The 57,671-nt window shown below is 71.3% G+C and carries 36 protein-coding genes and 3 pseudogenes (2 of these 39 cut by a window edge); 17 read left to right on the top strand and 22 right to left on the bottom strand.

What is annotated here, in order from left to right; all coding sequences use genetic code 11:
• Positions 1–444, bottom strand: partial view of a DUF6406 domain-containing protein gene (locus KBX50_RS19590; RefSeq protein WP_307871015.1) — the 5' portion only. The gene continues 381 nt to the left of window position 1, outside the view; only the first 444 of its 825 coding nucleotides appear in the window; the start codon lies at positions 442–444; its stop codon lies off the left edge, out of view.
• Positions 445–491: 47 nt separating this feature from the next.
• Positions 492–3,884 (bottom strand): annotated as a pseudogene (locus KBX50_RS33845) (C2 family cysteine protease); the annotation flags it as partial.
• Between the two features lie 1,350 nt (positions 3,885–5,234).
• On the opposite strand from KBX50_RS33845, the gene KBX50_RS33840 reads away from it, so the two are divergent.
• Positions 5,235–6,038: a hypothetical protein gene (locus KBX50_RS33840; RefSeq protein ID WP_374224669.1), complete on the top strand. Its 804-nt coding sequence runs from the start codon at positions 5,235–5,237 to the stop codon at positions 6,036–6,038.
• Between the two features lie 2,931 nt (positions 6,039–8,969).
• On the opposite strand, the pseudogene KBX50_RS33835 reads toward KBX50_RS33840, so the two are convergent.
• Positions 8,970–9,374 (bottom strand): annotated as a pseudogene (locus KBX50_RS33835) (toxin glutamine deamidase domain-containing protein); the annotation flags it as partial.
• A gap of 243 nt (positions 9,375–9,617) precedes the next feature.
• Here KBX50_RS33835 and KBX50_RS33830 point away from each other — a divergent pair.
• A complete protein-coding gene (locus tag KBX50_RS33830; RefSeq protein ID WP_374224668.1) occupies positions 9,618–10,355 on the top strand; it encodes a hypothetical protein in 738 nt (245 codons plus the stop codon).
• A gap of 2,943 nt (positions 10,356–13,298) precedes the next feature.
• Here KBX50_RS33830 and KBX50_RS33825 read toward each other — a convergent pair.
• The 3 genes and pseudogenes from KBX50_RS33825 to KBX50_RS19575 all read right to left on the bottom strand — a co-directional run.
• Positions 13,299–18,239: pseudogene (locus KBX50_RS33825) on the bottom strand (toxin glutamine deamidase domain-containing protein); the annotation flags it as partial.
• 1,008 nt (positions 18,240–19,247) lie between these two features.
• Complete coding sequence (locus tag KBX50_RS19580; RefSeq protein WP_099848825.1) at positions 19,248–19,589, bottom strand: hypothetical protein; 342 nt, start codon at positions 19,587–19,589, stop codon at positions 19,248–19,250.
• Positions 19,586–19,978, bottom strand: coding sequence for a YbaB/EbfC family nucleoid-associated protein (locus KBX50_RS19575; RefSeq protein WP_210938653.1), 393 nt, complete (start codon positions 19,976–19,978; stop codon positions 19,586–19,588). Before KBX50_RS19575 ends, KBX50_RS19580 begins: the two co-directional genes overlap by 4 nt.
• Positions 19,979–20,165: 187 nt before the next feature.
• Between KBX50_RS19575 and mycP the strand changes: the two genes are divergently transcribed.
• On the top strand, positions 20,166–21,428 hold the full coding sequence (mycP, locus tag KBX50_RS19570; RefSeq protein ID WP_210938651.1) for a type VII secretion-associated serine protease mycosin: 1,263 nt from the start codon (positions 20,166–20,168) through the stop codon (positions 21,426–21,428).
• A 97-nt stretch (positions 21,429–21,525) separates the two neighbouring features.
• Here mycP and KBX50_RS19565 read toward each other — a convergent pair whose 3' ends face one another.
• From KBX50_RS19565 to eccB, 3 genes are all read right to left on the bottom strand, one after another.
• Positions 21,526–21,816 carry a WXG100 family type VII secretion target gene (locus tag KBX50_RS19565; protein ID WP_093411129.1) on the bottom strand — a complete coding sequence of 97 codons (291 nt, stop codon included), beginning with the start codon at positions 21,814–21,816 and terminating at the stop codon, positions 21,526–21,528.
• A gap of 15 nt (positions 21,817–21,831) precedes the next feature.
• On the bottom strand, positions 21,832–22,161 hold the full coding sequence (locus KBX50_RS19560; protein WP_093411131.1) for a WXG100 family type VII secretion target: 330 nt from the start codon (positions 22,159–22,161) through the stop codon (positions 21,832–21,834).
• 156 nt (positions 22,162–22,317) lie between these two features.
• Positions 22,318–23,745, bottom strand: a complete 1,428-nt coding sequence (eccB, locus tag KBX50_RS19555; RefSeq protein ID WP_210938649.1) for a type VII secretion protein EccB — start codon at positions 23,743–23,745, stop codon at positions 22,318–22,320.
• A 141-nt stretch (positions 23,746–23,886) separates the two neighbouring features.
• On the opposite strand from eccB, the gene KBX50_RS19550 reads away from it, so the two are divergent.
• On the top strand, positions 23,887–24,627 hold the full coding sequence (locus tag KBX50_RS19550) for an SUKH-3 domain-containing protein (RefSeq protein ID WP_210938647.1): 741 nt from the start codon (positions 23,887–23,889) through the stop codon (positions 24,625–24,627).
• 8 nt (positions 24,628–24,635) lie between these two features.
• On the opposite strand, the gene eccD is transcribed toward KBX50_RS19550, so the two are convergent.
• Complete coding sequence (gene eccD / locus KBX50_RS19545; protein WP_210938646.1) at positions 24,636–26,024, bottom strand: type VII secretion integral membrane protein EccD; 1,389 nt, start codon at positions 26,022–26,024, stop codon at positions 24,636–24,638.
• 141 nt (positions 26,025–26,165) lie between these two features.
• Here eccD and eccCa point away from each other — a divergent pair, with 141 nt between their 5' ends.
• The 5 genes from eccCa to KBX50_RS19520 all read left to right on the top strand — a co-directional run bounded on the left by eccCa (position 26,166) and on the right by KBX50_RS19520 (position 34,542).
• The gene (gene eccCa, locus KBX50_RS19540) at positions 26,166–30,128 is read left to right on the top strand and encodes a type VII secretion protein EccCa (RefSeq protein ID WP_210938644.1); all 3,963 of its coding nucleotides are present in this window, start codon (positions 26,166–26,168) and stop codon (positions 30,126–30,128) included.
• Between the two features lie 131 nt (positions 30,129–30,259).
• The gene (locus KBX50_RS19535) at positions 30,260–30,880 is read left to right on the top strand and encodes a hypothetical protein (protein ID WP_210938642.1); all 621 of its coding nucleotides are present in this window, start codon (positions 30,260–30,262) and stop codon (positions 30,878–30,880) included.
• 31 nt (positions 30,881–30,911) lie between these two features.
• Entirely contained in the window at positions 30,912–32,657 is a 1,746-nt protein-coding gene (locus KBX50_RS19530; RefSeq protein ID WP_210938639.1) for a hypothetical protein, read from the top strand.
• 106 nt (positions 32,658–32,763) lie between these two features.
• Complete coding sequence (locus tag KBX50_RS19525; protein ID WP_210938637.1) at positions 32,764–34,056, top strand: S8 family serine peptidase; 1,293 nt, start codon at positions 32,764–32,766, stop codon at positions 34,054–34,056.
• A gap of 12 nt (positions 34,057–34,068) precedes the next feature.
• A complete protein-coding gene (locus KBX50_RS19520; protein ID WP_210938636.1) occupies positions 34,069–34,542 on the top strand; it encodes a hypothetical protein in 474 nt (157 codons plus the stop codon).
• On the opposite strand, the gene KBX50_RS19515 is transcribed toward KBX50_RS19520, so the two are convergent.
• From KBX50_RS19515 to KBX50_RS19505, 3 genes are read right to left on the bottom strand one after another with little or no spacing between them, the layout of a single operon-like run.
• Complete coding sequence (locus KBX50_RS19515) at positions 34,539–35,798, bottom strand: SseB family protein (RefSeq protein WP_210938671.1); 1,260 nt, start codon at positions 35,796–35,798, stop codon at positions 34,539–34,541. The genes KBX50_RS19520 and KBX50_RS19515 overlap by 4 nt on opposite strands.
• Entirely contained in the window at positions 35,792–36,277 is a 486-nt protein-coding gene (locus KBX50_RS19510) for an SUKH-3 domain-containing protein (RefSeq protein ID WP_210938634.1), read from the bottom strand. The genes KBX50_RS19515 and KBX50_RS19510 overlap by 7 nt, the downstream gene beginning before the upstream one ends.
• Complete coding sequence (locus KBX50_RS19505; protein WP_093411155.1) at positions 36,274–36,657, bottom strand: YwqJ-related putative deaminase; 384 nt, start codon at positions 36,655–36,657, stop codon at positions 36,274–36,276. The genes KBX50_RS19510 and KBX50_RS19505 overlap by 4 nt, the downstream gene beginning before the upstream one ends.
• Before the next feature lie 187 nt (positions 36,658–36,844).
• On the opposite strand from KBX50_RS19505, the gene KBX50_RS19500 reads away from it, so the two are divergent.
• The 5 genes from KBX50_RS19500 to KBX50_RS19480 all read left to right on the top strand — a co-directional run bounded on the left by KBX50_RS19500 (position 36,845) and on the right by KBX50_RS19480 (position 46,847).
• Positions 36,845–38,524 (top strand): right-handed parallel beta-helix repeat-containing protein, encoded by a 1,680-nt coding sequence (locus tag KBX50_RS19500; RefSeq protein ID WP_210938631.1) that lies wholly within the window; start codon positions 36,845–36,847, stop codon positions 38,522–38,524.
• Positions 38,525–38,555: 31 nt separating this feature from the next.
• Complete coding sequence (gene eccE / locus KBX50_RS19495) at positions 38,556–40,043, top strand: type VII secretion protein EccE (RefSeq protein WP_210938630.1); 1,488 nt, start codon at positions 38,556–38,558, stop codon at positions 40,041–40,043.
• Positions 40,040–40,732: a hypothetical protein gene (locus KBX50_RS19490; protein ID WP_210938629.1), complete on the top strand. Its 693-nt coding sequence runs from the start codon at positions 40,040–40,042 to the stop codon at positions 40,730–40,732. Before eccE ends, KBX50_RS19490 begins: the two co-directional genes overlap by 4 nt.
• A gap of 130 nt (positions 40,733–40,862) precedes the next feature.
• Positions 40,863–45,248 carry an ExeM/NucH family extracellular endonuclease gene (locus KBX50_RS19485; RefSeq protein ID WP_247674027.1) on the top strand — a complete coding sequence of 1,462 codons (4,386 nt, stop codon included), beginning with the start codon at positions 40,863–40,865 and terminating at the stop codon, positions 45,246–45,248.
• 198 nt (positions 45,249–45,446) lie between these two features.
• A complete protein-coding gene (locus KBX50_RS19480; RefSeq protein WP_210938627.1) occupies positions 45,447–46,847 on the top strand; it encodes a rhodanese-like domain-containing protein in 1,401 nt (466 codons plus the stop codon).
• Positions 46,848–46,886: 39 nt separating this feature from the next.
• Here the strand turns inward: KBX50_RS19480 and KBX50_RS19475 are convergent, their stop codons facing one another.
• The 3 genes from KBX50_RS19475 to KBX50_RS19465 form a co-directional block, all read right to left on the bottom strand.
• A complete protein-coding gene (locus tag KBX50_RS19475; RefSeq protein WP_307871014.1) occupies positions 46,887–48,338 on the bottom strand; it encodes an ATP-binding protein in 1,452 nt (483 codons plus the stop codon).
• Positions 48,335–49,993 carry an FAD-dependent oxidoreductase gene (locus KBX50_RS19470; RefSeq protein WP_210938625.1) on the bottom strand — a complete coding sequence of 553 codons (1,659 nt, stop codon included), beginning with the start codon at positions 49,991–49,993 and terminating at the stop codon, positions 48,335–48,337. The genes KBX50_RS19475 and KBX50_RS19470 overlap by 4 nt, the downstream gene beginning before the upstream one ends.
• Positions 49,994–50,090: 97 nt before the next feature.
• Positions 50,091–50,654 carry a TetR/AcrR family transcriptional regulator gene (locus KBX50_RS19465; RefSeq protein ID WP_210938623.1) on the bottom strand — a complete coding sequence of 188 codons (564 nt, stop codon included), beginning with the start codon at positions 50,652–50,654 and terminating at the stop codon, positions 50,091–50,093.
• A 111-nt stretch (positions 50,655–50,765) separates the two neighbouring features.
• On the opposite strand from KBX50_RS19465, the gene KBX50_RS19460 reads away from it, so the two are divergent.
• Positions 50,766–51,692 (top strand): SDR family NAD(P)-dependent oxidoreductase, encoded by a 927-nt coding sequence (locus KBX50_RS19460; RefSeq protein ID WP_210938620.1) that lies wholly within the window; start codon positions 50,766–50,768, stop codon positions 51,690–51,692.
• Between the two features lie 52 nt (positions 51,693–51,744).
• Here KBX50_RS19460 and KBX50_RS19455 read toward each other — a convergent pair whose 3' ends face one another.
• The 4 genes from KBX50_RS19455 to KBX50_RS19440 all read right to left on the bottom strand — a co-directional run bounded on the left by KBX50_RS19455 (position 51,745) and on the right by KBX50_RS19440 (position 55,364).
• A complete protein-coding gene (locus tag KBX50_RS19455; protein WP_210938619.1) occupies positions 51,745–52,308 on the bottom strand; it encodes a hypothetical protein in 564 nt (187 codons plus the stop codon).
• A gap of 85 nt (positions 52,309–52,393) precedes the next feature.
• The gene (locus KBX50_RS19450; protein WP_307871013.1) at positions 52,394–53,719 is read right to left on the bottom strand and encodes a sigma-70 family RNA polymerase sigma factor; all 1,326 of its coding nucleotides are present in this window, start codon (positions 53,717–53,719) and stop codon (positions 52,394–52,396) included.
• Complete coding sequence (locus tag KBX50_RS19445) at positions 53,716–54,051, bottom strand: YciI family protein (protein WP_282236493.1); 336 nt, start codon at positions 54,049–54,051, stop codon at positions 53,716–53,718. Before KBX50_RS19445 ends, KBX50_RS19450 begins: the two co-directional genes overlap by 4 nt.
• A gap of 146 nt (positions 54,052–54,197) precedes the next feature.
• Positions 54,198–55,364, bottom strand: a complete 1,167-nt coding sequence (locus KBX50_RS19440; RefSeq protein ID WP_210938617.1) for a low temperature requirement protein A — start codon at positions 55,362–55,364, stop codon at positions 54,198–54,200.
• Between the two features lie 137 nt (positions 55,365–55,501).
• On the opposite strand from KBX50_RS19440, the gene KBX50_RS19435 reads away from it, so the two are divergent.
• Positions 55,502–56,506: a DUF817 domain-containing protein gene (locus KBX50_RS19435; RefSeq protein WP_210938616.1), complete on the top strand. Its 1,005-nt coding sequence runs from the start codon at positions 55,502–55,504 to the stop codon at positions 56,504–56,506.
• Here the strand turns inward: KBX50_RS19435 and KBX50_RS19430 are convergent.
• Positions 56,466–56,588 (bottom strand): 50S ribosomal protein L36, encoded by a 123-nt coding sequence (locus tag KBX50_RS19430; RefSeq protein ID WP_210938615.1) that lies wholly within the window; start codon positions 56,586–56,588, stop codon positions 56,466–56,468. The genes KBX50_RS19435 and KBX50_RS19430 overlap by 41 nt on opposite strands.
• A gap of 120 nt (positions 56,589–56,708) precedes the next feature.
• Positions 56,709–57,086 carry a metalloregulator ArsR/SmtB family transcription factor gene (locus tag KBX50_RS19425; protein WP_210938614.1) on the bottom strand — a complete coding sequence of 126 codons (378 nt, stop codon included), beginning with the start codon at positions 57,084–57,086 and terminating at the stop codon, positions 56,709–56,711.
• A 115-nt stretch (positions 57,087–57,201) separates the two neighbouring features.
• Here KBX50_RS19425 and KBX50_RS19420 point away from each other — a divergent pair, with 115 nt between their 5' ends.
• A protein-coding gene (locus tag KBX50_RS19420) for an NAD(P)-binding domain-containing protein (RefSeq protein WP_210938612.1) crosses the window boundary here: on the top strand, positions 57,202–57,671 show its start. It continues 940 nt past the right edge of the window; the window shows 470 of its 1,410 coding nt (coding positions 1–470); the start codon lies at positions 57,202–57,204; its stop codon lies beyond the right edge, outside the window.

The raw sequence follows: 57,671 nt of genomic DNA, 5'->3' as shown, positions 1-57,671 counted from the left end.
GACAGGCATGCCGGGGATGTGGTGTGGCACCTCAGGCTGCGCACCGTTGTTCCGACCCAGCCAGACGCGATACTCCCGCGGTAGCTGGGCCCCGAGCGCCGCCTCCAACGACTGGAGCTGGGCCTCGTCCAACTGACCGTACGGCCGCAGCCGGGCCCGCTTCCACAGCCGGCCACTCGGCGGCTCCATCACCTCGTCCTCGTCCACCCGACGGACAGTGACCTTCCAGTCGTCCGCACTGGTCATGTCCAGATCCGCGAAACGCCAGGTCTCCTCGCCTACTGGAAAGGTCTCCCCGAGCGAGACCTCGTGGGCGAAACTCTCGTCGCGCCGGAATGGCATGACGATGATCTCGGCACGCACCGGTGGTCCGACGTCGACCCAGCGCACTCCGAATCGGGCCGGCCCGACCGGCGTCGTCGTGTTGTTCCGGACGGCAGCCACATGAGTAAACGAGCGCACCAGCTCTCTCCCGGTTTCCTCAGGCACGATCAGGTGTCCAGCATGTCGTAGAGCGCCGGCTCGGCCGGAAGCACGAGACCGAGCACGTCGCGGGCGATCCGTTCGGCCTCCGCACGATCCACCGGTGCCGGAGTCGCCTGCGCCGGCACCATGCCACCGGCCGTCCAGCGCAGCGAGCGTCCCGGGCCGCCGAGCTCGGACACCATCAGGCCAGTCACGCTACCGTCCGAAGCGAGCAACGCGAAGTAGCCAATCACGTACCGCTCGTCATCGAGGTGAGTGCGACCGAGGGTGCGCGGTGGTGACGCGGGCTTAGCCGGCGGACCGGGCTGATCGATCAGCGGAGAGGCCGGGCTCGGAACGGCCAGCGGACGGTCGACGATCTGCTCGACGGACGATCGGGGCGACGGCACGAGTGGCTGGACGTTCGCTGCGGGCCCGCCGCCCACCGAAGGCGACGGCAGGGCGGCGGCGGGTGCCTGCTCCAGGTGCGCACACCACGGACCCATCAGGTCCAGCATCGCCCGCAGCGACATTGGCGACGGATGCTCCGTGTTCCACGGGTTACGCAACTGCACCTGGCCGTTCTGCGCCGCAACGATCTCATAGACATGCTTCGCCTTCAGCCCGTACGGCATCACGGCGAGCCCGGGATAGCTCTCCTTAGGCCAGGTCGCGATGGTGATCGGGCTGCCGGCCGCGAGCAGGGCCGCCAGGTGTCGCTCGACCGCCGCCTCTCGACCCGGCCGCGTATCCAGCGGCGTCTGCCGGGCCGGCAGGCCGGTGAGCTGAGTGAGCAGCTCGGCCTGCATCAGCGGAGTACTGCCGACGTTGAGCCGCGCGTAGCCCACCGGTGCGGCACGGTGTGGGTCGTCCTTGCTCTCCCACCCGCGCCACTCGCGCTGCCACTGCTCATGCCGGTCCTTGGTCCAAGTTCGGTCGACCGCCGCGAGCGCCTTCTCCAACACTGCCGCCCAACCGACGCCGACTTCTGACTGATCGGCATACGCGGCCCAGGAACTCCCGGCGTGCACTGGAACATCGGGTCGCACGTTGATCCGAACGCGTCGCCCGGTCGCCGCCGACTCGTCTCCGCGCAAGACACTCTCGTGCAGCAGCACGTCCACCGTGCCGTCCGGTCTCGGCTGGAACAGCTGGGGGATGCTCTCCGGTCGATGCCCGGCGAGGGCCGCCATCGTGGCCAGCATCCCGCAGTCGCCAAGCACGCCCTGCTGCACCTGCGTTCGTCGGGGCGTACCGTCATGAAGCGGCGCCGGCTTACCCGTCGCGCTCAGCAGCGCGCGACCGTACTCGACCGGAAACTCGGGGTCTGGGTCGGGAAGGGTCACCCGGTCGGCGACCACGGCGATCTCGCCGGTGGTCACGGTCGGGATGACCTCGGTCTCGACGGCCGGGTCGGGCGGCATCATCGCCCGCAGCGCCTCGGCGAGCGCCGTCGGCACCAGCCCCATCCGCCGCGCGTCGGACAGGTAATGGAAGCTGTGCGTGGTGAGCACCGCGACGGCCGCGGGATTCGACCCGTACTCCACGTGGAAGGCGGCGTAGGTGCGCGTCCGGTCCTCGATCAGCAGCGCGTTTCGGCCGGCCGGGGTGTTCAGGTCGTACGCAGGCGCCGACCTCTCCAGGTTGAACTCGGGTGCGCCGTCGAGGGTGTACGGACGCAGGTCGAAGCGGCCGGTCAGGTCGACGTAGATGCCCTCGGTGGCGAGCCGGTCGGCGAGGCGTGGGTCGACTCGGCGGACCTGGTCAAGCAGGTTCTGCGGCAGACCGATGAGCTGCCCGGCGAGGGCGGGCATCCGGGGCAGTGAGGATTGGCTCTGCTCCCCGTGTACGGCCAACTCGCGCAGCTTCGCGGCCAGGTCGGCGGCGGGTGGCGGTTGGAAGTCGGGGGCGAGCCGGCTGCGGTAATCGATCGCGCGGAAGCGCTCGACCATCGTCTGGTTGGGGTTGACGGCCAGGGCACCGGCCACCGCCTCCGGCGTGATCACCGGCAGGCTCAGCTGCATCACCTGGGTCCACACCTCGGCGGGAAGGACCGCGAGCCGGGCCGCTGCGTCCGGCGTACCCCAGCGGAGGCCCAGCCGGTCGACCAGGGTGTCGATCTCGGCTCGCAGTGCCAGCCGGGAGGCGGGATCTGCCTGCGCGTACCAGGCGGCCATCAGCCGCAGCTCGGCCAGCCGGCCCCGGTCCCGGGCCGAAAGGCCGGCGGGATCGATCGGCCCCTCCGCCGCGCCCTGGTCGAAGAGCCCGGCCTGGGCGGCGCCGGACTCGTGCCGGGCCAGCAGTTCGGCGGCCTCGTGCACCACCGCGCGGTCGACCGCCAGATCCGAGGCACGATCGGAGACCGTCAGGGTGAAGGTGCCGTCCAGGTTGCGGATGGTCTGCGCCACGACGCCGCTGGCGAGCGCGGCGGCGGTGACCCGCACGCGCAGCGGTTCCAGGCCGGGCGCGCGCAGCTCGAACACGTCGGGGCCAACCGCCACGATCTGGTCAGCGCCGATCGTTCCCGCCAGGGCGGGGAGCACCGTCCGGGCCCGGTCCAGCACGGCCGGGGCGTCGGCGGCAGGACGGCCCTGGCCGTGGAACTCCGAGCCGGGCAACGCGGCCACCGTGCTGCGTGCCGGCTCGACGTGGGCGTACCAGGGGCTCATCAGGTCGAGGAAGGCGCGCAGTGGCATCGGCGCCGGGTGGCGGGAGTTCCACGGGTTGCGCAGCTGCACCTCGCCGTTCGCCACCGACACGATCTCGTACGCGTGCCCCGCGACCAGTCCGTACGGTGGCTTGCCGCCTGGCTGGGCAGCGTAGGCGCTGGCCGGTCGGGTGCCGGTGATCAGTGGGCTGCCGGCGGCGAGCAGGGCTGCCAGTCGTGCCTCGGCGTCGGCCTCCCGTCCCGGTGTCGGGTCCAGTTCACTCACTCCGGTCGGCAGGCCGGTGAGCTGGCTGAGCAGCTCCGCCTGCACCAGACGGCTGCTGCCGTTGTCCAGGCGGGCGTAGCCGAGCGGGGCGGCCTGCGTGGCGTCCACGCCCGGTCGGGCGGTCCACTGCTGCTGCCACTGGTCGTGGCGCTGCTGGGTCCAGGTACGGTCGATCGCCGCGATCGCCTTCTCCAGCAGCGACGCCCAGGACGCCCCGACCACGGACTGGTCGGCGTAGGCGCTGTGACCGTTCGAGTTCGGATGCAACGGCACGTCCGGGAAGACGGTCACCCGCAGTTGTCGGCCGGTCGGTGTGATCGCGCGGTCGGGCCCACTGGTCTCGTGTAGCAGCACGTCGACCGAGCCGTCCGGGTTCGGGTGGAACATCTGCGCGACGGTGTCCGGCAGTTGACCGGCGACCGAGCCGATCACGGCGATCATGCCGCAGTCGCCGAGCGCCCCCTGCTGCACGTCCTCCCGCTTCGGCGGTCCGTCGAACAACGGCGGCGGTTGTCCGGTACGGGCGTCCAGCGCCGGCCCGTAGACCGGACCTGGCTGGCCTGCCGACTCCGGTGGCAGGGTCACCCGGTCGGCCGCGACCCGGATCTCTCCGGTGGCCTCCTGCGTCGCGGAGTTCTCCACGGTGGCGGCAGTGGCCGTCGACGCGGGGGTGATGCTGCGCAGCGCCTCGGTCAGAACATTTGGCACCAGCCCCATCCACCTGGCGGTTCCCTGGTAGTGGAAGTCGTGCCCGGTGAGCAGGGCCGCTGCCTGGTCGCCGCGGAGGCTGCGCAGTGCCGCTCGGGCCCGCTGCCGATCCTCGTGCAGTTGGGCGCGCCGCCCGGCCTCGGTGGTCAGGTCGAACGCCGGGCGTGCCGCGCCGAGGTCGACGGCGGGCACGCTCGGCACCATGTACGGGCGCAGGTCGTAGCGCCCGGTCAGGTCGACGTAGATGCCCTCGGTGGCGAGCCGGTCGGCGAGTTGCGGATCCACCGCCCGGATCCGGCCGAGCTGTGCCTGCGGGATGCCGACGATCTGCCCGGCGAAGGCGGGCATCCGCGGCATGCCGGACTGTGCGTGTTCGGCCTCGGTCGCCAGTTCCCGCAGCCTGGCGTCCAGCTCCGCCTGGTGCGGAACCTGAAAGTCCGGTGCCAGCCGGGCCCGGTAGTCGATCATCCTGATCCGCTCGACCTCGGTGAGGGTGGCGGCACCGGCCAGCACCGTGGAGACCGCGTCGGGCGTGATCGACGGCACGCTGAGCTGCATCAGGTGCGCCAGCACGTCCCGAGGTAGCAGCGCCCACCGCGACCGGACGTCCGGGTCACCGACGCGCAGGCCAAGGTGACCGGCGAGCGCGTCGATCTCGGCGCGTACGGCCGGTCGGGCGGCCGGGTCGGCGGCGTACGTGGCGGCGAGCAGCCGGATCTCCGCCATCCGACCCCGGTCGTGGGCGGTCAGTCCGGCCGGGTCGATCGGCCCCTGGACGTTACCCGGGTCCAGCGGGCCGACCAGCGCCCGACCGGTCTCGTGCAGCGCCACCAGCTCGGCTACCTCGTGCGCGAGCGCCCGTGCCACCACCTGGTCGGCGGCCCGGTCGGAGACGGTGACGGTGAAGGTGCCGTCGGGGTCGCGCTGCGACCGGGCCACCAGGCCGTCGGTCAACGAGCCACTGGTCAGCCGTACGGTCAGTGGGTGCTGCCCGGCGGAGCGGATCTCGAACAGCTCCGGCCCGACCGCCACCACCGCGTCCACCTGGGCGTACGGCGCCACCTGCGGCAGCACGGACCGGGCCAGATCCAGCACCGCCGCCGGGTCGGCGACCGGGCGGCCCAGACCATGGAAGGTGGAGCCCGGAACGGCACCGGCAGTTATCGAGTCACCCGTCGATACGCTGGCGTCATGGCCACGTCCGCCGACCTCTACGCCGCCATCCTCGCCGACCCCGACGACCTCGACCTGCGGTGGCGCTACGCCGACGCCATCGAGGCCACCGACCCGGAACGCGCCGAGCTGATCCGTCTCTACCTGGCCAGGTCCTACGGCACCCGGGAGTCGGTGTACCTGCACCGGCGCATCCGCCCCCGGCTCGCCGAGCCGGTCACCCACCTGCTCAACACCTGGCAGTTGCGTAACGGCCTGATCGAGTCGGTCACCATGACCGCCCGCACCTTCGTCGACCACGGCGAGGAGGTCTGGGCCCACCATCCCGTCCGCCACCTGGTCCTGGTCGAGGCCGCCGGGCTCATGACCGAGGTCGCCCAGGTCGCCTGCCTCAACCGGCTGGTCGCCCTCGACCTGAGCGGGAACCCGATCGGCGACGGCGGGCTCGCCACGCTTGTCGACTCCCCCCATCTGGGCGGGTTGCGCTGGCTGGGGCTGGCGGGCTGCGGCATCGGCGCGGCCGGGGCCGAGGCCCTGGCCGCCACCCGCAACCTGCCCGCCCTGCGCTACGTCGACCTGTCCGACAATCTCGTTCAGGTCACCGCTCAGGGCTACGGGCAGCACATCGACGGATCGCCCGTCTGGGTCGAGATGCCCGCGCTCGGGCAGGAGCTGATCGCCCGCTACGGACCCCTGCCCTGGCTCGACGAGCAGTGGGGCTGGAGACTGCTCGGCGTCGTCCGCTGGGACGAGGTCTGACGGCTCCAGCGGTGCGCTGCCACCGCCGTCGGGCGACGGCACGGGCGGGACGCCACGGTTCGCCTCTGCGATCCGTTGGGCATGGAAACGGATGCTGGGCGGGATACCCCGCGAGTCGTCTGGCAGCGCACTGGCCTGAAGTTGCACAGCCTGTCTGACGGCGGCACCAGTCTCAGCCAGGAGCGCACCGGCCACAGCGGCACCGCCGAGGACTCTGAGCTGGCCGGAGTTGTCTCGCAGGCCCAGCAGGTCGGGGACGGGTTTGTCCGCGTCGAGGGGCGGCCCCTCAAGCGCCGACAGTTCCACCTCGGACAGCATGGCGTACACGCCACCGGGAAGCCGGGGCTCCTGACCGATGGACAGCACCACCCGGTCATAGATCTGCTCGGTGCCGTCGCTGAAACCGACGAGGAAGGCTCCGTCCACGGTGTGACGGATGCCGACGACGCTGCGCAGCGACACGTCCGAAACGCGCGTCTGGGCCGCGTCTGAGTACGCGCCGAGGCCCGGCAGGTTGTTCCGCCGGTTGTCCCCGCCGCTGAAGCTGAACTCCAGTTGCGCTCGGGCATCGACTTCGGGATCACCGGTCACCTGGTGCGCCGGTAGTGGCCTGGCCTGAGCCGACCAGTCGATGCGCCCCGCCGTGGAGGCCGCGGCCTGCTCGATGTCCCACGCGCCGGACGGACCCGCGCCGTAGACCAGCACCCGGTCGCCCGGCTGGTAGCTGTCGGCCAGGTTCTGCCCGCCGAAGTCGACAGGTGGCGCGGCCGGGCGAGGATCGGTGAACGAGCCGTCCGGGGTAAGGCCGAGCCGGGCCGAGACCTCCTCGGGCAATGCCCGGGGGTCCACCGGGTTGCCTGCCTGGTCCTGAACCTGCCCGGTCAGGATGTTGACCGCGTGGCCGGAGGACGGGTCGACCACCAGCGGATCCGTCGGTCTCCCGGTGAGGTCGGTGAGCAGCGGCAGGTCCGCGGCACCTGGGCCGCCGAGGACGGTTCTCACGGCCGGGGGAAGGCCACCCGGGTCGACGACCGCGCCGGTGGCGTCGCGGAACACCGGAGCCGCTCCGGACCGGTCCACGTGGTAGCCGGTGGTCGGGTCGACGTACTGGCCATCGGTGGTGGCCGGCGCGCTCGGCACCCGGGCCGGGCCGGGACCTGCCGCGATGTCCAGCGATGCGGTGAAGAACTCGCGTCCGTTGACGGTCACCCGGAAGTTCGCGCCATCGGGCCACCCGGCGGCGTCGGCCGGACGAGGCGTGACCGAGGTGGCCAGGCCCTGGTAGGTGGGCATGCCGCTGAGCGCCCGGGCCGCGCCCACGGTGTCGGCGAACACGTCGGACGGGGTGAACTGGGTGCCCGCCTCGGCCAGTTCGGACGGTTGGAACGGCAGCCCGGGAAGTTCCAGCTCCGTGGGGACCTGCCCCATGAGCAGCGTCTGCCGTTCCGCCCACGGGTCGTGTCCCTGCGAGACGCAGAGCACCGGCGGCAGGCCGGTCCCGGTGTCGGCCGGGGCGCCCAGGGTGACGAAGTCGGCGGTGGCGGCCCAGCCTCCACCGATCACCAGCCGGCCGAAGACGTGGTCGGGTGCCGCCTCCAGCGCGGAGTCCACCCTGGCCGTCAGCGCGAGATCGGCCTCGTTGCGCAGGGCCGTGGCCTGCTGGGCCCAGGCCCGGGCTTCGGCGCGGACGGCCGATTGAGCGGCGCGCAGCTCTGCGACGAGCTGTTGCCCGTCGCTCTGCGCCAGCCCGATCAGGCTCTCGACCTCCGGGGCGAGGTCACCAAGCTGGTTCCGGATCAGATCGAGGCGGGCCTGGGCCGCCTTCGGCCCGACCACCGGCACATTGTCACCGTGTCCGTGCACCGGATGGAGGGGCTCCTGCTCCAGCAGGCCGGAGGAGACGAGCAGGCTCAACGCCTCGGCCCGCAGTTGGCTGGCCTGGGCCGGATCGGTCGTGGCGAAGCTGTCGCTGAGCACGACCCGCAACTCGGCGAGGTGACCGATGTCCCGAGCGGTGACGATCCGGACGCCGCCGGCCTCCGGCCGGGCCCCCTCGGCGAGGGCCGTGGTCGCGTCGAGCCGCAGCCCGGCGGCCCGATCCTGCGCGACGGTGTCCACTTCGGCGAGAGTTGCCACCACCGCGCGGCGGACATGATCCGGGTGTGCGCCGGTCGACACCTGCACCACGGCACCATCGACGCCGTACTGGATGGTGGCGACGGGCACGAGCGGCGCGTCCGCCGGAGGGTCGGTCAGCTCGATGCGTACCCGGTAGGGGCCGTCGAGCGTATCCAGGGTGATGGTGCCGGCGCCCAGGTCGACACTCGCCCCGCTGGGCAATGGATCCGCCGTCAGTGCGGCTTCCACGGCGGCCGAGGTACGCCCCACGTCGGCAACGAGCAGCGCGCCGCCGAAGGTGGTACCGGCGGCAGCCCGCCGCAGATCGGGCCCGTCGGCAGCGGTCGCGGGGGCGGCAGCGCCCGGTCCCGGAGGGTCGCCGGGGCCGGTGCGCCCGACGTCCCCGGCCGCGTCGTCCGGTTGCGTCAGGCGGTCGGGTCCGCCTCGGGCCACACCTGCCGGCCCTTGATCCTGCCCTCGCGTCGTGCCTGCGCGTACTCCTCCATCACCCGACGTGGCGGCAGGCTGGAGTGCACTGTGATCACTCCCGACCGGTCGATGATGTAGCTGCCCTGACCCACGTGCATCCCCGAGGTCCGCTCCTGCTCCGAGAGTCTCTCCCGGGCCAGCCAGCCGAACTCGAACTCCCGAAGCACGATCGGATTCCCGGTTCGCAGCAGTCGGCTGATCAGCGTCAGCGCCTCGTCCTCGGTCAACTCGCCCCTCTCCGTCAGGCACCATCATCGCCCAGAGGGCGTGGGTTTCCCGCACATCGGCGGCCGGCATCTGCACCGACGTCGTCCCGGTCTGCGGATCCCACCACACCGGCGCGTCGGCGCCCGCCGGAAAGACGATCACGAAGGCGTGCGAGCTGTCGACCTCGGGCCGGCCAGCGTCGTCGAGCACGACGTTTCCGGCAGCATCGAGGAGCAGCCAGTCCGCCACCACCAGCGCCGACGCTCCCGGACCGGCATCCGCCACCTGCCGGTAAAGGTCCGCGTACTGGGCGGCGACGGCGCCGGTACGGGCGGACGGGTCCATCGGCAGGCTGTCGGGACCGCCGATCCATTCCCCGCCGATCCACGCTTCGGCGCGCTCCGGTCCGCCCCGCTCGCCGGTGACGCGGTCGATCGAGCCGTCGTCGAACCGGTCCGCCCATCGCGGTACGGACACCTGCGGGTCGCCGTGGAAGCTGGCCAGTGCCGCCAACGACGAGTCGATGCAGTTGTTGGAGCGGCCAGGCTGCTCCGGCCCGCCGTCGTTGACCAGTCGCCCGTACGGATGGGTCGACGGGTCCGCGAAGATCTCGTACCCCCGCGGGGTCTCAAGGCTCGCCGCGAGATCGTCCTGGAAGCGTGGATCCTCCAGCGGTGCCAGCTCACCCGGCCCGAACCGGCGGCTCTCCGGCAATGACGGGGTCGGGGTGGTGGTGAGCGCGCCATCCGTCGATACGCTGCCGTCATGGCCACGCCCGCCGACCTCTACGCCGCCATTCTCGCCCATCCCGACGACCTCGACCTGCGGCGACGGTACGCCGACGCCGTCGGCACCACCGACCCCGAGCACGCCGAGCTGATCCGCCTCGACCTCGACGGAATCCGCAACACGCGGGAGGTGATGCTCCTGCACCGGCGACTCCGCCAGCGGCTCGCCGCCGGCGTCGCGCACCTGCTCGTCGACTGGCGGATCCGCAACGGCCTGATCGAATCGGTCACCATGACCGCCCGTAGTTTCATCGACCACGGCGAGCAGGTCTGGGCCCACCATCCCGTCCGCCATTTGGTCCTGGTCGAAGCCGCCGGCCTCATGACGGACGTCGCCCAGGTCGCGGGTCTCGACCGCCTGATCGCCCTCGACCTGCGGGGCAACCCGATCGGCGACGACGGGCTCGCCGCGCTCGTTGACTCCCCGCACCTGCGCCGACTCCGCTGGTTGGGCCTGGCCCGCTGCGGCATCGGACCGGCCGGGGCCGAGGCCCTCGCCGCCACCGGTAACCTGCCCGACCTGCGCTACGTCGACCTGCGACGCAACCCCGTCGAGGTCACCGCTCAGGGATACGGACAGGACATCGACGGCAAGCCCATCTCGGTCGAGATGCCCCCGCTCGGGCAGGAACTGATCGCCCGGTACGGAGCCCTGCCCTGGCTGGACGTCCAATGGGGATGGCGCTGGCTCGGTGTCGGGTGGGAGGAGGTCTGAGGCGTCCGGCCCGGACGGGGAACCAGGTGTGGTCGGACTGTCATCTGGTGCGGCCGGCGGCGCCGGCCGGTTGGCCTCGGCGATCCGTTGAGCATGGAACCGGATGCTGGGCGCGATTCCCCGAGAGTCGGCCGGCAGCGCCCCGGCCTGGCGGCGGATCGCCTCCCCCACCGTCTCGTCGACCCTGCCGAGCACTGGGCCAGCCACACTTGCCGCGCCCAGAACGCGTAGCTGACCACTGCCGTCGTGAAGTCCCAGCACGTCGGCGACGCCTACCGGATCGGTAGCCGGCCCTTCGATAGGGGCGAGGTCGAGGTCGGGAAGCAGGCCGGCGACGCCTCCCGGGAACTCGGCCGCCTGGCCGATCGAGAGCACCACCCGGTCGTACGCCTGCTGGCTGCCGTCGGTGAACTCCACCAGGAAGCCACCATCGACGGTGTGCCGGAGGCTGACGATCTCCCGCAGCGATCGGTCGACCTGGCTCTGCACCGTGTCGGCGTAGGCACCGACGTCGGGCAGCGTGTTCCGCCGGTTGTAGCCACCGCCGAAGCTGTGCCGCAGGCGTGCCTCCGCGTCCTGGGCCGGATCACCGGTGAGCTGGTCGGGCGGCGGGTCCATCGCCCGAGCCGACCAGTCGACGCTCGCGGCGGGCGACGCCACCGCCTGCTCGATGTCCCACGCGCCGGAGGCCCCCGCGCCGAAGACGAGCACCCGGTCACCGGGGCGGTAGGCGTCGGCGAGGTTCTGCCCACCGAAGTCGACAGGTGGCGCGGACGGCCGGGGATCGCTGAAGGATCCGTCCGGGGCGAAGCCCAGCCTGGCCCCGACCTCGGCCGGCACGGTACCGGCATCCACCGGCGCACCGTCGGGGTCGAGAACCTGACCGGTGGTGACGTCCACGGCGTAGCCGGATGTCGGGTCGACCACCAGTGGGTCGGTGGGTCGCCCGGTCAGATCCGCGAGCAGCGGCAGATCCGACCGGCCGGTGCCGGGGCCGCCGAGAACAGCTCGAACGGGCGGTGGCACGCTCTCCGGTGCGATCGGGTTGCCGTCCGGGTCCCGGAACAGCGGTGCGCTGCCGGAGCGGTCGACCCGGTAGCCGGTGGTCGGGTCGACGTAGCTGCCGGTGGCGTCGGCCGGCACGCTCGGTACCCGGGACGGTCCCGGCCCGCTGGCGATGTCGACGGAGGTGGTGTAAACGTCCCGGCCGTTGACTGTCACCCGGAAGTTGGCGCCGTCGGGCCAGCCCGTGGCGTCGGCCGGTCGGGGTGTGATCGAGGTGGCGGTGCCCTGGTAGGTCGGCATGCCGGAGAGCGCCCGCGCCGCGCCCACGGCGTCGGCGAAGACGTCGGAGGGGGTGAACTGGGTGCCCTCCTCGGCCAGGTCGCCCGGCTGGAACGGCAGGCCAGGCAGCTCCAGCTCCGACGGGATCTGTCCCATCAGCAGCGCCTGGCGTTCCGCCCACGGGTCGTGTCCCTGCGAGATGCAGAGCACCGGCGGCAGGCCGTGGCCGGCGTCCGCAGCGGCCCCCATGGTGACGAAATCGGCGGTCGCGGCCCAGCCACCACCGATCACGAGCCGGTCGAAGACATGGTCAGGCGCCACGCCCAGGGTGGCGTCCACCCTGGCGGTAAGTGCGAGGTCGGCCTGATCGCGCAGCTCGGTGGCCTGTTGCGCCCAAGCACGCGCCTCGGCGCGGACAGCTGACTGGGCCGCCCGGATGTCCGCCACGAGCTGCTGCCCGTCGCTGTGCGCGAGCCCGATCAGGCTTTCCACCTCGGCGGCGAGCGGGCCCAGGTGATGGTGGATCAGGTCGAGGCGGGCGCGGGCCGCCTCCGGTCCGACGACCGGCGTGTTGCTGCCGAGCCCGTGCACCAGGTGTGCCGGTTCCTGTTCGAGGAGACCGGAGGCGACGAGCAGGCTCAGCGCCTCGGCGCGGAGTTGGCCGGCGGTCCCCGGATCGTTGGCGGTGGAGCTGTCGGCGAGCACCACCCGCAGCTCAGCCAGCCGGCCGATGTCACGCGCGGTCAGCACGCGGGTGCCGTCGCCCTCCGGTCGGGCGCCCTCGGCGAGTGCGGTGGTGGCGTCGAACCGCAGTCCTTCGGCCCGTTGCTGGGCGAGCGTGTCCACTTCGGCGAGCGCCGCCGCCACCGCCCGCCGGACGTGATCCGGGTGGGCGCTCGTCGACACCTGGACGACGGCCCCGTCGGTGGTGTAGCGGATGGCGGCCACCGGCGCGACCGACGCGTCCGCTGCGGCCGGGGTCAACTCGACGCGTACCGGATAGGGGCCGTCGAGGGTGGCCAGGGTGACCGTGGCGGCGGCCGGGTCGGCACTGGCCCCGTCCGGCAGTGGCCCTGTGGTCAGGGCCGCCTCGACGGCGATCCTGGTACGCCCGGGGTCGGCGTCGAGCAGCGCGCCACCGAAGGTCGTACCGGCTGCCGCCTGCCGCAGGTCGGGGCCGTCAGGATCGGCTGCGGGCCTGGAGTCGCCCGGTGGCGGCGGGCCGTCCACACCTGATGGCGCGGCGTCCCCGGCCGTTCCGACCGGCGGCGTCAGGCCGTCGGTTCCTCCGTCGGCCAGACCTGTCGACCCGTCATCCGGCCCTCTTGGCGGGCCTGCGTGTACTCCGTGATCAACAGTGGTACCGGCAGACTCATCTGGACTGTGATCACTCCCGTCCGGTCGATGATGTAGCTCCCGTGGCCCAGTTGCCTGCCCTCCGCCCGTTCCTGTGGTGACAGCTGCTCCTTCGCCAGCCAGCCGAACTCGAACGGATGCAACTCGATCTCGTTCGCCGTGCCCAGCAGGCGTCTGATCAGCGTCAGCGCCTCGTCCTCCGTCATCCGAAACCCTTTCCGCCATGGTCTCCATCGACCACAGCGCATACGTCTGCGACAGGTACGCGGCCGGGGGCTGCGGCCACGTCGTCCCTCGTTGCGGATCCCACCAGACCGGCCCGTCAGCGCCCTCCGGAAACACCACTACGAAGGCGTGCGAGTCCTGAAGCTGTACCTGCCCTCGGTCGAGGACGAGTTCACCGGTGCGGGGATCCGTCCTGACCCATTCGGCCACGACGAGGGCCGCTGAGCCCGGACCGGCCGCCGCGACACGCTGATGAAGCTGCGCGTACTGCTCGGCGACGGCCGCAGCGTGCTCGGCCGGGGTCGTGGGCAGCCCCTCCGACCCGCCGGACCAGTCGACACCGAGCCATTCCTCGGCTCGGTCGAGCCCACTCGCCTCGCCGGTGACGGTCTCGATCGTGCCGTCCGGGCGGACGTCCGGCCAGCGGGGGAAGGACACCCGGGGGTCTCCGAAGAAGCTGGACAGCGCCGAGAGCGCGGAGTCCAGGCAGTTGTTGGCGCGCCCCGGCTGGCTCGGGCCACCGTCGTTGACCAACCGTCCGTACGGGTGGGTGGACGGGTCCGCGAACAGGACGTACCCGTCCGGCGTACGCAGGCTCTGCTCGACGTCCCACTGGTAACCCGGATCCTCCAACGGTGCCAGCTCGCCCGGCCCGAGCCGCCGGGTCTGCGCCAACCCGTGATCGGTGTCGAGCGGCACCGACGACGGAACACCTGGCACATCCGGCGAGCCTGGGCCAACGTCGCCCAGCGCTTCCGGGCCGCTCTGGGTACCTGGGACGGCTGCGGTCAGCTCCCCGAGCGGCAGATCTCCGTCAACTCGTCCTCCGTCGGCAACGGCACCGTCGCGAAGTGCGCCACCTGGCGCTCGGCCGTCGCCCGGTCGACCTGCTGGATCTCGTGGCGTTCCGGATTCGCCCACAGGATCGCGGCTGCCACGTCCGGCCGGAACGTCCACGCTCGCTTCGGTCGATCCCAGATCACCGCCTGGGTCGGCCCGGTGCTGTCCGCCTCCACGATCAGGTTCACCGGCGGGCCGTCCGGATCCTCCGGTCTCCGGAGGAGGAAGTAGCCGAACGTCAGCGCTGCCATGCACGCCCCCCATCAGGTCAGGGTCCAGACCCGGCAGGTCGGACGCGGCCAATCCTCGCGCGGCGAGCACGTCGGCGAACGTCAGGCCCTGCTGCCCGAGCCAGTCGAGGTACGACTCCCGGATACTCGCCTGCCGGGGCGACGCCATCCACTTGGCGAAGCTGGTGTCCTTCGGCGTGTCGAACCGGGCGCTGTCCATGCCCCCCGGCATGCTCGCCGCGATGCCGTTGGCCTTGTTGACGGCCAGGATGTCGAGGAACGCGTGTACGCGGGCGGCCGGCGACTGCGCCGGGTCACGCATCACCTCGTACTGGTCATGGGTCTGCTTACCGACGTTGTAGCTGGTGTCGGTCGGGAACTGCAGCTCGAAGGTACGCCCGGACGGTGCGGTGAGCGTGCAGTTCAGGCCGAAGAAGCGATTTCCGGGGTGCCAGAAATTCTTCAGGTCGGTGACCTGGTAGCCCTGGGCCTCCAACGAGGCGAGGAGCGCGTCCACCGCCGGCCCGTACGCCTCGGACTCCGGTCCCCGCACCGAGAACCGCACCACGTCGTTGACGCTGTCCAGCGCCGAACCGATGTCGTACCCGAGAGGCTCCAACTCGGTGCGGAACTTGCGGGCCAGCGACTCGGCGCCCTTGACGCGGTGCTGCTCGCCGAGCGTGCTGAGCGCGTCCGCGCCGGTCAGCCCGAGCTGCGCGTTCACCTCGGCGTTGACGCTGTGCAGGTCGGCCAGGATCTGGTCGGCCTCAATCTGCGCCTCGGTAAGCGCGTCGAGCAGAGCGGCCTGGTCGGTGTCCGGCAGCCCGTCCAGGTAGGGACTTGCGGCAGGATCGCCGTCCGGTGTGGGGCCAGCGGGCACGTCGGCGGTCGAGGCTGGCGGGACCGGCGCCGGCGTGCTGGCTTCGGGCACAGCGTTACTGATCGGATCGCCCTCGGCATCCAGCACGATCGACCAGACGCCGTCCACTCGGCCGACGTGCAGTGGGCCGTTGTCGGAGATCATCTGATTCTGACCGTCAAGCCAGATGATGGTGCCGTTGTGATTGACAGCATTCCAGGTGTGTGCGCCAGATCCGTCAGCCCAACTGGTGACAATCAACGCTGCAGACCCCGGACCTGCCGCCCGAAGTGCCTCGGACACCGCGTCGAGTGCGGTTGTTCCGGTGCCCTGATGGGTGAAGGAGGCTCCGAGTGCCTGCTCCTGCCGCGCGGTGCTGCCCGTCTCGACGCTCGCTGACGGTGCGGTTTGTGCCGCTACCTCAGGCCGACCGAACCAGGTGGACAGGACGGAGAGCCCGACGTCGGCGCAATTGCTGTCCCGGCCCGGCACGGTCGGCCCACCGTCGTTGATCAGATTCGCCCATCGACCGACGCGAGGGTCAGGGTGAACAATCGGGCGGCCCGTATCTGCGTCCCGGGGAACGGCTGAGTCAAGGGCGTCCTGGTCGGTCTGATCCGGAGGCACCAGACCCCCCGGTTGACCGTACGGCCGGAATCGGCTCAGCGGCGGCCCATTGCCCACTACGCCGGGCACAGAGGGCTGGTAGACGCTTACGTCCCGCTCTGGATCGCTGATCGGTTCAACGTGCAGCTGAGGGAGGAAGTGGGCGCACGAATTACACGGTGGCCGATAGTGCCCGAGATCGTACGGGACCTTGTTGGAAAAGGCGGGCTTGATCTGATGTGTAACGATCTTGGCGCCCCGGAGAGCATCCAATGCATACTGCTCAAAATTGCCTGGCTCGCCTGCATTCCGCCACTGCTGTTCGAGCAGGTATAGCTGGTCAGATACCAGGGCTACCTCGGCGCACTTGCCATGCCCTTTGCCGGCACCCTTACCCAAAGCGGCCGCCGTTCGGTCCAGTGCCGCCTGCGCGAGCGGATGCACTGCCGGCTCGGTGGCCGGGTTGGTGCTCTTGTCGGCGGTCATGCTGGTGTGCGTGGTGATGCTGCCGTCGGGCATCAGCAGCGCACCGGCCATGCCAGGCTGCTTGGCCTTGGATATCGTCCCGGCCTTCACCTCTCGCCGGACGGTCTCGGCCAGCGTCCGTGACGCCTCAATCAGCGCGCGCTCGGCTTCAGGGCCGTTCGGATCACCGTCGACCGAGGTCGGAGCCAGCTGCCAGCTGTGGGTACCGCGGCCGGTCGGCCCTTCGGAGCGTTTGAGGGTCTGCGGGTCGACCGGGCCGGTCGCGGTCTCGGGACCGGGGTTCGTCGGCCCGCTCTGGAGGGTGCCGCTGCTGGTCGGCACCGGGATCACGACCGGCCCGTCGGTGGTCCGCTGAGTCGGATCAGTGCGCTCTGAGTTCGGATCGGTCGCCGGGTCGGCGGTGGGAGTGGTGTCGAGGGAAGGCGTCGTCGGCTCGGTGCCCGCCGTCTGTGCCGGCACCGTCGGGGTGAGCGGGTCGGATGGCGCAGGTGTCCCGTCCGGCCGGGCCACGGACTGCGCAGGTTGGGCCGGGGTGGCCGGTTGGGCCGGCGTACCCGGCTGTTGGGTGGGCGTACCCGGCTGTTGGGTGGGCCCAGCCTGCTGGGTGGATCCGGCGGGCGGGGCGGTGTTCGTCGTGGTGGGGCCCGCAGCCGGCGCGAGGGAGATCGAGCCTGCCGTGTTCGCCGCTGTCGGATTGACCGCCGGTCCGACCGGCGTACCCCGGGCGGGTGTCGGTTGCGTGGTGGTGTTGCCGGAGGGCTGCTGGGTGTTCGTGCCTGTGGTTGGTGTGCCGGTCGTGGTCGGCGTCGAGGTGTTCGGAGTGTTCGCCACCTGCGGGCCGGTCGTGGCGGGTGTACCGGTGGTGGGTGTCGGGTTTGTCGCGGTGGTCGGTCCCGTGGGCGCGGCCGTGCCGGGAGGCGTCCCTACCGTCGGGGTGGTTGGTGGCGCCGTCACCGGGGCTGTCGTACCCGGTAGGACGGTGGGTGGCGCATCCGTGGAGACGGACGGGCCGCTGGTGTCGACCCGCCCTCCGTCGGTGACGTCAGCTGCCGGGCTGTCGGCCACCGTTGCACCGGACCCGGTCGAGCCGTCGGCGGGTGGTGCGGCGGTGACGTCCACCGGTGGGCCCGCGACCAGCCGACCGTCGGTCTGAGCCCTCGCCTCGCTCGTCGTCCGGTCGCTGACGCTGGTGTCGGTGTCGGTGTTGGTACTCGTGCTGGTCCGGTCGGTGCCAGGTGATTCGGCGACCGGCGCACTCCGGCCTTCCGGCCCGCCTTTCTGGTCGTTGGTGGCGGTGCCACCATCCCCGACGCCGTCGCTGGCGGCCGGGGTGCCGTCCGGCGTCGTGGCCGCTACTTCGCCGGGCACTCCGACCGGAATCCCGGTGGAGCCGTCGACGCGCGGGTCGGCGGCCGTGGTCGCGTCCCCGGTCGCCGCACCGCCATCCACTGCCGGTGCACCAGAACCATCGTTCGTCGGCGCCACCGAACCGTCCGCCGAGGGAGGCGCGAGGCTGATCGAACCCGCTCCGCTGTCGGGGACCGTGCCGGTGCCGTTCTGCGTCGCGCCGCCGCCGGTGTCGGTCGTCCCGGCCCCGGAGGTACCGCCCGCTGCGTTGGAACTGGCGGCACCGTCCGAACCGGCTCCACCGACGCTCGCCCCGGAGTTACCACCGGAGGCGGCCGAGCCGCCGTCCGCTGCCGAGCCCGTACCGCCACCGGTCGCACCGGCACCCGACGTGGAGCCACCGCCGGTCGAGCCGGCACCAGCGCCGTTGGTGCCGCCGCCGAGATCACCGAGCCCGTTCGAACCTCCGACACCCAGGCCCGGATCGATCCCGCCCGCGGCGGGGCCAGCGCCGGGAGCGACGCCGATCCCGCCGAGACCCCAGTTGGTCACCCGAGCACCCAGATTGCCGGCGGCGCCGCCAGCAAGCGTCGCCCCGGTACGACCGGCACCGCTGGCGAAGCCGCCCAGGAACGCGTCCGCGCCCGGCATGGCCCACTGTCCGTTGATCGTGCCGTTGGCGAGCACACTGGCAGCCGGCGAGATGACGGCGTTCTGGGCACCGGAGGCGAGGCTCGTGCTGCCCCAGCGCACCACGCCGCTGCCTCGGAAGGAGAGCTGGGAAGGGCTGAACGAGAACGGCATGCGGGGTGCCGCTCGCCGGCCGGCCCAGTTCATGCCGGTGCCGAGTACCGCGCCGTACGCGCCACCCACGCCAGCGGTGAGGGTCCGGTTGCCGTCCCACTGCCGCCGCGTGCCGGTGTGCATCTGGTACGCCTGGGCACCGACGTCGATGATCAGCTCCTCGCCGATCTCCTCCACCAACTCACGGCCGAGGCGATTGAGGCCCCGCCGGAAGCCCTGGCTGGTGGCCATCTGGCCGATCCGGGTGCCGGCCAGCCGCAGCGCGGCTCGCATTCCCGCCCGGGTCAACAGTTGCCGACCCATCTGAGCGATCAGTCGCCGGAAGGCGATCGTCACCGCCTGCCGGCCGCCAGCCAGGATGCCCGGGATGGCGCCCGCGGACACCCCGCCCAACCAGGCCATCAGGAGCGCGACAAAGACCGCGATGACGGTGATGATGACCGCGATCAGCACGGTCAGCTTCGCGTACTCAATCTCCAGAGCCGCCTGGTCGCAGCCGGCGGCGTATGCGGCGGAGATCTCCTGAATCAGTGGCAGGCCGGTGTTCGGGTCCACACCGATCTGGTTCCACAACCCACCGAACGCCTCGCCGGCGCCGCCGCCCCAGCTCTGCAGGATCCTCATGACCGCCGGATCGGCTTGGCCAAGTGTTTCGCTTACCGCATCGGCCAACGCCTGCCACGCGTCGGCCAACTCCCGCATCCGGTCCTCGTCGCCGCTGGGCCACGCCTCTCCGGCGCTCACCCAGCAGATGGCGTCCCAGACCCACGCGTACTCGCCCAGCGAGTTCCTGGGATTGGGTATCGCCACCCCTGAAGCCCCTCTGTCCGATGTCGACCCGTAGCGGGTGAGCTGCTACTTGTCGTCTCCGCCGAACAGCGTCTTGACCATGTCGTCGGTGTCGACGGTGCCCTCGACCGCCCCCTTGACGGTGGGCCCCAGCACCTCGACCAGCGGCACCAGGTCCGCGGCGAGGTCGAGGACCCGCTGCGCCGGCTGATCGTCACCGCCGAGGTAGTTCTTGTTGAACTCGTTGCCCGGCTCGTCGTCACCCCAGGGTCGGTCGCCGTTGAGTGTCCCGATGGTCGCGGCGAGATTCTGCCAGGTCATGGCGAGGCGAGCACCGGCCGCGCCGAGCTCGTTGGCGCCCTCCAGCGCGGCGTCGGGCTTGACGAAGGTCTCGCGTAGCTCGCTCATCGCCGTTCCTCCCCGGGCAGTTCGCTGTCCAGCTGACGGAAGATGCCGTCGAGATCATGATCGATGTACGCCTGAAACTGACTGTCCGGTACGAACGGTCGAACCAGCTTCTCGACCTCGGCCATGGCCTGCTCGGTAGCTCGCCGGATCGTCTCGGTGACCGTCGCGGAAAGCTCCTTCGAGTTGGGCCGGCGGTAGATGCGCGGATCGAACTCGACCTTCGTCACCTGACCGCGAGGACCGACCGTGACGGTGACCAGGCCGTCTTCGGAGGTGACGGTCGCCTTCACCCTCTTGAGCTGCTGTTGCAGGTCACCGACGCCGGAGCGCATCCGCTCGAACTGCGCCATCAGCTCGTCGGCACGGGCGCGCAGCGCCTGTACGTCCATGGCGTGTTCCTCCCCGCGCAGGTCCCATCCGCCGCTCACGCCCGGGCGTGACAACTCGACCATACTGAATGGGCACGACATCGGCGTGCCCGGTCTGGCGGCGGCCCGCCGCTAGGATGCAGCGGGACCGGTTGACGGGAGGCTTGCAGACATGTTCCGGGACCGTCCTGTCGCGACGTTTGCGCTGATGGGGACGCTGTTGGCCACGGCTCTGACGATTCCCGTCGCGAGCCCGGCGGCTGCCGCACCGGCGATTTGCGATAATCCGAGCGATCCGGGAGAGGTCAACACCGAGACTCCCTGGCACCAGCGGTGGCTCGCCCCGCAGCGGGTGTGGCCGTTCAGCACCGGCGCGGGAGTGCGGGTCGCGGTCGTCGACTCCGGCACCGACAGCAGTCACCCGCAGTTGGCCGGCCGGGTGGCCACCGGCTTCGACGCCCTGCGCGGCACCGCCGGAGGCGACGTGGACTGCGTGTCCCACGGCACCGCCGTGGCCAGCATCATCGCCGCTCGCCGCCAGGACGGAGTGGGTTTCCACGGTCTGGCGCCGGATGTCACGATCGTGCCGGTCCGGGTCAGTGAACGCAACGCGAACGAAGGCCCGGGCGCTGGCGGCGACACCGTCACCGGGGCCGTCTTTGCCCAGGCCATCCGCCACGCGGTCGACGACGGTGCCGATGTCATCAACCTCTCGGTGACGCTGTACCAACCAGACCCCGAGGTTGAGCAGGCCGTCCGGTACGCGCGGGAGAAGGACGTGGTGCTGGTCGCCGCCGCTGGCAACCAGCATCAGGACGGTGCCCGCCCCGATCCGGTGCCCTACCCTGCGGCCTACGAGGGCGTGATCGGCGTGGGCGCGATCGACCAGTATGGTGCCCGGATCCGGCAGTCCCAGATCGGGCCGTACGTGGACATCAGCGCTCCAGGCGGTGCGGTGGTCGCGGCGACCAGGCTGGCTGGACACAACACTTACGACGGGACGAGTTTCGCCGCCCCGATGGTGAGTGCGACCGCCGCACTGATCCGCGCGGCGGAGCCGAACCTGTCGGCCCGGGAAGTCACCAGACGCCTCCTGGCCACCGCCGATCCGGCCCGGGGCGACGCCACCCGTGGCTACGGCAGCGGCGTGGTCAACCCGTACCGGGCGGTCACCGAACGACTGACCACCGGGGACCCGGTGGCCCAACCGCCACTGCCCGAGGTGCCGTACGACGCAGCGGCGCAGGCCCGCGCGGACCGCTGGGCGGTCTTCGGCCGGCTGGCCCTCTGGATCGGCCTCGCGCTGGCCACGGTCGCGGTCGGCGTCGGGGTGCTGGCCACACTGCTACCGCGCGGCCGCCGCACCCGTTGGCGGCCCACCCGCCCGTCGGCACCGCCCCCGACCGAGCCCGAGATCGACGAACCCGAGGAGGTTTTCTTCCGGGTACCCCATTCCATGCCGCGCGGTTGAGCGCGGCGTCGCCAGTGACCGGACGGCGAGGGCTGTCTTGCGGCGCAGACGGCGATGGCCCGGCGCGCGGCCGGGCCATCGGTGCTGCGATCTCGGTTCAGCCGCCGAACTTCGCGCGGTTCGCCGCCTCGCGGGCCTGCATCTTCGCGGCCGACTCACGAAGCGCCTTCTCGATCCGACCGAGCAGGTCACGAAGGTCGTTGGCGGCCGACTCCCACTCAGTCTGCCGCTGGAAGTACGCCTCTCGGGCGTCGCCGTCCCAGGTGGCCAGCAGCGGCGCGATGCCGGACTTGAGCCCGTCCAGCTCGCCGGTCATGTTCCGGACCGCACCGCTGCAGCTGTCGGCGGCGGCGTTCAGCCCGGCGAAGTTGTACCGAATCTCCGTCATGAGTCTTCTCCCCCGTCAGAGCTTCAGCGCCGCGGTGATCTGACCGGCGGTGGCACCCGCGCCATCCATGTCGGCCCGGATCTCCTCGTCGCTGACGTCGTAGTCCTTACCCGCAGACCCGACCGCCTCGGCGATCGCCCGCAGCGCGACGTTGAGGCGGGCCATGTCCTGGTCGAACCGCTCACGCACCTGCTGGAAGGAACCGGCACCAGCGCCCTTCCACTGGTCGTACAGCGGCGCGAGCTGGTCCATCAGCGAGTTGAGGTTGCCGGTGAGCCGATCGGCGACGGCATCGACGTCACCTTCGGTCTTCAGCATCAAGCCGGTGTCGGTGTTCATCGACATGGCGGAAGTCACCCCCGTCCTCAATTGATCGCCCCGACTCACCGGGGCGTCCTGTCAGTCGGTGCTCGCGCACCATCGTCGTACGAACGGTAACGGGTCGTGTCCAGCCCGCGCTAGACCGTTGCTCGACCCGCATTTCCATTGTGGCTGGTCAGGTCACTCCGGGTCGAGAGCGAGTTTCGCCGTCGTCGGGTCGAGTACCGGTCCGGCAGGCAGGCGGACCACCAGACTGGCAGGCAGCCGTACCGGTTGCACCTCCGAGTAGCCGAGGATGGCCGGTACGCCCTCGGATGCCAGCGGGTAACGGTGACCCAGGTCGGTGACCAGGTTCAGAGTGCCCGTCTCCTGGTCAGGGGAGGAGATCGCAGCGACCAGAACTCCGTGACCCGGCTCGATCACGACCCGGTCGGCGAGCGGGATCCCGTCACCGGTCTGCTCACCGGTGCGTACCGGCTCCCGAACCGGTTGGACCTGCGCGTCGAGCAGCAGCGTCGGCTCATCGGCGCCCGGTTGGTACGCCGCGCAGATCGCCGGCTGGTCGCCGGCCAGCCGAGCGATCTCCGGCCGCTGCTCCGGCGCGCGATGCCGCCCCTGGGCCGGCGCGGCTGCCTTGGGCGCCGCGGCGGCGGTACCGGCAGCCAGTTCGATCGGGTACGGCCTCGCCTCTCCCGGGTACGCCAACTGGGTCTCGCCGTCGGCCATCACCACATCCGCCTGAAGTGGGGTGATCGGCACCAGCCTCGTCCGTTCGGCGAGGTAGTACTGGCGGCTGCCGCCCTGGCTCTCCACCACGAAAACCTGGCCGACCCGGGCGTCCGGCAACGCCGTCGAGGGAGTCCCCCGCTCGGCCACCCGGCGAGGCGCGATCGGCTCGCCGGCGGGCAAGGCGTTCAGCCACGCCCCACCAACCTCCACCACCGGCTCGGCGCTCATGGTGAGACCCTCCAACACGATCTTTTCGCTGCGGATCTCGTACCGATGGTCGCGCCAGACCAGGTGCAGCCGGTCGGTCTTGCGGTCACGCACCAGCAGCGCGCTGTCACCCGGTTCCCGCCCGCCGCCGGGTGCCCGCCCGACGGTGAGCACGGTGGTGGCGACGATACCGCCGGCCGCGTTACGCGCCGGCTGGGTGCAGAGGGTCCAGGGTCCGTCCAGGATGCGGCCGGCCGGGGGCAGCGCGTCCGGGGCGAACGGGATGCCGATGCGCGGGCCACGCGGGGTGCCGACCAGCGAATTGCGGGAAACCGAGACGGTCGGTGCGGCAGTCTCCATGGCCAGCAGGGCAGACGCGTAGTTGAGCACCGGGTGCAGCCGTCCCTCCCGGTACAGATAGCGGGTGCCGGTCTCCTTCTCCAGGATGACCGCACCGCCCTCCTTCCACTTGGTTGCGCCGCCGGGACGCAGCAGGCCGTACACCCCCACCGCGGCCAGGCAGAGCACGGCCACCATGATGCTGGCGAAGCCGGCACCACCAAGCCTGCGGAACGGTGCCGCCTCCGGATCGGGCTCGCGCGCCACCAGCGCGGAGGTCATCCGTTGGACGAAGAACTGGTACGACTGAACCTGGTCCCGCCGCGACGGCATGGCACCCCTCCCCTGGCGTACGCCGGCACGGTCACGAACTCCGGACCGCGGTGCCTACCATAGGCACGGCGTCGAGCCGGCCGGTGCCCGCATCCGGTGTCGGCCGGCGGAACCGACGACGGCATCCCGAGGAGTCCTTCGATGATCAGCCGCGACGAGGCCCTGGCCCTCGCCCGCGAATGGGCCGACGAGCGCGGGAGCACATTCGACGTGACCCTGTTCGAATTCGACCTCGGCTACGTCGCCTGCCTCGTCGAGCCGGTCGCCGCCGCGACCGACGGTCCGCCCCTGCCGCCCCCGGCGACCGGGTATCCCCGGGCCGTCATCGACCGGGAGAGCGGCGAGGTCTCCCAGTGGCCCTCGCTGCCGTGGCAGACCATCGCCGAGCGGTACGCGCAACGCCGCGCCGCCGAGGGACGCTTCCCGCCAGACGTGCGGTACGTGCTGGAGCAGGCCGGTTGGTTTCCCGGCCGCGACTTCAGCGCCGCAGTCGACCACTGGATGGTCCGCTTCGCCGACGAACTAGCCGGGCTGGAATGCCCTCCGGTCGTACGCGCCGCGCTTGTGGAATTCGGTGGCCTGCACCTGCCTCAGTTCGGCAATGACGGCGACCTGGGCGGCGGCTTCACCAGCTACGTCCATCCCACAGAGGGCGGAGTGGTGACGGAGGCTGCCCGGGCCTTCGCCGAGGAGTTCGAGAACCCGGTCTACCCGATCGGTAACAACGAGGACGGGCCGTCCGAACTCGTCGCCGACGCGCAGGGACGGGTCTTCATGCTGCACTGGGCCGACGACTTCTTCGTCGGCCCGGACATCGACTCCGCCATCGTCAACCTGATCCGGGGCAATGAAATGTCCGAGGCCAGCGACCGCGACTGGTGACGGACTCGTCAGCCGTTGATGGCGCGCATGAACGCGTACAGGCCGAGCACGCTGCACGCGACCGGGACCACGGCCAGTTGGAGCAGGATGTCGAACATGTCACCGAGCCGGGCCAGTCGGGGGGATGGGGCACGCCGGCTGTAGGCGAGCCCGGCGGCGGCTGACAGCCCGGCCGCGACCAGGGCCACCGGCAGGACGGCCAGCACCCGGGCGCCGGTCGACGCGTCGGTCGCACCGACCAGGGGCAGCAGCCCCAGACCCACCAGGCCGACGGCGAGCATCGGCACCCGGTGCCGGACCGTCGACACCAGTCGGGCGCGCAGCAGGTAGCCGAGCGAGATGATGCTGGCGAGCAGCAGCGCGGAGAGCGTGCCGGTGGCGGTGAGCACGATCAGGCCGGCGATGGTGACGACGAACGCCCCGAAGACCATGCCGGTGAAGACCTCGTCGGCCCGGGCGGTGGCCTGGTAGATGATTTCCCGCTTGGGTTGCGGCTCGTCGCGCAGCAGGTCCGCGGCGGTACGCGGCAACGCCGGCATCGGCATCTTCCCGAGTCGCACGGAGAGCAGCGGCATCGCCGGCAGCAGCAACGTGACCGCACCGACCACGATCGCACTGCCCTGTGCGGCATCCATGGAGCCGAGCGCGATCAGCCCGCCGGCCATGCCCCAGAAGCCGACGAAGACCGCCGCCACGAAGACCCGCGTCGCGTCGCCCACCCCGAGCAGCCCGAGCAGCCCGGAGAGCAGCAGCACCGCGGAGCCGAGCAGCACGTGCGGGGCGCCCAGCGCCCAGACCGACTCGCCGGTGCCGATCACCAGCACGCCGCCGACGAAGGCGTAGGGCAGGCCGGCGGCGGCGACGACCGCGCCGGCGAGGGAGTCGGCCATCGCCCGGGACAGCACGATCCCGCAGACCAGCAGCAGCCCGGCCGCGCCGAGGGCGACCGCACCACCGAGCCAGCCGGGCTCCTCGGAGGTCACGATCACGACGAGGCCGAGCAGCAGCAGCACGCCGGCCACGATCAGACCGGTCAGCCGGGTCGCGAACGGGCTCCAGACCACCCCACGTCGTCGGGCACCGTCGGCGACGGCCTCCATCAGGTCGTCGTACGCCAACTCCGGCCACTCGGTGCGCCGCGGCACCAGGTGCAGCGTTTCGCCGTCACGGACGTTCTGTGCGGCCAGCGTACGGGTCAGGTCGACCGGGCTGCCGTCGCTGCGCCGCAGCATCCAGCCGCCGTGGCTGGTGCCGTCCGACGGTTCCTCGTCGGCCTGCCGCAGCACGGCGGGCAGCAGCCCGACGAGCGGCAGGTGCTCGGGCAGGGCGAGGTCCAACCGTCGGTTGGGGGCGATGACGGCGATGCGCGCGAGTCCGGTTCCGGCCTGGGTGACCACTAACGACCCCTCGGTACGAGGAGCGGGCCGACGGCCCGCGGCTGTCCTGACGGGCAAAGGCTACCTACCATGTGCCGGTGACGCGGGGGGCGGTTCACCGCGGCGCACCCAGACCCAGGAGAGGCGACGGAGGTCTGCCACGTGAGCACGGTGGTCGTCAAGCGACCCGCCCGCCAGCCAGAGCCGGAGTATCCCTCCGGCGAGGTGCTGCTGGACGCGCCGCCCGAGGTGCCCGCGCCGAGCGGTAAGGCGTGGGGGCAGATGCTGATGCTGCTGCCGATGCTCGCCGGCTCGTTCGCGATGGCCCTGATGTTCGCCGGTCGAGGCGGGTCGACTCTCGGCTACGTCACCGGTGGCCTGTTCGGACTCTCCGCCATCGGAATGCTCGGGTCCCAGCTGGCCAACAACTCCGGCGGCCCGGGCAAGCAGGAGATGCTGCAGAAGCGCCGCGAGTACATGACGCATCTGTCCCGGCAGCGGCGTCGCGTACTCAAGACGATCCGTAAGCAGCGGGAGGCGGCTTTCTACCGGCACCCGGACCCGGACGTTCTCTGGTCCCTGCCGCTGGGGCCGCGGCTGTGGGAGCGGCGACGCGGCGACGTGGACTTCGCCACCGTACGCATCGGCCTCGGGCCGCAGGAACTGGCGACGCCGCTGGTGCCGCCACCGGCCACGTCGTTGGAGAAGCTGGAGCCGATGTGCGCGCTCGCGCTGCGCCGGTTCCTCACCACCTACGGCGAGGTACCGGACCTGCCGGTGACCATGGCGCTGAACGGATTCGCCCGGGTGCATCTGCGTGGCGACACCGAGGCGGCCCGGGGCATGGTCCGGGGGGTGCTCGCCCAGGCCACCGCGTTCCATGCGCCCGACGACATGCTCGTCGCGATCTGTGTGGCGTCGGACCGGCGGGCCGACTGGGAGTGGACGAAGTGGCTGCCGCACGCCCTGCACCCGTCGCGCACCGACGCGCTCGGCCAACTGCGCCTGGTGGCACCGTCGGTGACCGGTCTGGAGGCGATGCTCGACGACGTGCTGGCCAGCCGGCCCCGGTTCAACGCCAGTGGCGGTACGCCGCAGGTCGCCGGACCGCACGTGCTGGTGGTCATCGATGGTGGCGACACCGCCGGCTCGGATCACCTGATGACCGAGGGCGGGGTGGAGGGTGTCACCCTGCTCGACCTGTCCACGCCGGCACCGCGCCTGCTCGACCGGGCGCGGCTGGTGCTGGAGGTGTCGGCGGAGCGCCGGCTGCACAGCATCACGGTGGATGGTCCGGCCGAGATCGGCCGGGCCGACGACTGCCGGGTGGCCGAGCTTGAGGCGTTGGCCATGCAACTCGCCCCGCTGCGGCTTTCCGCCGCCTCCCGGGGCAGCGGCGACACGCCACTCACCACGGAGCTGGGCCTGGCCGAGCTGCTCGACATCGGCGATCCCTACGAGTTCGACGTGGATCGGGCGTGGCAGCCACGGCCCAACCGCGACAAGCTGCGGGTGCCGATCGGAGTGGGTGCCGACGGCGGGCCGGTGGAACTGGACCTGAAGGAGTCGGCGCAGGACGGCATGGGGCCGCACGGGCTGCTCATCGGCGCGACCGGCTCCGGCAAGTCGGAGCTGCTGCGCACCCTGGTGCTGGCGCTGGCGGCCACGCACTCCTCGGAGAGCCTCAACTTCGTGCTTGTCGACTTCAAGGGTGGTGCCACCTTCACCCGGCTGGACGGTCTGCCGCACACCAGTGCGGTGATCACCAACCTGGCCGACGAGCTGCCGCTGGTGGACCGGATGACGGACTCCATCAACGGCGAGTTGGTCCGTCGGCAGGAGCTGCTCCGCGCGGCCGGCAACTACGCCTCGCAGCGTGACTACGAGAAAGCCCGGGCGGCGGGTGCACCGCTGTCTCCGCTGCCGAGCCTGCTCATCATCTGTGACGAGTTCTCCGAACTGCTGACCGCCAAGCCCGACTTCATCGACATGTTCGTGCAGATCGGCCGGGTCGGTCGCTCGCTCGGCGTGCATCTGCTGCTGGCCAGCCAGCGTTTGGAGGAGGGTCGACTGCGGGGACTCGACACCCACCTGTCGTACCGGATCGGTCTGCGGACCTTCTCGGCGATGGAGTCCCGGGTGGTGTTGGGGGCCACCGACGCGTACGAGTTGCCCCGGTCGCCGGGGCACGGTTACCTGCGTTTCGGTACCGAGCCGCTGGTGCGGTTCAAGGCCGCGTACGTCTCCGGCACCTACCGCAGCAAGACCGCGGCGGCGGTCGCGGCCGGCGACGGTGAGGACCGGGTACGCGAGTACACCACGTCCTACGTCGCCCCGCCGGTGACCCGTACGCCCAAGGAGGAGACCGCACCCGAACCGACCGACGGGATGGGCGAAAGTGTGCTCGACATCCTGGTCGGTCGACTCGCCGGGCGAGGCAAGCCCGCGCACCAGGTGTGGCTTCCGCCGCTGGCCGAGCCGCCGACGCTGGACCAGTTGCTGCCTCCGATGACCGCGGATCCCGCCCGTGGCATCACCGTCGCGCACGCCGGCCTGCTCGGCGAGTTGCAGGTCGCGGTCGGCATCGTCGACAAGCCCTTCGACCAGCGTCGTGACGTGCTCTGGTTCGACCTGGCCGGTTCGGCCGGCCACGCGGTGATCGTCGGCGGTCCGCAGAGCGGCAAGAGCACCCTGCTGCGGACGGTCGTCACCGCCCTGGCGCTGACCCACACTCCGCGCGAGGCCCAGGTCTACTGCCTCGACCTGGGCAGCAGCGCCTTGTCGTCGCTGCGTGACCTGCCACATGTGGGCTCGGTGGCGACCCGCCTCGACTCCGGCCTGGTCCGGCGTACCGTGGCCGAACTGCAACTGCTGATGGGCGAGCGGGAGCGGCGATTCGCCGAGCGCGGGGTCGACTCGATGGGCGAGTACCGGCGGGCCCGGCGGCACGGCCAGCACGACGACGACCCGTTCGGCGACGTGTTCCTGGTCATCGATGGTTGGGCGACACTTCGGGCGGAGTTCGAGGACCTGGAACCAACGATCAACGACATCGCCAACCGAGGCCTGTCCTTCGGTATCCATCTGATCGTGACTGCGAGCCGTTGGATGGATCTGCGACCGGCCGTCCGGGACGTCTTCGGCACCCGGCTGGAGTTGCGGCTGGCCGACGCCAGCGACTCCAACCTGGACCGGCGGGCGGCGATGAACGTGCCGGAAAAGTCACCGGGCCGGGGCATCACCCCGGACGGGCAACAGTTCCTCGCGGCGCTGCCCCGGGCGGACAGCGCGCAGGAGACGGAGACCCTGCCCGAGGGCGCGCGGAAGTTGGTCACCGATCTGGCCGCCGCCTGGCAGGGGCCGGGAGCGCCGCCGATCCGGCTGCTGCCTCCCGTGGTGCCGTACGGCAGCCTGCCGAACACCGGCCGCCCGGGAATCCCCATCGGCATCGCCGAGGTGGACCTTCAGCCGGTGCAGGTGGACTTCGCCGCCGACCCGCACTTCATCCTGTTCGGTGACGGCGAATCGGGAAAGAGCACCTTCCTGCGGGCGCTGGCGCAGACCATCGTCGACCGCAACGAGTTGACCGAGGCTCGGCTCGTCATCGTCGACTACCGGCGCAGCCTGCTCGGCGACATCGACACGCCGCACCTGATCGGGTACGGGTCGACCGCGCAGGTCACCGAGAGCATCGTCGCCGAGGTGGCTGGGGTGATGCGCGACCGGCTGCCACCGCCGGACATCAACGCCGAACGGCTGCGGGCCCGCGACTGGTGGAAGGGTCCCGACCTGTACGTGCTGGTCGACGACTACGACCTGGTGGCCGGCGCGGGCAGCAACCCGCTGACACCGCTGCTGGAGTTCCTGCCCCAGGCTCGGGACATCGGCCTGCACGTGGTCATCGCCCGGCGTACCGGCGGTGCCAGTCGGGCGCTCTACGAGCCGGTGCTGATGCGGCTGCGGGAGATCAGCACGCCCGGCATCGTGATGTCCGGCAACCGGGACGAGGGGGTGCTGCTCGGCACCGTCCGGCCCGGGCCGCTGCCACCGGGGCGGGGCTGGCTGGTGTCGCGGCGTGGTGGTACCCGGTTGGTGCAGCTGGTGCACCTTCCGCCACGCGCTTGAGCCCGGTACGGGGTTGCCTGATCAGGCTACTGTCGGCCAGAGTGGACTCACGGTGCGCGGCTACAGGCCCCCGACACGTCGGAGGGGACAGCAGCCGCGCCGGCATCGTGTGAGCTGACGGGGGAGGGAACATGGGCGACGAGTGGCTCGTCGACGAACAGATCGACGTCGACATCCAGCAGCTGAAGGACTTCGCGCTGGCCATCCAGCGGGAGATGGAGACCAACTTCCAGCCCAGCTTCGACAACGGCCTGCGCCCCATGCTCACGGTGCAGGCACCGTTCGGTGGCGGCGGGATGAAGGAAGCCGCGTTCTTCCGGGGCCGGCACGACGAGAGCCGGATGTCCATCTCCCACCTTATGGGCGACGTGATGAAGGGCCTGGCCGCGCTCAGCATGGCCGCGATGTCCATCTCGGCGGAGTATCTGACCGGGGACGCGCTGGCCCAGGCCACCAACGACGACGTCTACAACGCGTTCTCCGCCGTCGACGGTCAGGACACGCTCAGCGGCCGATGGCAGGAGGGTGCGGAGAATCCGGCCGAGGCGGTGCCGGAGGCGGCGCTGAACCCGGAGCCGATGAATCCCTACTACGGACTCGACGCCTGCCCCACCGGGGAGCAGAGCGAGGAGACCCCGGAGTGGGCGCGGGCGGAGGTCGTCGGTGAGGGCTCGGGCACGTATCTGATCCACGGTGACGGCGAGCGCATGCACGACGACGATCTCCAGCTGAACCAGTCGGATCTCCGGTGACGGTGTCAGGGGCGAGGCCTGAGGAGCGGGGATGAGTGACGACTACTACGGCTGGCAGCCGGTCAGCTATCCGATGCACTCCGGGGTGTCGGACGACTACGCCGCCGAGCGAGCCGCCGGGGCCACGCCGTACGAGCCGACGGCCTGGGACTCGGTGAACATCGAGCAGATGTGGGAGTACGTCCGCAAGGAGAGTGACGAGCGGACGACGGCACTCGCCGACATGTGGCGGCGAGCGGCGAGCCTGCTGCAGACCACTCGGGACAATCTCAAGCGCCATGCCGACTCCCTGGACGCCCGCTGGCAGTCGCCCGCGGCACGGGTCTTCATGTCCCGCGTGGGTGCCACGCTGCACTCGCTCGACGAGTGGAAGGAGGTGGCCAGCAACAACGCCACCGGCCTCGACCAGCTCGCCAGCAAGATCGGGACTGCCCAGCGGGAGATGAAGACGCTCTGGGAGGAGTACCGGGCCGAGCAGATCCGGCAGGGGGAGCGCCGGACCAACGACGAGGGCGTCCAGGCTGTCGACCTCGTCGAATGGGTCCCCGGTGTCACAGGCAACGACGCCAAGTCGTACGAGGACGTGCAGAACGAGTACCACCAGCGCGCCAAGAACATCACCAAGCCGCTGGCGGACCTCTACATCGACGTCTACATCTCCAATATCTCCCGGGGCGGGAAGTTCAAGGGCCCGACGGACGCGGTGATCACCAATCCGTCGAACGTGCCCCGCCCTGGTGCCCCGGGGGCGCCACCGCCCGGCGCACCCGTGAACGGGGCCGCCCCGAACCGTCCGGCCATGCCCACCCGGCCGGATATGCCGACTCGACCCGGTGGGGCCGACGCGCCGACGGGTGCGGCACCACCGCCGCCACCGAATCTTCCGGAGGGCGTCGGCCTGGCGGGTGGTGCCGCCGCGCCGGTCGCCCCACCGCCGACCGCACCGCCGGTGACCACCGCACCCACGGCACCCGTGACTCCCGGTCCGGTGGTGCCGCCGGTGGCCCCGCCCGGGCCGCGACCGGGCAACCCTGGGCTGAACGCACCGAACTCAGCGCGCCCGAACGCACCGAGGACCACCCTGCCGGGTGCGGGCGGTCCCGGCGCGCCCGGTGGCCGTGGGCCGGGGCCCAACCGGCCCACCCTTCCTGGTGCCGGCGGCCCGGGCAGTGGGTCCGGGGCACCGGGTGGCCGGAAAAGTCCCGCGCCGAGCCGCCCGACCTTGCCCGGCAACACCGGCGCTGGCGCTCCCGGCGGTGGCCGGGGTCGACCGGGTCTGGGCAACCGGCCGGGAGGCTCGGCCACTCCGCCGCCGTCGAGTCCGCGGCTGCCCGGCTCCACCGCCCGCCCGAGTCAGCGCGGTGCCGCCCCGGGACGGCCTGCCGCACCTCCGCCGAGCCTCGGCGGTCAAAGGGGTGCCGCGCCGGGCGGGCCGCCCAAGGCCAGCGCTCCGCCGAGCGGCAAATCGGCCGCCGGTAAGCCGGTGACCGGCGGAGGCGCTGCCGGTGCCCGACCCGATCTGAGCGGACGTGCCGCTGCGGGCACCGGGCGACCTGCGCCGGCGACGGGGCCGGCTCCGTCGCTGGGCGGTCGGCGCGGCGGTCCAACGACCCCGTCTCCACGCAAGGGTGCACCCCGCGACGCAGAGCAGGAGACCTGGGAGTACGGCGACGGTGACGACGAGTTGTGGGTCACCGAGTCGTCCGCCGCTGGTGTGGTGGAGGCCCCTGTCGAACACCGCCCCCGGGAGCAGGGCAGGACGCTCGGCCAGAGCTGACCGCAGTCGGGCCGGTCACCCAACCCTGGGTGGTCGGCCCGTACCATGCGGTGACCGTCTATTCGCAGCCGTCCCCGTGGCGGCGCGCAGAGGAAGGCTGACGGGCATGCGTGTCCTCACCCGATCGGCAGCCGCCGCGCTCACCACCGCGAGCGTTCTGGCGGCCGTCGCCCTGCCCGCCGCGCCCGCCCACGCCGACTCCGTCCGCGAGAGGTCCTGGCACGTCAAGAGCCTGGAACTGGCCGACCTCCACGACATCACCAAGGGTGAGGGCGTCACCGTGGCAGTGGTCGACACCGGAGTGGACGCGACACACCCGGATCTTCGCGGCAACGTCCTGCCCGGCGTCGACCTCTACGACGACGGCACCAAGGGCCGCCTCGACCGTCAGGGACACGGCACCGGCATGGCCTCACTGATCGCCGGTCGCGGGCACGGCCCTGGCGGCCGTGACGGGGTGCTCGGCGTGGCACCGATGGCCAAAATCCTTCCAGTGGCGATCCAGAAAGACGGCGCCCCGTTGATCGCACCGACGGCCCTCGCCGCCGGCATCAACTGGGCGATCGACGCCGGTGCCGACGTGATCAACGTTTCCCTGTCCAGCAGCTTCAACGAGGAGCTGAACCGGGCGGTCGAGCGCGCCTACCAGAACAACGTGATCGTGGTCGCCGCGGCCGGTAACGACGACCAGATCCTCGTCGGCGCGCCGGCCTCGCATCCCGGCAGCATCGCCGTCAACGCTGTCGACCACAAGGGCGTCATCAGCAAGAAAGGTTCGGTACCGGGAACCTTGGACCTACCGATCAGCATCGCCGCCCCCGGTCAGGACATGACGATGGCTCGCCCCGGTGGCCGGTACATCACCGCGACCGGCAGCAGCAGCGCCACCGCGATCGTCTCCGGTGCGGTGGCGCTGATCAAGGCCGAGTACCCGGACCTGAGCGCGTACCAGACGTTCCAGCGGCTGCTTGAGACCACCAGGGACGCCGGTGAGCCGGGCCGCGACGAGTACTACGGCTGGGGCGTACTCGACCTGCGGGAGGCGTTGACCGGCGAACCCGACGGGCGTGGCAGCCGCATCGCGGCAACCGGCGAGCCGGAGATCGACGAGGCGCTCGCTGCCGCGCGAGCAGCCGGAAGTGACGGTCCCGACTACACGGAAATCGTGATCGTTGTGCTGGTCTGGGTGGTCTTCCTGGCCATGCTCGTCGGCGGAGTGGTGGCCGTCGTCAAGCTCCGTCGCCGCCGAGACACCAGCCTGGCCGCAGAGCCCGCGCTCGCCGGCAGTGGGCCTGCCGCGCCGTCAACGCCGGGCGGGGCGGTCGGCTCGACCGATCAGACCTTGTCTGATCCCGCTCGGGCCGGTGACGCCGCCTGGCGCCGCCCGTCGAATGAGTAGGAGGACGGACAGGTGCTGAACGCGTCAGCGGAGTCCGGCTCCGCGTCCATGCCGAAGCCGCGTCGGCGACCTGTCGTCGTCATCATCGCCGCCCTGCTGATGGTGCCCTCGATCGTCATCTGGCTGATCGCCGGGGTCGCCTTCTTCCTGGCGATGCTGCGTACCGAGGGCGACGGGCTGGGCAAGTTCCTGGTGGTGGGCATCGGTGCTGGCGTACTGGCGATCGCGTTGCTGGTGGTGCTGCTCGCGTCAATGGGGATTTTCATGGCCTGGACGGGCGACAACGCGGCCGGGCTGGCCGTGCCGGCCGGGTTCACCTTCGGACTCTTCGTCGTGGTCATCGTCACGCTGCTGGCGCAGGGCAAGCTCAGCTATCACCCGACGATGGTCACGCCGCTGGTGGTGGGCGGGCTGGCCGGCGTGTCGCTCATTCTGATCAAGAGTCCACCGGCGCGGGCCTGGTTCGCCAGCCGCGCTAGCGGCTAAGCCGGGGACCAGCGGCGGCCAGTGGCGTCGAAACGAGCCAGCAGCTCGTCCCGGCCATCGGCGTGCAGGCAGTGCAGTTCGGTCCCGTCCGGTACGACGAGCGACTCCATTCGGGGCTGCCCCTGACCCCATTCCTCGGGCGTCGCCTCGCCGGGGGGCCAGCGCAGCACCGCCACCCATTCGTCCGACTCCTCGAACGGAGACCCCTCACCGAGCAGCCCCAGCCGTCGGTACAGCCGGATCGGGGTGTCCCGTCCGGGTCCGTGCCAGGCGTGCACCAGCCCGGCCGCCCGGTCGTACCCGTCGTCCAGGTAGGACGTCAGGTAGCGGTGCGGGATGACCAGTTGCAGCAGCAGCGGCGCGCTGGGGTCGGGCCCGTCGTCGTCGGCGGCCTCCGGTGCCGGACGGGGCACCGGTACGCCCACCGTCGACGGGTCGGCGTATCTTGCCGTGTCGCGGCGCAGCTGCTCCTGCTCGGCCGCGTTGTTGATCACCTGTCGCAGCTCGCCGAGCCAGTCCCGCAACGTCAGCAGCGCCTCGCCGGGAAGCGCCGCCGCCAGCGGCGTCTCCGGGTTGAGCAGCAGCTGCCAGGAGAGGTCCGGCCAGTGGTCGGTGAGCTGAAGACTGCTGACCACCACCAGATCACGATCGCCGAGCGCCTGTCGCAGGCGGGCTTCCGAGCTGAACACCGGCAGGCTGGCGCGGCCCCGCTCGTCGGGGACGACCCACCACGGAAAGTCCGGATCGGACAGGTCTCGCGTCGCTGAACCCGCCGGATCCACCGGCAGCACCAGCTCGGCCCGGAGCAGGGCGGACATCAGGGCGTTCGGGTCCTGCCGCCGGACCGCCTCGCGGAGCGGCCGCTCGGCCTCCACCACCGGCGCGGTCAGGGCCCGAAGCTCGTCGGCGGTCAGGCGAATGCCGATCGGCAGGCCGGCGTTGATCGCCAGCAGCCATTCGTCGTCGGGCCACTCGACGGCGATGTCGACGAGACCCGACACCCGGTAACTCACCGACCGGCCGGGCATCCCAGCGGCGATGGCCGCCGGTGACGTGTACCCGAGCACGTGGGTGACGCCCTCGTGCTGGGCGGTCGGCCACGCCATCGTCTCCCGTCCGGCCGCCGCAGCGGGCGACACGGGCAGCAGCAGCGGACCGGCGACGAGTTCGGTGAGGAATCCTTCCCGGTCGTCGGCCTCGACGGCGGCCAGCAGCGCCCGCTCAGCGGCCGTGGTCGGCTGCCAGCCGGTCACCAGGTGCCGTCCGCGCGTACCCGCTGGGGGCGACGACCCAGCACCAGTGTGGTGAGTGCCTCGTCGAGATCGGCACCGAGGAACCAGTCCCCGGTGTGGTCCAGCACGAACACCCGGCCATGCTGGTCGAGAGCCAGAATGCCGGTGCCGTCGCCCTCCTCGCCGAGCGGGCTCAGTGGCGCGCCGATCGCCTCGGCAAGCTCGGCGAGGGTCTCCACCGAATGTCGTACCAGGAACGGGTCGAGGTGGAACTCGCTGGGTGCGACCTGTTCACCCTCACCCTGCGGCCTCACCCGCAGCCCACCGAACTCGGCGTACGCCTCGATCGCCCGCGCCGTCACGGTGTGCTGGCGACCGCCGGGCGTGGCGTGAGCGGCGATCCGCAGTCCCCACTCGCGGCCCCGGCTCTCGTCGGAGCGGTCGGGCGACCAGCCGGCGGCGGCGAGGGTCTGCGCCACCAGGGGCGGAAAGCGTTCGCTCATGTCAGCGCCTCCACGCCGAACCAGTCCAGCAGGGCGGCGCAGGAGCGACAGGGCGGCTGAACCTCGCCGTGGCGCGGGTCGCCCTCCTCCCGTACCCGGGTGACCCGGACTTTCGCGCCCCAGAGCAGCGCGCGGGACCGGGCGGCGTCGAGCGGTGGCCCGCCGGCCTCGGCGGCGTAGAGCCGGTCGGAGATCAGCACCGCCTCGGCGCACCAGCCGGCGTAGCGCTCGCGCTGCTCGACCGGCAGTCCGTGCAGGAAACGCCGGACGACCGGATGCAGGTCAGGGGTCAGGTCGCCGCGTACCGAGGTGTGTGTGTGGACGGTGCCGTCGGCCAGCAGCGCACCGGCCGCCAGCGGCAGCATCCGTGGCTGCGCCATCCGTCCTCCCGGTTGTCGACAGGGGATTCCCGGCGAGGTTTCGCCCGGCCCGCAGGCGAGCCTAACCGTCACCGTCCGTCCGACGGGGGTGGTGTCCGGGCACCACTGGCATCGAGGGGCTCACACCGCGTCGACCGGCTGGGATATCGTCGGTCCCGCCCCCTCTTCGCCGTCCAGAGCCGGAGCCATGACGCGCACCCTTCTCGTCTCCCCGGATCAGCCCGGTGCCTACCCGTCCATCGGTGAGGCACTGGCGGTGGCCAGCGACGACACGGTCGTCTCGGTCAGCCCCGGCACCTACCACGAGGCCCTGTTCGTCAACGACCGCGGCATCAGTGTGGTCGCCGCGCAGGGCCCGGGCACGGTCACCATCGACGCGTCCTCCGGGACGTACCCGACGGTGTCCTGCAACTCCGGCCGGTTGGAGCTACGCGACCTGGTCCTGAAGGCCGGTGACGCGCCGGTCGTGGTGGCGGACCGGGCGAAGCTCACCATGACCGGCTGCGAGTTGAGCGCCGGTTTCGGCGCGGCGATCCAGGTGGCCGGCCGCTCGGAGTTCACACTGAGCCGCTGCCGGGTGACCGGCGGACGGTACGGCCTGGTGGTGGAGGATTCCGACGGCAGCGTCGAGGGATGTGAGTTCACCGACCTCAGCGAGGACGGCATCATCGTGCGGATCGGCGCCGCCCCGACCATCCGCACCAGCACGGTGACCCGCTGCGGCAACCGGGGCATCTACATCTACCAGTACGGCCGACCCACCATCGAGACCTGCGACATCTCCCAGACCGGGCAGGCCGGTGTGGCGGTGGTCCATCAGAGCGCTCCGGTGCTGCGTCGCTGCCGGATCCGCGACACCCGCGGGCCGGCGGTCTCCTTCGCCCGGGGCTGCCGCGGCAGCGTCGAGGAGTGCACCACGGAGAACACCGGCCAGCCGGCGATCGAGATCGCCGAGGGGGCCGACCCGACCATCGTCGAGGGCACCGTCAACCGTAAGGCTGCCTTCGGCGCCGACGCCGCCCGCGCCACCACCGGTCAGGACGCCGCCCGGGTGGAGAAGCTGCTGGGCGAGCTGGCTGCCATGGTCGGCCTGGAATCGGTGAAGGAGGAGGTCCGCGCCCTCATCGACGAGATCCAGGTCAACGAGTGGCGGCGCAGTGCGGGGCTGCCCGTCGGCGCGGTCAGCCACCACCTGATCTTCGCGGGTGCTCCCGGCACCGGTAAGACCACGGTGGCGCGCATCTACGGCGACCTGCTGGCGGCGCTGGGCGCACTGCCCGGCGGTGCCTTCCGCGAGGTCTCGCGACGTGACCTGGTCGGTCAGTACATCGGCCACACCGCCGAGAAGACCGCCGCCGCGTTCGAGCTGGCGCGCGGCGGCGTGCTCTTCATCGATGAGGCGTACACCCTGTCCCGGTCGTCGGGCACGGGCGGCGACTTCGGGCAGGAGGCCATCGACACGCTGGTCAAGCTCATGGAGGATCACCGCGACGAGATCGCGGTGATCGCGGCCGGCTACACCGGCGAGATGTTGCAGTTCCTCGACGCCAACCCCGGTCTGGCCTCCCGCTTCGCCAAGACGGTGGAGTTCGGCAACTACTCCCCGGAGCAGTTGGTCGTCATCGTGGAGCGGATGGCCGGCGGCGACGAATACCTCCTCGCCGATGGCGTCTCCGAGGTGCTCCGCGAGCACTTCGGCACCATCGAACGGGACCAGAACTTCGGCAACGCCCGGGAAGCGCGCAAGCTCTTCGAGGGTGTCCGTAAGGCGCAGGCGCAGCGGTTGCGCCAGTCCGGGCAACGTCCGAGCCTCGACGAGCTGCGGACCGTGACCGTGGCCGACGTACGCACCGCGATCGGGCGATGACGATGCCGCGCTGGTCAGGGAGGGACGTGCGGTGACGCATCCGGGTGCGGCTCAGCCGGGCGAGCCGGGTTGGCAGCATCACCCGGGGGCGGCGGCACCGCCGCCACAGCAGCGCACGCCCCCGCAGCAGGGCGCAGCGCCGGCACCGACGCTCGGCGGTACCGGGCCCGGCCACACCTGGGCGACCCAGCGTGGGCAGGGGCGGGCCACGGTCGGCACCGCGTACACCAGTCGGGCCGCCGCCGCGGCATCGAGCGCCGTCGCCGCGCCCACCGCCCGGACGCCGGAGAGCCGGGCCGGAGCGCAGGCCACGGCCGCCCCGACGGGACAGGCCGTCGCCGAAGGCGCGGCCGGGGACTCCGCGGCGATTCCGGTCGTACGCCCACACCGACGGCAGCCGCGCGTCGCTGGGATCCACGTGGCCCAACTCGTGGCCTGGCAGGCCGGTGCGGCGGCGGTGCTGGCGGCCACGCCGCACGGCCTGCCGCTGACCGTCGCCGTGGCCGCCGCCACGGTGCTGGTGCTCGCTCCGACGATGGTGCGCCACCAGGGCCGATGGCTTCACCAGTGGCTGGCGGTGTGGTGGGCGTACCGGGGGCGGAGCCGACGACTGGTCGGTGCCGGGCCCGACGGCCCATGGCAGCTGCTGAGCCACCTGGAGAGCACCGTCGAGCTGGATCAGGTCGAGATCGACGATCAGCCGGCCGTGCTGCTGACCCACCGGGGCGGGCTCAGCGCGGTGCTGGAGGTCGATCCGACCGAGGGCGCGCTGCTCATGGGGGCCCCGCAGGCCCTGCCCTCGCCGGTGGCGCTGCTACCGGCGGCCGACCCGAAGACGCCCGTCGTGACGGTGCAGGTGCTGATCCAGGTGACACCGGCGCCACGCGCCCGCGCGGCGGCGGTCGACCGCGCGTACCGCGAACTGACGAACGGTGGCGTCCCGGCCAGCCGGCAGGCGTGGGTGGTGCTCCACGCGCCGCGTACCCCCGATTTTCACGCCGACCGCGACCTGCGGCCGGCGCTCACCGCGGCGATCCGCCGGACTCGGCGTCAGCTGCGGCAGGAACGGGCGACGGCCCGTCTGCTGAACCGGGACGAGGTGCTTGCCGCGGTCGCCCAGCTGACCCATCTCACCGGGGGCGCGACCGGCAGCACCGACCGCCCGTTGGCCCGGGAAGGCTGGCGCAGCTGGACGGTTCAGGGTGTCCCGCAGAGCTGTCATCGACTGCTCGCCTGGCCCAGTCGGGCGTGGCAGATCGACCCGCTGCTGCGTGGCATACCCGCCGCGGCTGGCGTGGTGTCCATCTCGGTGGCTCGGGAGAATGACCGCCCTGGTGACGACGACGCTCTGGTGGAGGTGGCGTTCCGGCTCATCGGCGCCGACCCGGCCGCACTGGCCACCGCCGATCGCGCACTCGACCAGGCGATCCGCGATCACGGTGGTCGCCTGCAGAGACTCGACGGCGAGCACGCCCACGGCGTGGCCGCCACCCTGCCGTTGGGAGGCTTCCTGCGATGAACGGTGTCGCCTTTCCCGGCAGTCGGATGGGGCTGCACGTCGCGGACGGTGCGTCCGTCGCCGGGCTACGGCTGGTCGCCGGTGGCGGCGGGCTGGTCGTCGGCCGGAACCGTCAGCAGGAGCCGGTGGGGCTGCGGGTGTTCCGGGCCGAGCCGACCCGGCTGATGCTGACCGGCGGGGTACGCGCCGCCGAGCTGCTCGCCTTCCGGTCACTGGCGCTCGGCGCCCGGTTGTTCGTGCAGACCGCCCGGGAGCAGGAGTGGGACGCCTTCCTGCGACGCTGCGTGATCGGCCGGGAGATCGCCTCGTTCCTGCCGCCCGGTGTTGCTCCGCCGGTGCCGGCCACACCTACCGAACCACAGCTCGTGGTGATCGACACTGGTCCGGTGACCGGGCCGGACACCAATCTCAGCGCGCCCTGGCGGGCCACCCTGGTGGTCCGCGACGACCTGGCCGGCTGGGACGTCGAGGTTCTGGTCCGCAGCGACATCGTGGTGCTTCAGCGGCTCACCGAGGCCGAGGCGGCCACCGCCGCGACCGCCCTCGGGCTGGCCAGCGTGCAGAGCTGGTTCACCCAGTTGCATCCGGAGATGGTCGGCCTGATCACCAAGGGCAAGGTGCAGTGGGTGATGCTCAGCATGACCGGCACCGAGCGGCAGCTGATCGGCCCGGTCGCCCGGGGCGGCTGAGCTACCCGGTCCTGCCGCCCCGGGCGGCTGAGCTACCCGGTCTTTGCCGCATTGGTACACCTGGTGGCTCCCGCATGGACACCGGTGCCGCTTATCCTCCGACGGTCTACTCCCTTCGGAGGCCGCATACATGCAGCGCGCAAGAAGTACCCGACTACTCACAATCCCGGGCGTACTGGTCACCGCCACCACGCTCATCCTCTCGGGTGGCACCACCGCCTTCGCGGACCCGGCGCCCACCACGCCGTTCATCAGTGAGATCCACTACGACAACGTCGGCGCGGACACCGGCGAGGCGATCGAGGTCGAGGGGCCGGTCGGCTTCGACCTGACCGGCTGGCAGATCGTCCTGTACAACGGCGCCAACGGCGCGGCGTACGACACCAGGACGTTGACCGGCGTGCTGCCGGCCGCCGGCGTGATCGTCGAGACGTATCCGTCGAACGGTATCCAGAACGGCTCACCCGACGGCGTCGCGCTCGTCGCGCCCGACGGTGACGTCGCCGAGTTCCTGACCTACGAGGGCACCTTCACTGCGGTAGGTGGGCCGGCGGACGGCCGGGACGGCGTCGACGTCGGCGTGCAGGAGACCGCGTCGACCCCGACAGGCCACTCCCTCCAGAAGATCGAGGGCAGTTGGCAGGCACCCGCGGCGAGCACCTTCGGAGTGCGCAACGCCGCGTCGGACCCGGACCCGGACCCGGACCCGGACCCGGACCCGACCGGCTGCACCGTCACCGTCGACCACACCATCGCCGAGGTGCAGGGCACCGGCGCGGCCACGCCGCTGGCCGGCAGCCGGGTGACCGTGGAGGGCATCGTCACCGCCGACCACCGCACCGGTGGTTACAACGGGGTGTACGTGCAGACGGCGGGCAGCGGCGCCGAGCGCCCGGTCGCCGCCGGAAGCGCCTCGGACGGCATCTTCGTGTACCTCACCACCAACACCGCGAACCACCCGTCGGTCGCGATCGGCGACCGGGTCCGGGTCAGCGGTACGGCGAGCGAGTTCAACGGTCTCACCCAGCTGACCATCGCGGCCCGGACCGACGTCCAGGTCTGCGAGCAGGGCGCACCGCTGCCGGCACCGGTCCCGGTCGAGCTGCCGCTGGACGAGGCCGCTCGCGAGTCGGTCGAGTCGATGCTGGTGGCACCGGTCGGCGCGTACGCCGTCTCGGAGGTGTACAACACCAACCGGTACGGCGAGGTGGCGCTCGCCGCCGGCGACCAGCCGGCCCGGACGCCGACCGACGTGGCCCGTCCCGGCTCGGACACCGCGCTGGCCCTGGCCACCGAGAACAAGCTGCGGCGCCTGCTGGTGGACGACGGCCGGACGACGAACCTGGCCACCGCCGGGCTGCTGCCGCCGTACGTCTCGCCGACCAGCCCGTTGCGGGTCGGTGACCAGGTGGAGACGTTCGGCCCGTCGGTGCTGTCGTACGGCTTCAACGAGTGGCGTCTACAGCCGACCCGCCCGGTCGACGCGGACACCGCGCCGGCCGCCCGGACCACGTTCAAGACCACCAACCCGCGTACCGCCGGACCCGTCGACGTCGGCGGCGACCTGCGGGTGGCCAGCTTCAACGTGTTGAACTACTTCGTCCACTTCGGCGGCGACGCCCGGGGTGCGGCCGACGAGGCGGCGCTGGCCAAGCAGGAAGCGAAGATCGTTTCGGCGATCACCGCGCTGAACGCCGACGTGGTCGCGCTGGAGGAGATCGAGAACTCGGTCCGGTTCAACGCCGAGGATCCGCAACAGGCCCTCAAGCGTCTGGTCGCCGCCCTGAACAGCGAGGACGGCGCGGGCACCTGGGACTACGTCCGCACTCCGACCGAGCTGCCCGGCGCGACCGAGCAGGACGTCATCACCACCGCGATCATCTTCAAGCCGGCCAAGGTGCAGCCGAAGGGCCCGTCGCGGTCGGTGAACGACGAGACGGTGTGGTCCAACGCGCGCGAGCCGATCGCGCAGACGTTCACCGCCGGTTCGGTGGACTTCATCGTGGTGGCCAACCACTTCAAGTCCAAGAGTGGTGCCGGTAGCGGTGACAACGCCGATGCCGGGGACGGTCAGGGCGGATGGAACGGCGACCGGGTCCGGCAGGCCGCGGCGCTTGCCGCCTTCGTGGATCAGGTCAAGACGGACAGCGAGACCGACAACGTGCTGCTCCTGGGTGACTTCAACGCATACACCCAGGAGGACCCGATGCAGGTCCTCTACGAGGAGGACTACCGCAACCTCAACAGCACCGGGAAGACCAGCTACGTCTTCAACGGTGAGTCCGGCTCACTGGACCACGCCCTCGCCTCGCCGTCGCTGGAGTCGCGGGTCACCGGGGTCGACGTCTGGCAGATCAACGCGGTCGAGTCGTACGCCTTCCAGTACGACGGCCTGGCCGCGTTCTTCGCGCCGGACCCGTACCGGGCCAGCGACCACAACCCGCTGGTGGTTGGCATCGACACCGGTTCCGGCACCGGCCCGGTGGACCTGCAACTGCTGAGCATCAACGACTTCCACGGCCGACTGGAGTCACCAGCCACCGTGGGAGGTCAGCCGGTCGGCGGTGCGGCTCAGGTAGCCGGTCTGGTGAACCAGCTGCGGGCGGAGAACCCGAACACCGCGTTCGTCTCCGCCGGTGACAACATCGGCGCCTCCACCTTCATCTCGGCGATCGACGAGGACAACCCGACGATCGACGCGTTGAACCAGGCCGGCCTGCTCGCTTCGGCGGTGGGCAACCACGAGTTCGACAAGGGCATGGCGGACCTGACCGGCCGGGTGACCGACCGGGCCGACTTCCCCCACCTGGGCGCCAACGTGTACCGCGGTGACACCCGGGCGCTGCCGGCGTACTCGGTGGACACCATCGGCGGCGTCCGCGTCGGGTTCATCGGCGTGGTCACCGAGCAGACCGCCTCGCTGGTCAGCCCGGACGGCATCGCCGGCATCACCTTCCGCGACCCGGTCGCAGAAGCCAATCTCGTCGCCGGCCAGCTCAAGGACGGCAACCCGGACAACGGCGAGGCGGAGGTGGTGGTGCTGCTCGCGCACGAGGGCGCCGCGACCGAGAACATCGACTCCCCGGAGGCGTTGGCGAACGACCCGGTCTTCGGCGAATTCACCCGCGCCGACGCCGCGATCGACGTCATCTTCAGCGGGCACACCCACCAGCCGTACGCCTTCGAGGTGCCGGTGCCCGGCACCGACAAGCTGCGGCCGATCGTGCAGGCCGAGGACTACGGCAAGCGTCTGGGCAAGGTCACGCTGACCTTCGACCCGGAGGCGGGCTCGATCACCGCCGCCGACGCGTCCCTGGTGGACGTCGTCGGCGCACCGCAGGACCCGGCGGTGGCGGAGATCGTGGCCGCGGCGAAGGTCCGGGCGCAGGACTTGGGTCAGCGAAAGCTCGGTGAGATCACCGCCGACATCCGGCGGGCCTACACCGACGGCAACGAGGATCGGGGCAAGGAGTCGGCGCTTGGCAACTTCATCGCCGACGTGCAGCTCGCCGGTACCCGTGCCGCCGGTCGAGGTGGGGCGCAGATCGCGTTCATGAACCCGGGCGGTCTGCGGGCCGACCTGCTGTACGGCGAGGACGGCACGGTGACCTACGCCGAGGCCTTCGCCGTCCAGCCGTTCGCCAACGACGTGGTCACCAAGACCTACACCGGTGCCGAGATCAAGCAGGTGCTGGAGCAGCAGTGGCAGCCGGCGGGCGCGTCCCGCCCGGTGCTGTGGCTCGGTGTGTCGGAGGGCTTCAGCTACACCTACGACCCGGAGGCCGCACAGGGCTCGCGGATCACCTCGATGGAGCTGAACGGCACGCCGATCGACCCGACGGGCAGCTACCGGGTGACGGTGAACTCGTTCCTCGCCGCCGGCGGGGACAACTTCACCACCCTGGGTGGGGGCACCAACCCGGTGACCACCGGCGACAACGACCTCACCATGCTGGTGAGCTACTTCGCCGCCAACTCACCGGTGACCGCGGACACCGAACCACGGTCGTCGGTCGGGCAGGGCGGGCCGCAGTGCACCACCACGATCACCGGCAAGCACTCCAAGCCGCTGCTCGTGACCACCGGCCTGACCTGCGTGGAGGACGCCACGATCGCCGGCCCCGTGTCGATCGCCGCGGGGGCCTCGCTGCGGGTGACCGGCGGCACGATCAACGGTCCGGTGTCCGCCACCCGGCCCGTGCTGTTCGAGTTGTCGGGCACGAAGGTCTCCGGTCCGGTCACGGTGGCCGGCACCACCGGCGATCTGAAGATCAGCAAGGCCCGGATCCACGGGCCGCTGTCGCTGGTGGCCAACCTCGGCGGGGTACGGGTCGACGGGGTCACCGTGAGCGGCCCGGTGGTGGTGACGGGCAACGCCGGCAGCCAGCCGGTGGTCGTGGCCGCCAACACCATCAGCGGCCCGCTGGCCTGCTCCGGCAACACGCCCGCCCCGGTGAACGAGGGTCGGCCGAACACGGTGCGGGGCCCGGCGGCGGGTCAGTGCGCACGCCTGTGACCGCTGGGTGACAACGCCGGTCCGCGGTCGGAGCTGTTCCGGCCGCGGACCGGCCCCCGGTTCGCTCCGGCCATCCCATCCGACTGGGCGACAGATACCCCCGGGGGTATAGTCGGAGACGGCTACCCCGCTCGAGGCCGCATCTCCGCCTCACGGTCGGGTAACCACCCGCTGGAGACGAGAAACGAGGAGCTGGACATGACGATGCAGGTGTCGGTCATCACGACGTCGTCCCTCGGCGACCGCAGCTACCTGGCGACCGACGGCCGGATCGCGGTCGTGGTGGACCCGCAGCGCGACATCGACCGGGTGCTGTATCTTGCCGGCGCAGCTGGCGTGCGGATCACCCACGTGGTCGAGACGCACCTGCACAACGACTACGTCTCCGGCGGGCTGGACCTGGCCCGGCTGACCGGGGCGCGTTACCTGGTGGCCGCCGCCGACGAGGTCGGTTTCGACCGGGTACCGGTCGGCGACGGCGACGTCATCGAGGTGTCGGAGACGCTGCGGCTGCGGGCCGTGGCCACCCCCGGCCACACCTTCCACCACCTGTCGTACGTCCTCGACGAGGCCACCGGGGCAGGCTGGACCCCGGCGGGGGTCTTCACCGGAGGATCGCTGCTGTTCGGCACCACCGGTCGCACCGACCTCCTCGGCGCCGAGCACGCACACGAGTTGGCCCAGCGTCAGCACACCTCGGCGAAGCGGCTCGCCGACCTGCTGCCCGACGGGGCGCAGGTGTGGCCCACCCACGGCTTCGGCAGCTTCTGCTCGGCCAGCCAGGCCGACGCCCCGGACTCGACCATCGGCCGGGAAAAGGAGGCCAATCCGGTCTTCCGGCTGGCCGCGACCGAGTTCGTCACCGAAACCCTGGCCGGTCTGGACGCCTACCCGGCGTACTACGCGCACATGGGGGTGGCCAACAGCGCCGGCCCGGCACCGGTGGACCTCACCCCGGTGGCCCGGGCCGACGCCACGCAGCTGCGGGACCGCATCGCCGCCGGGGAGTGGGTGGTCGACCTGCGACACCGCAAGGCGTACGCGGTCTCGCACCTGGCCGGCACGGTGAGCCTCGGTCTCGACGGCCCCATGTCGACCTGGCTCGGCTGGCTGATCGACTGGGGCACTCCGGTCACGCTGCTGGCCGAGACGCCGGAGCAGGTCGCCGACGCCCAGCGCGAGCTGGTCCGGATCGGCATCGACCGGCCCGCCGCCCAGGCGACCGGAACTCCCGGGCAGTGGGCCGACAAGCCGGCCGAGTTGCGGGAGCTGGCAGTCGCAGACTTCCCGGCGCTGGCTGCCGCCCAGGCCGGGAACGCGCCGGCCGGGCTGCCCGCCCCGCAGGTCGTCCTCGACGTGCGGCTGGGCAACGAGTGGCGGGACGGCCACGTCGAAGGTGCCGTGCACGTACCGCTGCCCGAGCTGCGCCGCCGGATGGCCGACATCCCGGGCGGCGCCGTCTGGGTGCACTGCGGGTCCGGCTACCGGGCCGCCCTCGCCGCCTCCCTGCTGGCCAATGTCGGCCGTGACGTGGTGCTCATCAACGACCTCTTCGACCACGCCGAGGCGGCCGGCGTACGACTGGACCGCAGCGCCTGACCGCCGGCCGGGCTGGCCCGAGCGTCGCCGTCCGTCGGGTCAGCCGGCCGGCGGTTCTGGCGGACTGATCGGCAGCAGCACGCGGAACAGGGTGCTGCCGGGCGTGCTCGTCACCCGGATGTCCCCGTGGTGCTTGTTCACCACGATCCGGTAGGAGATGTCCAGACCGAGGCCGGTGCCCTCACCGACCGGCTTGGTGGTGAAGAACGGCTCGAAGATCCGGGGCCGGACGTCGTCCGGGATACCCGGCCCGGTGTCGGCGATCTCAACGATCAACCAGTCGTCCTGGCGGAGAGTGCGGACGGTGAGCGACCCGTCGCCGCCCATCGCACCGAGCGCGTTGTCGATCAGGTTGCTCCACACCTGGTTCAGCTCGGCGGCGTACGCCGGAATGGGCGGCAGACCCCGGTCGTACTCGCGGACCAGCCGGACCCCGGCGGGGATCTTCCCCTTGAACATCACCAGCGTGGCGTCGAGCAGTTCGTGCACGTCCACGACCTGGTACGGCGCCCGGTCGAGCTGGGAGTACTGCTTGGCGGCACCGACCAGGGTGGAGATCCGGGTGGCGGCGTCCGCGATCTCCCGCATGAGCAGTTCGGTCTCGACCGTGTAGGTCAGCCAGCGCACCGCCGCTTCCAGATCCTCCTCGCCCACCGACGCCCGGACCCGCTCCAACCAGTCGACGTCCAGCCCTGCGCTGACCAGCGTCGACGCCAGCTCCCAACCGGCGGCCAGGCCCCGGTCGTCCAGCCAGTCGGTCAACTCGTCCTCGGCGTCACTGGTCGCCAACGGCGAGAGCGTCGGCGCCTTGGCCACCCGCTCGACCGCCTCCTCCTGAAGACCCACCAGAGCATGCAGCCGCCGGCCGTCGAGCCGGCCGTCTGCGATCATGGCGAGCTTGTGCCGCATCCCGGCGATCCGCTCGCGCAGACTGGTGGACGCCCGCACCGCGGCGCTCGCCGGGTTGTTCAGCTCGTGAGTCAGGCCCGCCGACAGGGAGCCCAGGGCCAGCAGCCGCTCGCGCTCGCCGATCAGCGTCTGGGTGTCCCGCATCCCGATGAACATGCCCTCCAGCAGGTGCATCGCCATCGGGAACCAGGTACGCACCGCGTGGGCGAACTGCTCCGCCGGCAGCACGAAGAACTCAGCGTTAGTAAGCGCCCACATGCTGTTGCGGTACTGCCGATCGTCGCCCAGGTATGCCTGGGTGGCACCGCCGTACACGCCGCGTTGGGCGGTACGGCTGATCTCCACCTGGTCACCGTGCACCGTGCGGCAGAGCCGCACGGTGCCGTCGAGCAGCACGAAGAAGCACTCCGCCGAATCACCCTCGGAGTAGACCAGATCGCCTTCTCTCCGCCGCTCGACCCGGCCCTGATCGGCCAACCAGCTCAACTGCGCATCGTCGAGCGACTCGAAGAGGAACAGCGTCCGCAGGTCGTCCGCAGTCAACCGCCGCAGCGGGCCGATGCCCGGATCCCCGCTGGTCACTGCGCCTCCAGGTACCGGTGCACCAGCGACACGGCCATCGCACCCTCGCCGACGGCGGAGGCCACCCGCTTCACCGAGGCCGCGCGTACGTCACCGGCGGCGAACACCCCGGGCACGCTCGATTCAAGGTGGTACGGCTCGCGTGGCAGCGACCAGCCCGACGGTCGGTGGCCCCCGGCGACCAGGTCCGGTCCGGTGACCACGAACCCGCGTTCGTCCCGGACCAGCGTGCCGTCCAACCAGGCGGTACGGGGCTCGGCACCGATGAAGACGAACAGCCACGACGTCTCCACCTCCCGCTGCTCGCCGGTCCGGTTGTCCCGCAGGGTCAGCCGTTGCAGGTGCTCGTCACCGGCGGCACCCACCACCTCGGTGTGCGGGTGCACGATCACCTGGTCGATCCGGCTCAGCTGGTCGATGAGGTACCGGGACATCGACGCGGTCAGGTCCGCGCCCCGGATCAGCAGGTGCACCCGCTTCGCGTAACGGGAGAAGTAGACCGCGGCCTGCCCCGCCGAGTTCGCCCCGCCCACGATGTAGACATCCTCGCCCACACAGCTCGGCGCCTCGCTGGCCGCCGAACCGTAGAAGACACCTCGGCCGGTGAAGTCGGACAGGCCGGGCGCGCCGAGCATCCGGTACGACACGCCGGTCGCCAGCACGACCGAGTGGGCGGCGAGTGTCTGGCCGTCGCTGAACCGCAGCAACCGCGCCGAGCCGGCTTCCGCCAGGCCCACCACCTCCCGGGTGCTGAGCAGCTCCGCGCCGAACTTCAACGCCTGCCGGCGGGCCCGATCGGTGAGCTGCGCTCCGGAAACTCCGTCCGGGAAGCCGAGGTAGTTCTCGATGCGGCTGCTCTGCCCCGCCTGCCCGCCGGTGGCCAGCCGCTCCACCAGGACGGTGCGCAACCCTTCCGACGCCCCGTACACGGCGGCGCCCAGGCCGGCCGGCCCGCCGCCGACCACCACCAGATCGTAGAAGTCCGCGGTGGGAGTGACCTCCAGTCCCACCAGCCCGGCCAATTCCGCCTCCGAGGGCGCCACCAGCGCCTTGCCGTCGGTAGTGACCACCAACGGCACGTCAGCCGGGGTCACTCCGGCCGCAGTCAGCAGCCGACCGCCCTCGGGGTCGTCGGTCAGCAGCCACCGGTACGGGACCAGATTGCGGGCGAGGAAGTCCCGCACCGTGAACGACTCGGCGGACCAGCGGTGCCCGACCACCCGGATCTCGCTCTCCCCGGCGGCCGGGCTGGCCGCCCACGCCTCCAGCAGCGAGTCGACCACCGGATAGAGCTTCTCCTCCGGCGGGTGCCAGGGTTTGAGCAGGTAGTGGTCGAGGTCTACCAGGTTGATCGCGTCGATCGCCGCACCGGTGTCCGCGTACGCGGTCAGCAGCACCCGGCGCGCGGCGGGGAACAGGTCCATCGCGGCTTCCAGGAACTCGATGCCGGTCATCTCCGGCATCCGGTAGTCGGCCAGCAGCAGCGCTACCTGCTCGCCACGCAGCTTGACCTCGCGTAACGCCTCAAGTGCCTCCGGGCCGGAGGTGGCCCGGACCACCCGGTACCGGTCGCCGTAGCGGCGCCGGATGTCCCGCGCGACCGCCCGGGAGACCGCCGGGTCGTCGTCGACGGAAAGGATCACCGGGTTCGCCATGGGCCCATGAAACCACGCCGGTGTTCCGTCGCCGTTGCCGCGACAGCCGCGAGCGTCGGGCGGTGTGCCACACCACAGACCGGTGACGAGGTCCGCACTAGGTGCGGATGCCCCGCAGCAGGATGTCGATGTACAGCTCGGTGTCCCTCCCGACCTGCACCGTGCGCTGCAACCCGCAGAACAGCGCCCGGACGTCATCGGCGGTGATCTCCGGCCGGATGGCTCCGGCCTCGCGGGCCTTCGCCAGCAGCCGGTCGACGGCATCGGCGAGCGCTTGCACCAGCTCCGTCGTCTGCGGGTCGGCGGTGTCGGGGGTGGCCAGCACGACGGCGAGCGCCGGGTCGTCGCGCTGGTGTTCCAGCGCGGCCCGGAGCAGGCGGGCCAGGCCTGCGGCGACGTCGGGACAGGCAAGGGCCTGCTCGGCCGCCTGCACCAGCAGGGCGAACCGTTCGGCGGCCAGCGCCTCCAGCAGCGCCTGCCGGCTGGGAAAGTGCCGGTAGACGGTGCCGACACCGACCCCGGCGGCCTTGGCGACCGCATTCATCGGCAGGTCAAGGTCGCCGGCGACGACCCGGTCGCGGGCGGCCCGCAGCATCCGGGCGCGCACCCTGGCCGAGTCCGCCCGGAGGGACTCGGTGTTCGCCCTCGGCCCACCTGTCACGGTACGAGGATAATCCATCCGGAACTTAGCGGATTAACTATCCGCTGACATGCTATGGTCGTCACCTGAGAGCGGATAAGTAATCCGCTCCTGACCGACTGGAGGCGTGCCATGGCCGTTGCCTGGACGCTCGACGAGGTACCCGACCAGACCGGCCGCACCGCCGTCGTCACCGGTGCCAGCAGCGGCCTCGGCCTGGTCGCCGCCGAACACCTCGCCGCCCATGGCGCAACCGTGATCATGGCGGTCCGAGACCCGGCCAAGGGTGAGTTGGCCCGCTCCGGCATGTCCGGCAACCTGGAGGTGCGGCGGCTCGACCTGGCCGACCTCGACTCGGTCCGGGCCTTCGCCGCGCAGTTGCGCGACGCGGGCCAGGAGATCGACCTGCTGCTCAACAACGCCGGGGTCGGCGCCGTGCCGCACGCGCTCTCCCCGCAGGGGTACGAGCGGGTCCTCGCCACCAATCACCTCGGCCACTTCGCCCTCACCGGCCTGCTCCTGGACCTCTTCCGAACGGATCGCGATCCACGGGTGGTGACCGTCAGTTCCGCCTACTACCGCCTGCTCCGCGGCGGACCGGATCTGGACGACCTCGCCGGCGCCCCGGCAACGTCGCGGATCGAGCGGTACATCCGCTCCAAGCAGGCGAACGTCCTGTTCGGCATGGAACTGGACCGCAGACTGCGCCTGGCCGGCAGCCCGGTACGCAGCTTCCTGGCCCATCCCGGCATGGCCCGTACCTCGATGCCGGCCCAGGCCAGCGGTTGGGCCGAGCGTGCCGTGGTCCGGTTCCAGGGTCTCCTGGTAGCCCGTAGCGCGGTGCGAGGCACCGTCCCGCTGCTCTACGCCGCCACGAGTCCGACCGCGCAGACCGGCGTCCTGCTCGGCCCCTCGCTGCGCAAGTGGGATGACCGGGTCCACGCCCGCCCGATCGTCGCGCCCGGCAACGACCGTGGCCTCGCCAGCCGGCTCTGGCAGGTTTCCGAGGCCGCGACCGGAGTCCCCTACCTGAGCCCGTACGTCGAACTACGGTCTTGAGTCGCGTTGGTCGGGTGCCGCGGCATCCGTCGACCGGACGTGCGCCTGGTGATCAGGATCGGCTCGCCGGAACGGCGCGGAACACGATCGTCACGCTGAATGTGCTCCCGTCCACCTGGTACGCGTAGCAGCCCGGCCCGTCCACGGTGGTGACGCCCGGCAGATCGCTCTCCTGGCTGGTCAACACGGCGTGATGCCCGTCGTCGCGGGACTCGCCGGTGTAGGAGAACACCGCCGTCGCGCTGCCCGGCGCGTCGATCCGCGCTGCCCTCACCAGCACCGGCCCGGTGTAGCCGGAACCGATCCACCGGACCTTCTTCGAGTACGTGCCGTCCGGTTCCCGGTCCTCGTCGCGCAGTTGCAGGGCACCGTCGGCGAAGTAGTCGGCGACCGGGTACAGCGGGCCGGGCCCGAGGACCCGAGACGCCTGGTCGGGGTCGGGCCAGGGTTTCGGCTCGGCGACCGGGCAGGCGTCGCCGGGCCCGGCGGTGGGCAGTTGGAGCGGCGGCGGCGTCCATCCCCTGGGCGAGGTCGCCGGTGCCGGAGACACGGGCGCGGCGTCCGGCGGTGAGGCGTCGCAGGCCGCGCTCGACGCGAGCAGAACGACGGCGCTCACCCCCACCCTCCGCATCATCTCCGCAGTATTGACCGGTTCCGTCATCCGCGCAGCCCCGTCCACCCGGATCTTCCGGTTCCGGTTGCTACGAGGCGGGCCCGGGAGTCCGACGTGCCCGTTTCAGCAGCGCCCGACGCTCGGCATCGCCGGACACCCGGTCCGCCGCCGCGCGGAACAGTTCCGCTGCCCGCTCCCGGTCGCCCTGTCGGGCGACGAGATCCGCCTCCACCGCCAGGGTCAACGGATAGCCGTCGAGCCCGCCACCGGCGCGCGCCTCGGCGAGCAGGGCCAGCCCGGTCGCCGGCCCGTACGCGTAACCGTGCGCGACGGCCCGGTTCAGGGCGACCACCGGGGTGGGCTGCACCTGGGCGAGGTGGTCGTAGCACTCGGCGATCCGTCGCCAGTCGGTGGCGTCGGCGCTGGGCGCGGTGGCGTGACACGCCGCGATCCGGGCCTGCCAGACGTACGGGCCGGACCCGGTGAGGCCGGTGAGCAGGCGGTCGGCCTCGGCGATCGCCGCGTGGTCCCACCGGGACCGGTCCTGTCGATCGAGCGGGATCAGATCGCCGTCGGCGTCCCGCCGGGCGGTACGGCGGGAGTGTTGCAACAGGCACAGCGCCAGCAACGCCGCCGCATCCTGTTGCTCCGGCATGAGCCGGACCAGCAACCGGGCCAACCGGATCGCCTCCTCGGCAAAGGCCGGCTCGCCGTCAGCGTCGTAGCCCTGGGTGAACAGCAGGTAGAGCACGCCCAGCACTCCGGGCAGCCGCTCGGTCAGCGCGCGCCCACGCGGCACCCGGTACGGGATACCCGCCTCGGCGATCCTCGTCTTGGCCCGGGTGAGCCGCCGGGTCATGGTGGACTCGCTGACCAGGAACGCGCGGGCGATGTCGGCGGTCGGCACCGCACAGATCGTCCGGAGGGTAAGCGCGACCCGCGCCTGCGGCGCGAGGGCCGGATGGCAGCAGGTGAAGATGAGCCGCAGCCGGTCGTCCACCACCTCCTCGTCCGGCACCGGTTCGGCGGTGGCGGCGGTGAGCGCCAGCACCGCGACGTCACGCAGCTTGCGCCGTTCGACCGAGGCCCGCCGCAGCACGTCGAGCAGCCGGTTACGGGCGACCGCCATCAGCCAGCCCGCCGGGTTGGTCGGCACCCCGTCCACCGGCCAGCGGTCCAGCGCCCGCTCCAGCGCCTCCTGCGTGCAGTCCTCGGCCAGCGTCCAGTCACCGGTGATCCGGATCAGGGCGGCCACGATCCGCGGGTACGCCTCGACGGCAGTGGCCGCGACGGCTTGCGCCGCCGCGGCCCGACCGGCCGCCGTACCCCCGTTCCCGGCGCGCCGCTGCGCGGCCGCGCCGTCGTCGTCGGTCGACGCCCGCGGCACCGCGATCTCGGCGGCCGGATCCGTCACTGCTCGAAGTCGGCGAACGGGCGGAGTTCGATTCGCCCGGCCCAGGCCATCGGATGCGCCCGGGCCACCTCGATCGCCTCGTCCAGATCGGCGCACTCCAGCAGGTCGAAGCCGACGATCATTTCCTTGACCTCGGCGAACGGCCCGTCGGAGACCAGTAGTTGGCCATTGCGTACCCGTACCGTGGTGGCGGCCGACGCCGGAGCCAGCTGGGCGCCCTGGAGGCGTCGGCCGGCCGCGTCGTTCTCCGCCACCCACACCTCGACGTCCGGGTGGTTACTCGGCTCCGGGTCCGGCTCCGGATCGGTGCAGACCAGCATCATGTACTTCACGTCAGTGCCTTTCCGTCGAATCATCGCCAGCGGTGGTTCCACCGACATGACGAACGGCGAACCCGGCTTCCGGACAACCGAAGGATTTCATCTTGCCCGGATTCGTCGTCCGGCCGTTCAGTCGGCCTCGGGCGTCGCCTCGCCGGTCACGTTCCCCGGTGTCGGCGCACGCGGTTGGCCAGCGTGTCGCCGTGGGCGATCAGGATCAGCAGGCCGGTGATGATCGCGGAGTTGACCAGCAACGACTGTTCGTGGCCCGCGACGGCGGCGATCAGAATGGCAGCCATCCCGACCAGCCGTTGCCAGGAGAACCGGCCGTGCACGGCCAGTGCCAGCAGGATCCAGCCGGTGAGAAAGAGCGTCGGCCCGGCCGCCATCGTCACGACGGCGGCCAGCTCATGGGAGAACGGCTCCATGATCATCAACCGCGATCCGACCCCGGTCGCCAGGACGCCGGCGATCATCACCAGGTGCAGGTAGCCGGCGAGCAGGCCCAGCCTGCTACCGGGCGGTCCCATGGCCTCGATCGCGGTGCCCAGCCGCATCCCGCCGGGTACCAGGTACAGCCGACCGAGGCTGACGGCGTTGACGAACATCAGCGCGAACGCCGCAGTCCGGCCAAGGTCGAACCCGCTTTGGCTGAACGTGATGCCAGCGGTCAGGATCAGCTCGCCCAGGGCGATGATGAAGATCTGCTGGTACCGCTCGGAGAGATGCTCTCCGATGATCTGAAGGTTCTCCCAACTGCTGCGCCCGAGCCCCGGTGTAGGCCACCGCAGTCGCGCCATCGAGTAGTCCAGCACCACCGCCGCCGTCCAGAGGACCACCTGGGCCGGCCCGACGAACGCACCTGCGAGCCAGAGCACCCCGGAGACGGCGAACCAGATCGCCACCCGCAGGGTCCGCAGTTGCAGCGGATGCCCGTGCAGGGCCGGCAGCAACAGGGCGGCCCGCCCCAGATGGATCGCCACGTACGCACCGGCGAACACCAGCGCGTGGCCGGCGTACGCGGTCGGTGCCGCGGCGGCCATCAGCATCCCGCCGAACATCACCCAGAGCAGCAGTCCGCTGATCAATGGCGTACGCGGCTCGAACCAGTCGGTCGACCAGGCGGTCACGAACCAGACCCACCAGATGGCGGCCAGCAGCAGCGCCGTGCGAAACGCCCCGCTCACACCGAGGTCGTCCTCAAGAGCGCGGGACAACCGGTTCAGCGCGAGGATGAAGGCCAGGTCGAAGAAGAGTTCCAGGAACGACGGCCGCCGGGAGATCTCGCGCCGTCGCAGCAGCCGCGCCGGCAGCCCACTGGACATCCTCCCCCTCCGCGCGTCGCCGGTGATCGCACCCCAGTCGTACCACCGAACGGCCCACTTCGACGCCGAACAGCGAGGTCAGCGCGCTGTACCCAGCCCTCGGTCCGCGCCGGCCGGCGCGCACTAACCTCGTAGCGATGCAGCACACCCCCGGCGGGCGGCCCACCCTCACCACGGCCGAACGCGCGATCGACGCCCGGTTCCGCGTCCGGCTGGCCCGGCTGCCGCGTCACGGGCCGGGCGGATGGTTGACCGAATTCGTGGTCTTCGGGCTCAAGCAGGCCTGGGCCTGCGTCTTCGGTGCCGCCATGCTGGCGATCATCTGTGCGGCACACCTCTGGTACCCGGACGACGCCGGGATCGCCCGCAACGACGCCCTCACCGTCGCCGCCGTCGCCATCCAGGTCGCCATGGTCGCCGGACGGCTGGAGAGCCTGCGCGAACTTCGGGTGATCGTCCTGTTCCACCTCGTCGGCACGGTCATGGAGCTGTTCAAGACCCACATCGGCTCGTGGACGTACGAGCCCGACGGCGTGCTCCGGCTCGGCGGGGTGCCCCTGTTCAGCGGTTTCATGTACGCCGCGGTCGGCTCCTACCTGGTCCGGGTGAACCGGCTGTTCGACCTGCGTTTCACGCGCTACCCGCCACGCTGGTTGACGGCCGTGGTAGCGGTCGCCATCTATCTCAACTTCTTCGCCAACCACTACCTGCCGGACGTGCGATGGCTACTCATCGCGGCGGTCGCACTCGTCTTCGGCCGCTGTGTCATGCATTTCCGGATATTCCGGGCGCGATGGCGCATGCCGCTGCTGCTGGCCTTCGTCCTCGTCGCCTTCTTCATCTGGCTCGCGGAGAACATCGCCACCTGGTCGAACGCGTGGCTCTACCCGAGCCAGGTGGATGGTTGGCATCCGGTGTCACTGACGAAGCTGACGTCGTGGTTCCTCTTGATGATCATTTCGGTGGTGCTGGTCACCTGGATCTCGCCGCCGCAGTTACCCGATGACGACCGGCAGCCACCCCGGGGAACCGATGAGACCGCGGGTGGTGGGATGCCGGTCGGCCAGCGGGAGCGGCGCCGATCGCCGCTCGAACAGCAGGTCAGCCCTGGCGGCCCTTCCACTGCGGGTTCAGCCGGTTGACCACGACCACCCGACCGCGGCGGCGTACCACCGTCGAACCCGGCTTCCGCTTCAGGGACCGGAGGGAACTACGTACCTTCATGTCCGTTTCTCCTCGGCTCGGGTCTCGCGCCGTACATACGGAGAAACGCCGACCCTGCGGGTGGGATTCCCGGCACCGGGCGCAGCTCCCCCGTGCCGCCTCCACCCGGGAAGCTGCCGGCTAACGGTCGGCTGGAGAGGTCGTTTCGACCGCGAGCAGGGCGGCGAGTTGTCGCAGAAGCTGGGGCCGGGCGCGGTAGTAGACCCAGGTTCCCCGCCGTTCGGAGTCGACCAGCCCCGCCTCGCGCAGTGCCCGCAGGTGGTGCGAGATCGTCGGGCCGCTCAGGTCGAAGGCCGGGGTCAGGTCGCAGACACACACCTCTCCACCCTCGGCCGAGGCGATCATCGACATCAGTTGCAGCCGAACCGGGTCGCCGAGGGCCTTGAACGCGGGTGCCAGCAGCGCGGCGGTCTCACCTGGCACCCGCTGCTGCGCCAGAGGTGGGCAGCAGGGGACTGCGGTCAGATCGAGGGAAAGTGGCACCGCCTGCTTCGACATGCCTCTAGGTTGACACCTGTCTAATCAACGTGCAACTCTCTGATTCGAAGAACGTCGAGACAGCCAGTCGACGCGAGGAGCTGTTTCGACAACCATCAAACCTAGGGAGTACCTGATGAGCGACCTGGATCAACTGCCCGTCGCTGTCATCGGTGCCGGGCCGGTCGGCCTCGCCGCCGCCGCGCACCTGCACGAGCGCGCCCTGCCCTACACCGTCCTTGAGGCGGGCGACGGCGCCGGTGCCGCCGTCCGGCAGTGGGCCCACGTCCGCGTCTTCTCGCCGTGGCGGTACAACATCGATCCGGCCGCCCGTCGGCTACTCGACGAGGCCGGCTGGGTGGCACCCGATCTGGACGCTCTGCCGACCGGGGCGGACCTCGTCGAGAACTACCTTCAGCCCCTCGCGAACCTGCCGCAGCTCAAGCCGCACCTGCGCTACGGCGCCCGGGTGGCGGCGATCAGCCGACTCGGCTACGACAGGCTGCGCACGACCGGTCGGGAATCCGCTCCCTTCCTGCTCCGCCTCACCGACGGACGGGAGATCCTCGCCCGAGCCGTCATCGACGCCTCCGGCACCTGGGACAC

The organism is Micromonospora sp. C51 (assembly GCF_018070435.1).
GTDB classification, from domain to species: domain Bacteria; phylum Actinomycetota; class Actinomycetes; order Mycobacteriales; family Micromonosporaceae; genus Micromonospora; species Micromonospora sediminimaris.
The sequence above is the reverse complement of the archived record's forward strand: the minus strand, read 5'-3'. Positions and strand labels throughout refer to the sequence as shown.

Bases quoted from the DNA above. Each gene is read 5' to 3' on its own strand.
- KBX50_RS33840 (WP_374224669.1), top strand. From the start codon at position 5,235: ATGGAAGGTGGAGCCCGGAACGGCACCGGCAGTTATCGAGTCACCCGT.
- KBX50_RS33830 (WP_374224668.1), top strand. From the start codon at position 9,618: ATGGCCACGCCCGCCGACCTCTACGCCGCCATTCTCGCCCATCCCGAC.
- KBX50_RS19580 (WP_099848825.1), bottom strand. From the start codon at position 19,589: ATGAGCGAGCTACGCGAGACCTTCGTCAAGCCCGACGCCGCGCTGGAG.
- KBX50_RS19575 (WP_210938653.1), bottom strand. From the start codon at position 19,978: ATGGACGTACAGGCGCTGCGCGCCCGTGCCGACGAGCTGATGGCGCAG.
- mycP (WP_210938651.1), top strand. From the start codon at position 20,166: ATGGGGACGCTGTTGGCCACGGCTCTGACGATTCCCGTCGCGAGCCCG.
- KBX50_RS19565 (WP_093411129.1), bottom strand. From the start codon at position 21,816: ATGACGGAGATTCGGTACAACTTCGCCGGGCTGAACGCCGCCGCCGAC.
- KBX50_RS19560 (WP_093411131.1), bottom strand. From the start codon at position 22,161: ATGTCGATGAACACCGACACCGGCTTGATGCTGAAGACCGAAGGTGAC.
- eccB (WP_210938649.1), bottom strand. From the start codon at position 23,745: ATGCCGTCGCGGCGGGACCAGGTTCAGTCGTACCAGTTCTTCGTCCAA.
- KBX50_RS19550 (WP_210938647.1), top strand. From the start codon at position 23,887: ATGATCAGCCGCGACGAGGCCCTGGCCCTCGCCCGCGAATGGGCCGAC.
- KBX50_RS19535 (WP_210938642.1), top strand. From the start codon at position 30,260: ATGGGCGACGAGTGGCTCGTCGACGAACAGATCGACGTCGACATCCAG.
- KBX50_RS19530 (WP_210938639.1), top strand. From the start codon at position 30,912: ATGAGTGACGACTACTACGGCTGGCAGCCGGTCAGCTATCCGATGCAC.
- KBX50_RS19525 (WP_210938637.1), top strand. From the start codon at position 32,764: ATGCGTGTCCTCACCCGATCGGCAGCCGCCGCGCTCACCACCGCGAGC.
- KBX50_RS19510 (WP_210938634.1), bottom strand. From the start codon at position 36,277: ATGAGCGAACGCTTTCCGCCCCTGGTGGCGCAGACCCTCGCCGCCGCC.
- KBX50_RS19505 (WP_093411155.1), bottom strand. From the start codon at position 36,657: ATGGCGCAGCCACGGATGCTGCCGCTGGCGGCCGGTGCGCTGCTGGCC.
- KBX50_RS19500 (WP_210938631.1), top strand. From the start codon at position 36,845: ATGACGCGCACCCTTCTCGTCTCCCCGGATCAGCCCGGTGCCTACCCG.
- KBX50_RS19490 (WP_210938629.1), top strand. From the start codon at position 40,040: ATGAACGGTGTCGCCTTTCCCGGCAGTCGGATGGGGCTGCACGTCGCG.
- KBX50_RS19485 (WP_247674027.1), top strand. From the start codon at position 40,863: ATGCAGCGCGCAAGAAGTACCCGACTACTCACAATCCCGGGCGTACTG.
- KBX50_RS19480 (WP_210938627.1), top strand. From the start codon at position 45,447: ATGACGATGCAGGTGTCGGTCATCACGACGTCGTCCCTCGGCGACCGC.
- KBX50_RS19470 (WP_210938625.1), bottom strand. From the start codon at position 49,993: ATGGCGAACCCGGTGATCCTTTCCGTCGACGACGACCCGGCGGTCTCC.
- KBX50_RS19460 (WP_210938620.1), top strand. From the start codon at position 50,766: ATGGCCGTTGCCTGGACGCTCGACGAGGTACCCGACCAGACCGGCCGC.
- KBX50_RS19440 (WP_210938617.1), bottom strand. From the start codon at position 55,364: ATGTCCAGTGGGCTGCCGGCGCGGCTGCTGCGACGGCGCGAGATCTCC.
- KBX50_RS19435 (WP_210938616.1), top strand. From the start codon at position 55,502: ATGCAGCACACCCCCGGCGGGCGGCCCACCCTCACCACGGCCGAACGC.
- KBX50_RS19430 (WP_210938615.1), bottom strand. From the start codon at position 56,588: ATGAAGGTACGTAGTTCCCTCCGGTCCCTGAAGCGGAAGCCGGGTTCG.
- KBX50_RS19425 (WP_210938614.1), bottom strand. From the start codon at position 57,086: ATGTCGAAGCAGGCGGTGCCACTTTCCCTCGATCTGACCGCAGTCCCC.